Source organism: Mesorhizobium sp. WSM4807 (assembly GCF_055811615.1).
Genome location: NZ_JBVVQY010000002.1, coordinates 111,837 through 167,784 on the forward strand (window position 1 = coordinate 111,837; position 55,948 = coordinate 167,784).

The 55,948-nt window shown below is 60.2% G+C and carries 53 protein-coding genes and 1 pseudogene; 32 read left to right on the forward strand and 22 right to left on the reverse strand.

Annotation, left to right across the window (positions count from 1 at the left end; translation table 11 throughout):
• Positions 1-99: 99 nt before the first annotated feature.
• Genes AC0L3N_RS02860 through thrC form a run of 4 tightly spaced genes read right to left on the reverse strand, consistent with a single transcriptional unit; the run spans position 100 to position 6,308 of the window.
• Positions 100-2,988: an EAL domain-containing protein gene (locus AC0L3N_RS02860; RefSeq protein ID WP_473545431.1), complete on the reverse strand. Its 2,889-nt coding sequence runs from the start codon at positions 2,986-2,988 to the stop codon at positions 100-102.
• Between the two features lie 3 nt (positions 2,989-2,991).
• Positions 2,992-3,588: a GNAT family N-acetyltransferase gene (locus AC0L3N_RS02865; protein ID WP_123147085.1), complete on the reverse strand. Its 597-nt coding sequence runs from the start codon at positions 3,586-3,588 to the stop codon at positions 2,992-2,994.
• A gap of 15 nt (positions 3,589-3,603) precedes the next feature.
• Positions 3,604-4,896: a M16 family metallopeptidase gene (locus AC0L3N_RS02870; protein ID WP_473545433.1), complete on the reverse strand. Its 1,293-nt coding sequence runs from the start codon at positions 4,894-4,896 to the stop codon at positions 3,604-3,606.
• A gap of 14 nt (positions 4,897-4,910) precedes the next feature.
• Positions 4,911-6,308 (reverse strand): threonine synthase, encoded by a 1,398-nt coding sequence (gene thrC, locus AC0L3N_RS02875; protein WP_473545435.1) that lies wholly within the window; start codon positions 6,306-6,308, stop codon positions 4,911-4,913.
• A gap of 126 nt (positions 6,309-6,434) precedes the next feature.
• Here thrC and AC0L3N_RS02880 point away from each other — a divergent pair, with 126 nt between their 5' ends.
• The gene (locus tag AC0L3N_RS02880; RefSeq protein ID WP_473545839.1) at positions 6,435-7,109 is read left to right on the forward strand and encodes a hypothetical protein; all 675 of its coding nucleotides are present in this window, start codon (positions 6,435-6,437) and stop codon (positions 7,107-7,109) included.
• Positions 7,110-7,148: 39 nt separating this feature from the next.
• Here the strand turns inward: AC0L3N_RS02880 and AC0L3N_RS02885 are convergent, their stop codons facing one another.
• Positions 7,149-7,838 carry an HAD family hydrolase gene (locus AC0L3N_RS02885; protein ID WP_473545437.1) on the reverse strand — a complete coding sequence of 230 codons (690 nt, stop codon included), beginning with the start codon at positions 7,836-7,838 and terminating at the stop codon, positions 7,149-7,151.
• A gap of 175 nt (positions 7,839-8,013) precedes the next feature.
• Between AC0L3N_RS02885 and AC0L3N_RS02890 the strand changes: the two genes are divergently transcribed.
• Positions 8,014-9,147 (forward strand): DNA methyltransferase, encoded by a 1,134-nt coding sequence (locus tag AC0L3N_RS02890; RefSeq protein WP_473545439.1) that lies wholly within the window; start codon positions 8,014-8,016, stop codon positions 9,145-9,147.
• Positions 9,148-9,153: 6 nt separating this feature from the next.
• On the opposite strand, the gene AC0L3N_RS02895 is transcribed toward AC0L3N_RS02890, so the two are convergent.
• From AC0L3N_RS02895 to mutY, 3 genes are read right to left on the reverse strand one after another with little or no spacing between them, the layout of a single operon-like run.
• The gene (locus AC0L3N_RS02895; RefSeq protein WP_133254710.1) at positions 9,154-9,534 is read right to left on the reverse strand and encodes a hypothetical protein; all 381 of its coding nucleotides are present in this window, start codon (positions 9,532-9,534) and stop codon (positions 9,154-9,156) included.
• An 11-nt stretch (positions 9,535-9,545) separates the two neighbouring features.
• Positions 9,546-10,157, reverse strand: coding sequence for an HAD family hydrolase (locus tag AC0L3N_RS02900; protein WP_473545441.1), 612 nt, complete (start codon positions 10,155-10,157; stop codon positions 9,546-9,548).
• Between the two features lie 45 nt (positions 10,158-10,202).
• Positions 10,203-11,435, reverse strand: coding sequence for an A/G-specific adenine glycosylase (gene mutY, locus AC0L3N_RS02905; protein ID WP_473545443.1), 1,233 nt, complete (start codon positions 11,433-11,435; stop codon positions 10,203-10,205).
• A gap of 54 nt (positions 11,436-11,489) precedes the next feature.
• Here mutY and AC0L3N_RS02910 point away from each other — a divergent pair, with 54 nt between their 5' ends.
• The 4 genes from AC0L3N_RS02910 (at position 11,490) to AC0L3N_RS02925 (ending at position 17,567) form a co-directional block, all read left to right on the forward strand.
• Positions 11,490-11,990, forward strand: coding sequence for a DUF721 domain-containing protein (locus AC0L3N_RS02910; RefSeq protein ID WP_473545445.1), 501 nt, complete (start codon positions 11,490-11,492; stop codon positions 11,988-11,990).
• A 130-nt stretch (positions 11,991-12,120) separates the two neighbouring features.
• Positions 12,121-12,849 carry a DsbA family protein gene (locus AC0L3N_RS02915; protein ID WP_192365396.1) on the forward strand — a complete coding sequence of 243 codons (729 nt, stop codon included), beginning with the start codon at positions 12,121-12,123 and terminating at the stop codon, positions 12,847-12,849.
• 117 nt (positions 12,850-12,966) lie between these two features.
• Positions 12,967-16,425, forward strand: coding sequence for a chromosome segregation protein SMC (gene smc, locus AC0L3N_RS02920; protein WP_473545448.1), 3,459 nt, complete (start codon positions 12,967-12,969; stop codon positions 16,423-16,425).
• 155 nt (positions 16,426-16,580) lie between these two features.
• Positions 16,581-17,567 carry an NAD-dependent epimerase/dehydratase family protein gene (locus AC0L3N_RS02925; protein ID WP_473545450.1) on the forward strand — a complete coding sequence of 329 codons (987 nt, stop codon included), beginning with the start codon at positions 16,581-16,583 and terminating at the stop codon, positions 17,565-17,567.
• Positions 17,568-17,645: 78 nt separating this feature from the next.
• On the opposite strand, the gene AC0L3N_RS02930 is transcribed toward AC0L3N_RS02925, so the two are convergent.
• The 8 genes from AC0L3N_RS02930 to AC0L3N_RS02965 all read right to left on the reverse strand — a co-directional run bounded on the left by AC0L3N_RS02930 (position 17,646) and on the right by AC0L3N_RS02965 (position 24,842).
• Positions 17,646-18,476 carry a BtpA/SgcQ family protein gene (locus AC0L3N_RS02930; RefSeq protein ID WP_473545452.1) on the reverse strand — a complete coding sequence of 277 codons (831 nt, stop codon included), beginning with the start codon at positions 18,474-18,476 and terminating at the stop codon, positions 17,646-17,648.
• Positions 18,473-19,381: a ribokinase gene (locus tag AC0L3N_RS02935; protein ID WP_473545454.1), complete on the reverse strand. Its 909-nt coding sequence runs from the start codon at positions 19,379-19,381 to the stop codon at positions 18,473-18,475. The genes AC0L3N_RS02930 and AC0L3N_RS02935 overlap by 4 nt, the downstream gene beginning before the upstream one ends.
• Before the next feature lie 3 nt (positions 19,382-19,384).
• The gene (locus AC0L3N_RS02940) at positions 19,385-20,155 is read right to left on the reverse strand and encodes a glutamine amidotransferase (protein WP_473545456.1); all 771 of its coding nucleotides are present in this window, start codon (positions 20,153-20,155) and stop codon (positions 19,385-19,387) included.
• A gap of 41 nt (positions 20,156-20,196) precedes the next feature.
• Complete coding sequence (locus AC0L3N_RS02945) at positions 20,197-21,288, reverse strand: phosphotriesterase family protein (protein ID WP_473545458.1); 1,092 nt, start codon at positions 21,286-21,288, stop codon at positions 20,197-20,199.
• 4 nt (positions 21,289-21,292) lie between these two features.
• Positions 21,293-22,303 (reverse strand): ABC transporter permease, encoded by a 1,011-nt coding sequence (locus tag AC0L3N_RS02950; protein WP_473545460.1) that lies wholly within the window; start codon positions 22,301-22,303, stop codon positions 21,293-21,295.
• On the reverse strand, positions 22,300-23,097 hold the full coding sequence (locus tag AC0L3N_RS02955) for an ATP-binding cassette domain-containing protein (protein ID WP_473545462.1): 798 nt from the start codon (positions 23,095-23,097) through the stop codon (positions 22,300-22,302). The genes AC0L3N_RS02950 and AC0L3N_RS02955 overlap by 4 nt, the downstream gene beginning before the upstream one ends.
• A 74-nt stretch (positions 23,098-23,171) precedes the next feature.
• On the reverse strand, positions 23,172-24,110 hold the full coding sequence (locus tag AC0L3N_RS02960) for an ABC transporter substrate-binding protein (protein WP_473545464.1): 939 nt from the start codon (positions 24,108-24,110) through the stop codon (positions 23,172-23,174).
• Positions 24,111-24,230: 120 nt separating this feature from the next.
• Positions 24,231-24,842 carry a cupin domain-containing protein gene (locus tag AC0L3N_RS02965; RefSeq protein WP_473545466.1) on the reverse strand — a complete coding sequence of 204 codons (612 nt, stop codon included), beginning with the start codon at positions 24,840-24,842 and terminating at the stop codon, positions 24,231-24,233.
• 328 nt (positions 24,843-25,170) lie between these two features.
• Here AC0L3N_RS02965 and AC0L3N_RS02970 point away from each other — a divergent pair, with 328 nt between their 5' ends.
• The 3 genes from AC0L3N_RS02970 to AC0L3N_RS02980 all read left to right on the forward strand — a co-directional run bounded on the left by AC0L3N_RS02970 (position 25,171) and on the right by AC0L3N_RS02980 (position 28,386).
• Complete coding sequence (locus AC0L3N_RS02970; RefSeq protein ID WP_473545467.1) at positions 25,171-26,103, forward strand: complex I NDUFA9 subunit family protein; 933 nt, start codon at positions 25,171-25,173, stop codon at positions 26,101-26,103.
• Between the two features lie 111 nt (positions 26,104-26,214).
• A complete protein-coding gene (locus tag AC0L3N_RS02975; RefSeq protein ID WP_077381301.1) occupies positions 26,215-26,451 on the forward strand; it encodes a hypothetical protein in 237 nt (78 codons plus the stop codon).
• 162 nt (positions 26,452-26,613) lie between these two features.
• On the forward strand, positions 26,614-28,386 hold the full coding sequence (locus AC0L3N_RS02980) for an SLC13 family permease (RefSeq protein ID WP_473545841.1): 1,773 nt from the start codon (positions 26,614-26,616) through the stop codon (positions 28,384-28,386).
• Between the two features lie 405 nt (positions 28,387-28,791).
• Here AC0L3N_RS02980 and AC0L3N_RS02985 read toward each other — a convergent pair whose 3' ends face one another.
• The 3 genes from AC0L3N_RS02985 to AC0L3N_RS02995 all read right to left on the reverse strand — a co-directional run bounded on the left by AC0L3N_RS02985 (position 28,792) and on the right by AC0L3N_RS02995 (position 30,775).
• Positions 28,792-29,931, reverse strand: a complete 1,140-nt coding sequence (locus AC0L3N_RS02985; RefSeq protein WP_473545469.1) for a helix-turn-helix domain-containing protein — start codon at positions 29,929-29,931, stop codon at positions 28,792-28,794.
• 178 nt (positions 29,932-30,109) lie between these two features.
• Entirely contained in the window at positions 30,110-30,322 is a 213-nt protein-coding gene (locus AC0L3N_RS02990; protein WP_473545471.1) for a hypothetical protein, read from the reverse strand.
• A gap of 177 nt (positions 30,323-30,499) precedes the next feature.
• On the reverse strand, positions 30,500-30,775 hold the full coding sequence (locus AC0L3N_RS02995) for a hypothetical protein (RefSeq protein WP_473545473.1): 276 nt from the start codon (positions 30,773-30,775) through the stop codon (positions 30,500-30,502).
• A 37-nt stretch (positions 30,776-30,812) separates the two neighbouring features.
• Here AC0L3N_RS02995 and AC0L3N_RS03000 point away from each other — a divergent pair, with 37 nt between their 5' ends.
• The 6 genes from AC0L3N_RS03000 (at position 30,813) to AC0L3N_RS03025 (ending at position 36,892) form a co-directional block, all read left to right on the forward strand.
• Positions 30,813-31,838 (forward strand): UDP-glucuronic acid decarboxylase family protein, encoded by a 1,026-nt coding sequence (locus AC0L3N_RS03000; protein ID WP_473545475.1) that lies wholly within the window; start codon positions 30,813-30,815, stop codon positions 31,836-31,838.
• Positions 31,838-32,824, forward strand: coding sequence for a UDP-glucose 4-epimerase GalE (gene galE, locus AC0L3N_RS03005; protein WP_095495269.1), 987 nt, complete (start codon positions 31,838-31,840; stop codon positions 32,822-32,824). Before AC0L3N_RS03000 ends, galE begins: the two co-directional genes overlap by 1 nt.
• A complete protein-coding gene (locus AC0L3N_RS03010; RefSeq protein ID WP_473545477.1) occupies positions 32,821-34,701 on the forward strand; it encodes a glycosyltransferase family 2 protein in 1,881 nt (626 codons plus the stop codon). Before galE ends, AC0L3N_RS03010 begins: the two co-directional genes overlap by 4 nt.
• 34 nt (positions 34,702-34,735) lie before the next feature.
• Positions 34,736-35,242 (forward strand): DUF995 domain-containing protein, encoded by a 507-nt coding sequence (locus tag AC0L3N_RS03015; protein ID WP_473545843.1) that lies wholly within the window; start codon positions 34,736-34,738, stop codon positions 35,240-35,242.
• A gap of 15 nt (positions 35,243-35,257) precedes the next feature.
• Complete coding sequence (locus tag AC0L3N_RS03020) at positions 35,258-36,202, forward strand: glycoside hydrolase family 26 protein (RefSeq protein WP_473545479.1); 945 nt, start codon at positions 35,258-35,260, stop codon at positions 36,200-36,202.
• Positions 36,203-36,334: 132 nt separating this feature from the next.
• Entirely contained in the window at positions 36,335-36,892 is a 558-nt protein-coding gene (locus AC0L3N_RS03025) for a DUF995 domain-containing protein (protein WP_473545481.1), read from the forward strand.
• A gap of 63 nt (positions 36,893-36,955) precedes the next feature.
• On the opposite strand, the gene AC0L3N_RS03030 is transcribed toward AC0L3N_RS03025, so the two are convergent.
• A complete protein-coding gene (locus AC0L3N_RS03030; protein ID WP_473545483.1) occupies positions 36,956-37,273 on the reverse strand; it encodes a hypothetical protein in 318 nt (105 codons plus the stop codon).
• 424 nt (positions 37,274-37,697) lie between these two features.
• Here AC0L3N_RS03030 and AC0L3N_RS03035 point away from each other — a divergent pair.
• The 7 genes and pseudogenes from AC0L3N_RS03035 to AC0L3N_RS03065 form a co-directional block, all read left to right on the forward strand.
• Positions 37,698-38,357 (forward strand): annotated as a pseudogene (locus tag AC0L3N_RS03035) (SLC13 family permease); the annotation flags it as partial.
• A gap of 558 nt (positions 38,358-38,915) precedes the next feature.
• On the forward strand, positions 38,916-39,197 hold the full coding sequence (locus AC0L3N_RS03040; protein WP_473545485.1) for a lasso peptide biosynthesis B2 protein: 282 nt from the start codon (positions 38,916-38,918) through the stop codon (positions 39,195-39,197).
• Between the two features lie 15 nt (positions 39,198-39,212).
• Complete coding sequence (gene asnB / locus AC0L3N_RS03045) at positions 39,213-41,093, forward strand: asparagine synthase (glutamine-hydrolyzing) (protein WP_473545486.1); 1,881 nt, start codon at positions 39,213-39,215, stop codon at positions 41,091-41,093.
• Positions 41,094-41,350: 257 nt separating this feature from the next.
• Complete coding sequence (locus tag AC0L3N_RS03050; RefSeq protein ID WP_473545488.1) at positions 41,351-41,770, forward strand: tail fiber domain-containing protein; 420 nt, start codon at positions 41,351-41,353, stop codon at positions 41,768-41,770.
• A 25-nt stretch (positions 41,771-41,795) separates the two neighbouring features.
• Complete coding sequence (locus tag AC0L3N_RS03055; protein WP_473545490.1) at positions 41,796-42,914, forward strand: methyltransferase domain-containing protein; 1,119 nt, start codon at positions 41,796-41,798, stop codon at positions 42,912-42,914.
• Entirely contained in the window at positions 42,911-43,786 is an 876-nt protein-coding gene (locus AC0L3N_RS03060; RefSeq protein WP_473545491.1) for a hypothetical protein, read from the forward strand. Before AC0L3N_RS03055 ends, AC0L3N_RS03060 begins: the two co-directional genes overlap by 4 nt.
• Entirely contained in the window at positions 43,773-44,051 is a 279-nt protein-coding gene (locus tag AC0L3N_RS03065) for a PqqD family protein (RefSeq protein ID WP_473545493.1), read from the forward strand. The genes AC0L3N_RS03060 and AC0L3N_RS03065 overlap by 14 nt, the downstream gene beginning before the upstream one ends.
• 96 nt (positions 44,052-44,147) lie before the next feature.
• On the opposite strand, the gene AC0L3N_RS03070 is transcribed toward AC0L3N_RS03065, so the two are convergent.
• Positions 44,148-45,794: an ABC transporter ATP-binding protein gene (locus tag AC0L3N_RS03070; protein WP_473545495.1), complete on the reverse strand. Its 1,647-nt coding sequence runs from the start codon at positions 45,792-45,794 to the stop codon at positions 44,148-44,150.
• Positions 45,795-45,943: 149 nt separating this feature from the next.
• Complete coding sequence (locus AC0L3N_RS03075; protein ID WP_473545497.1) at positions 45,944-47,095, reverse strand: nucleotidyltransferase family protein; 1,152 nt, start codon at positions 47,093-47,095, stop codon at positions 45,944-45,946.
• A gap of 397 nt (positions 47,096-47,492) precedes the next feature.
• Between AC0L3N_RS03075 and AC0L3N_RS03080 the strand changes: the two genes are divergently transcribed.
• From AC0L3N_RS03080 to AC0L3N_RS03125, 10 genes are all read left to right on the forward strand, one after another.
• Positions 47,493-49,286: a DUF6538 domain-containing protein gene (locus AC0L3N_RS03080; protein ID WP_473545499.1), complete on the forward strand. Its 1,794-nt coding sequence runs from the start codon at positions 47,493-47,495 to the stop codon at positions 49,284-49,286.
• Positions 49,287-49,394: 108 nt separating this feature from the next.
• Positions 49,395-50,648: a phage portal protein gene (locus AC0L3N_RS03085; protein WP_473545500.1), complete on the forward strand. Its 1,254-nt coding sequence runs from the start codon at positions 49,395-49,397 to the stop codon at positions 50,646-50,648.
• Entirely contained in the window at positions 50,645-50,983 is a 339-nt protein-coding gene (locus AC0L3N_RS03090) for a gene transfer agent family protein (protein ID WP_473545502.1), read from the forward strand. The genes AC0L3N_RS03085 and AC0L3N_RS03090 overlap by 4 nt, the downstream gene beginning before the upstream one ends.
• Positions 50,976-52,562, forward strand: coding sequence for a phage major capsid protein (locus AC0L3N_RS03095; RefSeq protein ID WP_473545503.1), 1,587 nt, complete (start codon positions 50,976-50,978; stop codon positions 52,560-52,562). The genes AC0L3N_RS03090 and AC0L3N_RS03095 overlap by 8 nt, the downstream gene beginning before the upstream one ends.
• A 5-nt stretch (positions 52,563-52,567) precedes the next feature.
• A complete protein-coding gene (locus AC0L3N_RS03100) occupies positions 52,568-53,152 on the forward strand; it encodes a hypothetical protein (protein WP_473545505.1) in 585 nt (194 codons plus the stop codon).
• Positions 53,153-53,501: 349 nt separating this feature from the next.
• A complete protein-coding gene (locus AC0L3N_RS03105; protein WP_473545506.1) occupies positions 53,502-54,434 on the forward strand; it encodes a hypothetical protein in 933 nt (310 codons plus the stop codon).
• The gene (locus tag AC0L3N_RS03110; RefSeq protein ID WP_473545508.1) at positions 54,431-54,718 is read left to right on the forward strand and encodes a head-tail connector protein; all 288 of its coding nucleotides are present in this window, start codon (positions 54,431-54,433) and stop codon (positions 54,716-54,718) included. Before AC0L3N_RS03105 ends, AC0L3N_RS03110 begins: the two co-directional genes overlap by 4 nt.
• The gene (locus AC0L3N_RS03115) at positions 54,718-55,137 is read left to right on the forward strand and encodes an HK97-gp10 family putative phage morphogenesis protein (protein WP_473545510.1); all 420 of its coding nucleotides are present in this window, start codon (positions 54,718-54,720) and stop codon (positions 55,135-55,137) included. The genes AC0L3N_RS03110 and AC0L3N_RS03115 overlap by 1 nt, the downstream gene beginning before the upstream one ends.
• A complete protein-coding gene (locus AC0L3N_RS03120; RefSeq protein WP_473545512.1) occupies positions 55,134-55,547 on the forward strand; it encodes a DUF3168 domain-containing protein in 414 nt (137 codons plus the stop codon). The genes AC0L3N_RS03115 and AC0L3N_RS03120 overlap by 4 nt, the downstream gene beginning before the upstream one ends.
• Positions 55,547-55,864 (forward strand): phage head closure protein, encoded by a 318-nt coding sequence (locus AC0L3N_RS03125; RefSeq protein ID WP_473545514.1) that lies wholly within the window; start codon positions 55,547-55,549, stop codon positions 55,862-55,864. Before AC0L3N_RS03120 ends, AC0L3N_RS03125 begins: the two co-directional genes overlap by 1 nt.
• The last annotated feature ends 84 nt before the right edge of the window (positions 55,865-55,948 follow it).

Consider the following 55,948-nt stretch of genomic DNA (forward strand, 5'->3'; position numbering starts at 1 on the left):
GCTCAGCAATGCCATTCCAAGGCAGGTATCACGCGTCAGGCTCCCACCACCAGTCGCCCAAAAGTGTGCAGCGGTATTGCGACAACGACTTGCACGAAATCAGGCCCGAGTCAGCGGATACTGTTCCTTCAGCGTCTTCAGCACCTGATCGCCGGGCATCGGCGCGCCGAACATGAAGCTCTGCACATATTCGCAGCCCATCTGGCGCAGTTCGAGCGCATCGCTTTCATCCGAAATGCCCTCCGCCACGACTGAAAGGCCGAGTTCATGCGCCATGTTGACCATGGATTTGAGCAGCACCGCGCGTTTCGGTGTCGCGTCGTCGACGAAGCTCTTGTCGATCTTGATCGTGTCGAAGGGGAAGCGCGTCAGATAGGCCAGCGATGAGTAGCCGGTGCCGAAATCGTCGAGCGACAGGCCGATACCAAGCTTCTTCAGCTTGTTCAGCACATGGGCCGTCTGCTCGGGATTGTCCATCACCAGCGATTCTGTGAGTTCGAGCCGGAAGCAGCGCGGCTTCAGATTGGTCCGCGCGATCACCGAGCGGACGTCGCTGACCAGATCGCGGCGGATGAGCTGGCGGCTGGACAGGTTGACCGAAACCGACAGCGGCGCGTCGCCGATCTGCTTTTGCCATCCGGCCAGATCTTCGGCGGCCTGTTGCATGGCGAACAGGCCAAGCTGCACGATCAGGCCGCAGCTCTCGGCGACCGGGATGAAATCGCCCGGCGGGATCATGCCGCGGCGCGGATGGTCCCAGCGCAAAAGCGCCTCGAAGCCGGCAACGCTGCCGTCTTCGAGGCGCACGATGGGCTGGTAAGCGAGTGTGAATTCGCGCCGTTCGATGGCGCGGCGCAGGTCGGACTCGAACTGCAGCCGGTCGGTGCCGACGGTCCGGAAGGCGGGGCGGAACGGCTCGATCCTGTCGCCGCCGAAACGCTTGGCTTGGTGCATGGCAAGCTCGGCGTCCTTGACCATATCCTCGGCCGAACTCTGCGCCGAGGTCCAGGTGACCAGCCCGATCGAGGCGGTCAGCACGATCTCGCGCTTGGCAAAGGTGATCGGATTGTTGATCGCATGCTTGATGGCGTCGGCAACGGCTGCGATGCGGGCCGGATCCTGTTCGGAAAGCAGCATCAGTGCGAACTGGTCGCCGGCAAAGCGTGACAGCGAATCCTTCGGCTTAAGCAGCCGGTGCAGCCGGCGCGCAATGGTGAGCAGGATGGTATCGCCGGCCGAGATGCCGAGCCCGTCGTTGACCTGCTTGAACCGGTCGATGTCAATCACGAAGACGGTCGGACGCACCTTCTCTTCCGTGCGAGCAATCGAGATGATCGCCTCCAGCCGATTCATCAGCAATTCCCGGTTCGGCAGGCCGGTCAGATTGTCGTGCACGGCATCGTGCAGCAGCCTCTCCTCGGACTTCTTCTGCTCCGTCACGTCGACCATGGTGCCGACGCAGCGGATGACCTCGCCGTCCGATCCGATCACCGGCCGGGCGCGCAGCGAAAACCAGTGATAGTGCCCGTCGGCACCGCGCAGGCGGAAATTCTGCGACACCCGGCCGCGCCGGTGTTCGAGCACCACGTCGAGCGTTGTGCGGAACGTGTCGCGATCATCGGCATGCAGCACCGGCAGCCAGTTGCGGGCGGCGCCGCCCAGGCTGTCGGGCGCAAGGCCAAGCTGGATGCTGACATCCGGCTTGGTGACGACGCGGTCGCGCATCACGTCCCAGTCCCAAACCGTGTCGCCCGATCCGGCGACGGCCAGCGCCTGCCGTTCGAGATCGGAGAACAGGCCCTGATGCAGCGCGCCGCCGGCAAAGGCGTGCTGCATGACGGTGAAGCCGATCAGCAGGATGATGAGGATCAGCCCGCCGCCCAATGCCGGCTGGGCGATGTCGTTGTCGAGCATGCCGGTGATCGCCATCCACGACCCGCATAGCCACAACAGGACCATGACCCAACTGGGCACCAGCATGATGGCACGGTCGTAGCCGCGTATGCCGAGGAAGATGATCAGGCCGAGGCCGGTCAGCGCGGTGGCGGCGAAGGACAGCCTGGCGATGCCGGCGGCGACCGCCGGATCGACGATTGCAACGCCTGCGATCAGTACCAGCCCCAGAATCCAAACCAGCGCGCCGTAGCTGAAATGGCCGTGCCATCGGTTGAGGTTGAGATAGGCAAACAGGAACACCACGAAGGTCGCCGCAAGCGCCACCTCCGTTCCGGCTCGCCACATCTGCTCGTTGCCGGGCGATATTTCCAAAACCTTGTTGAGAAAGCCGAAATCAATGCAGATATAGGCGAGCACCGCCCAGGCGAGTGCTGCGGTTGCCGGGAACATCGAGGTCCCCTTGACGACGAAAAGGATGGTCAGGAACAGCGCCAGGAGGCCGGCGATGCCGATGACGATACCGCGAAACAGCGTGTAAGAGTTGACCGAGTCCTTGTAGGATTCCGGATCCCATAGATAGACCTGCGGCAGTTTGGGCGAGGCAAGTTCGGCAATGAAGGTGATCACCGTTCCGGGGTTCAGCGTCACCCGGAACACATCGGCGTCGGGGCTGGTCTGGCGGTCAAGCGCGAAGCCCTCGCTGGGCGTGATCGCGGCAATGCGGGTCGAGCCGAGATCCGGCCAGAAGATGCCGGAATTCACCAGCCGGAAATGCGGTGCGACGATCAGCCTGTCGAGCTGCTGGTCGGTGGTGTTGGCAAGTGCGAACACCGCCCAGTCGCCGGTCGAGCGCGCATCATTGGCCTCGACCTCGATCCGCCGCACGATGCCGTCCGGTCCCGGCGCGGTCGACACCTGGAAGTTCTCGCCCTGGTCGCGGTAGATTTCGACGGCGCCCGAAAGATCGAGCGCCACGTCGTCGCGGGCGATCTTGATCGGCTCGACGGCGAAGGCCGAGGACGTCGCGCAGAGCACGACGATTGCCGTCAGCACAAAGGCGAACAACGACCCGATTCGCAGGAAATTCGTCAAAAATCAGTCCTTCGTTCCCGCGCCCGGCGGATCGTCTTCGATCCGGGCGTAGAGGTAGTGGTCCTGCCAGATGCCGTTGATCCTGAGATAGGATCGCAGAAGTCCTTCGCGCCGGAATCCGGCTTTTTCAAGCACGCGGATCGACCGGGCGTTGTCGGGAATACAAGCAGCTTCGATCCGGTGCAACCTCAGCGTATCGAAGGCGAAGCGCGTCACCACCTTGACCGCGTCGGTCATCAGGCCACGGCCGCTGTAGCGCTCGCCGATCCAGTAGCCGATATGACCGCTTTGTGCGACGCCGTGGCGGATGTTGCCGAGGGTGATTCCACCGACAAGCTTGCCGTTGCCTTTCTCGAAGATGAAGAAGGCTATGGCCGTTCCCTGCGCATAGTCTTCGCGATAGCGGCTGAGGCGATGCCGCCAGGCCGTGCGGTCGAGCTCGTCGGGGTTCCACCGCGGCTCCCACGGCTCCAGGAAGGCGCGGCTTTCCCCGCGCAGCACCGACCATTCACGATAGTCATTGGTCAGCGGCACGCGCAGCGTGACCCGGTCACCCTTCAGTGCCGGCAGGTCACGGCGAAAGAAAGGGAGCGCGAACATGACGCTTTGATGGACTTAGCCGGCGAGCTTTCGGGCCGTGGTCTGCGTGCCCGATAGCGATTCGAGGACCGCCTCATAGGGAGCGAGCGTACCCACCGGTCCGACGGCAGTCAGCGTCGGCTTGGTCGAAAACAGCCGTGACGACAGGTCCGTCAGCCGCTCGACCGTCAGCGCCGACAGCCGTTCCATCAGCTCTTCCTTGGCGATCGGCCGGCCGAACAGAAGCATTTGCCGGGCGATCTGCGAGGCACGGCTGGCCGGGCTCTCGGCAGACATGATCAGGCCTGCGCGGTACTGGGCGCGTGCCCGGTCGAGTTCCTCCTGCAGGATGCTCTCGCCGGCCTTCTGCAACTCGTCGATAACCACCGGCACTAGTTCGGCGATGTCGCTCTGCCCGGTCGCGGCGTGGACACCGAATATGCCGGTGTCGGAAAAGCCCCAGTGGAAGGCATAGACCGAATAGCACAGCCCGCGCTTTTCGCGGACCTCCTGGAAAAGACGCGACGACATGCCGCCGCCAAGGATCATCGACAGGACCTGCGAGGCGTAGAAGTCGCGTACATGATAGGCGCGGCCCTCGAACCCCAGCACGATCTGCGCGTCCATCAGGTCGCGGTCCTCGCGGAAATCGCCGCCGACATATTGCGCAAACTGCGGCATCGTGTTGTCGGACTTGCTACGGAAACCGCCGAGATGCTTCTGGACCTCGCGCACGAAATTGTCGTGCTTGATGTCGCCGGCGGCGACGACCACCATGCGCTCGGCGCCATATTGCCGTTCGATGAATTTGTGCAATTGCTTCGAGGTGAAGGATTTGACGGTTTCCGGCGTGCCGAGGATGGAGCGGCCGATCGTCTGGTGGCGGAAAGCCGTCTCGGTGAAGCGGTCGAAGACGATGTCGTCGGGCGTATCGTGCGCGGCGCCGATCTCCTGCAGGATCACATGCTGCTCGCGCTCCAGTTCCTGCGGGTCGAACTCGGATTCCTGCAGGATGTCGGAGAGGATATCGACGGCCAGGGGCACGTCGTCGCTCAGCACCCTGGCATAATAGGAGGTAGTCTCGACACTGGTGGCGGCATTGATCTCGCCGCCGACATCCTCGATTTCCGAGGCGATCTCGAAGGCGCTGCGCCTTCTGGTTCCCTTGAACGCCATATGTTCAAGCAAGTGGGCCATTCCGTGCTCTTCGCTACGCTCGTTGCGGGCGCCTGATTTGACCCAGGCACCAAGAGCGACGGATTCGAGGCTTGGAAGGGTTTCGGTGGCGACTGTCAGGCCGTTCGACAGACGGCTTACCTCAACACCCATATAGCAAATACTCCCTAACTTGCCGCCCGCGTGTGGCGGCTAACATAATCTTCCACCATTTTCAGGTCGGATGGAAGTACCGTGTATTTTTCCTCTGATGTCATCAACCCGCCTAGCCATGCGGGCAGGGCAGGCGACACGCCGCTGGCGGCTTCGACGGCGGCCGGGAACTTTGCCGGATGGGCGGTGCCCAGCACGACCATCGGAACGGCACTGGTGGCCTTCGCAGCCGCAATATGCATGGCCGCGGCCGTGTGCGGGTCGAGCAGATACTCGCTGGCTGCGAGCGTCGAGCGGATCGTAGCGGCGACTTCGTCCATGGTCGAACGGTCGGCATCGAATTCGGAGCGAATCCTGGCGATCTCGCCGGCTTCGACGGTGAAGGCTCCGGACTGCTTGAGGCCGTTCATGTAGCGCCGCACGGTCGAGGCGTCGCGGCCGGCCGCCTCGAACAGCAAGCGCTCGAAATTCGAAGAAACCTGGATGTCCATCGACGGCGACGTGGTCGAAAAGACGCCTTTCGTGCGGTATTCGCCGCTCGACAGCGTGCGCGCCAGAATGTCGTTGTCGTTGGTCGCGATGACCAGCCGCTCGATCGGCAGCCCCATCTTCTTGGCGGCGTAGCCGGCGAAGATGTCGCCGAAATTGCCGGTCGGCACCGTGAAGGAAACCGGCCGGTCGGGCGCGCCGAGCGACAGCGCCGACGAGAAATAATAGACGATCTGGGCCATGATGCGGGCCCAGTTGATCGAATTGACCCCGGACAGCGACACCCGGTCGCGAAAACCGTGATCGTTGAACATGTCCTTCACCAGCCCCTGGCAGTCATCGAAATTGCCTTCGACCGCCAGTGCATGGACATTTGCGGCGATGGACGTCGTCATTTGCCGCTGCTGCACCGGCGAGACCCGGCCGTGCGGGAAAAGGACGAAGATGTCGGTTCGATTGCGCCCGGCGAAGGCATCGATGGCGGCCCCGCCGGTATCGCCGGACGTGGCGCCGACAATGGTGGCGCGCTGGCCGCGTTCGGCAAGCACATGGTCCATCAGCCGGGCGAGAAGCTGCATGGCCACGTCCTTGAAGGCAAGTGTGGGGCCATGGAAGAGTTCCAGAACGAACATGTTCGAGCCGGTCTGCACCAGCGGGCAAACCGCCTCGTGACGGAACGTCGCATAAGCTTCGCGCACCAGGCGTTCGAACACCGGCATCGCGATCTCGCCGCCGAGAAACGGCGACAGCACGCGGATGGCGAGGTCGGGATAGGCAAGGCCGCGCATCGCGCGGATCTCTGCGGCTGAAAACTGCGGCCAGATATCAGGCACATAAAGACCGCCATCGCGCGCCAAGCCCGCGAGCACCGCGTCGGAAAATCCAAGCACGGGCGCTTCCCCGCGAGTACTCACATATTGCATCGTCATGTTCCATGGCTGCCGGGCGGTCCGTCCGCGGCAAAGTGGTTAATTTCCGAACTTGCTCAGTCGCATTTTTGCCGCGCGGTTGATATACGTCACCCGCTTTGCGAGAGGGAAGTGCAGTTCATGGCGTTTCATTCATCCAACGGTCGTTTTGTCGCGGGTCTGGCCCTCACCGGCTTTATGCTTACCGCCGCCGGCTGCCAATCAGGCGGCAGTAGCATGCTGGGCTTCGGAAAGAAGGACACGACACCGCCACCCCCGCCGGACCCCAAGGTTCTTGCCAGCCAGTTGCTGGCCTATTGTCCGAAAGTGACGCTGCGCGACGGCACCGCCTTCTTCAACACCTATGCCAAAGGCAACCAAAAGCCTAAGAAAAAAGCGGCCGCTCAGGACGCCGAAGCTGCTGCGCTTGACGGGAGCAGCGATCAGCAGGACGATTCCGCGAAGATCATCTACCAGGCTTCGATCACCGATGTGACCCGCGACTGCAACCGTGCCAACGGCTCTCTGACGATGAAGATCGCCGTGGCCGGCAAGGTCGTTCCGGGACCGATGTTCAGCCCGGGCACCATCACCATGCCGATCCGTATCGCTGTGATGCACGGCACCGAGGTCCTTTACTCGCAGCTTCACCAACATCAGGTCCAGGTAACCAATCCCACGAGTGCCACCCAGTTCGTCTTCACCGATTCGAACGTTGTCGTTCCCGAGCCGACCGCGAAGGATTATCAGGCGTTCGCCGGCTATGACGAAGGCCCGCTGAAGAAGACCGACAAGAAGGTTGCCGCGGCCGAATAGCCGCGGCTTTGGAGCTGCGCGTCCATTTGGACGCATGCATCACGCATCCGCCGACCACTCCGACAGGGCGGCGATCACGCTTTTCAGTTCCGCCCAGCGGCGGATGACCGTTTCGGCGCCGGCCTCGGTCAGCGCGTCGGCATGCCCGGGATAGCTGTGCGCCGCTCCGGTGAAGCCGATCACACGCATGCCGGCTGTCCTGGCGCCGGTCACGCCGTGCACGGAATCCTCGATGACGAAGGTGTTCGCCGGATCGGCCTGGAGCTTTGCCGCGGCAAAGAGAAACACGTCTGGCGCCGGCTTGGATTTTCCGCTTGGTGTTTCCAGCGAGGAAAAAATCCGGCCGTTGAAAAACGGCAGCAGATGCACCTTCTCCAGCATGAATTCGATCCGCTCGGAGCGCGAATTCGAGCAGACGCAGCGCGGCGTGGTTACCGCGGCGACCGCCTCGTGCACCCCGTCGACGGCGCGCACGTCGCTGCGCAGCCGGCGGTCGACCAGGTCTTCGGCACGATCGATCAGCGAGGCCTGGAACGGGACGCGGGATTTTTCCTCGACCCGCATCATGATGTCCTTGAAGGTCAGCCCGGCATAGGTTTCGGAAAGCTCCTCGGCCGATATCTCGTAACCGGCCGACGTCAAAAGCTCGGCTTCGATGCGCGCGGCGATGATTTCGGAATCGACGAGCACGCCGTCGCAATCGAAGATGACAAGGTCTGGCTGGGGCATAGCGATCCGGAAAGCGGGAGGGAGGCGGCTGGGACGGTTCTGGCGGCGCGGCATACACCAACAGGCCGATCTTCGCAAATTACCCGGAGTCCGCACCCCAGGCCTTCACCGAAAATTTACGCTGATCGGTAACCATAACAGGGAGTAAACAGTAACGCGTGCTTTGGGTGTAACAATGTCTGCCGTGCGTCTTCTCGACGAGCTTTCCCACGCTCCCCAGCAATCTGAATGGCTGGATACGATCCTGAAGGGCGATTGTGTCGCCGCGCTCGACCGGCTGCCGGAAAAATCCATCGACGTGATCTTTGCCGATCCGCCCTACAATCTGCAGCTCGACGGCGATCTGCACCGGCCCGACCAGTCCAAGGTCGATGCCGTCGACGACGACTGGGACCAGTTCGCGAGTTTTGAGGTCTACGACGCCTTCACGCGGGCCTGGCTGCTGGCGGCGCGCCGCGTGCTGAAGCCCAACGGCACCATCTGGGTCATCGGCTCCTACCACAACATTTTCAGGGTCGGCGCCAAGATGCAGGATCTGGGGTTCTGGATCCTCAACGATGTCGTCTGGCGCAAGACCAATCCGATGCCGAATTTCCGCGGCCGCCGCTTCCAGAATGCCCATGAGACGATGATCTGGGCCTCGCGCGACCAGAAGGGCAAGGGCTACACCTTCAACTACGAGGCGCTGAAGGCGTCGAACGACGACATCCAGATGCGTTCCGACTGGCTGTTTCCGATCTGCACCGGCAGCGAGCGCCTGAAGAACGAAAATGGTGACAAGCTGCATCCGACGCAGAAGCCCGAAGCGCTGCTCGCCCGCATCATGATGGCCTCGACCAAGCCCGGAGATATCGTGCTCGATCCCTTCTTCGGCTCCGGTACCACCGGCGCCGTGGCCAAGCGCCTCGGCCGCCATTTCGTCGGCATCGAGCGCGAGCAGGCCTATATCGACGCCGCCAACCAGCGCATCGATGCAGTTCGGCCGCTGGACGGCGCTGCTCTTACCGTGCTTACCGGCAAGCGCGCCGAGCCGCGCGTTGCTTTCGTCAGCCTCATCGACACCGGGCTGATGCTGCCGGGCGCCACGCTCTACGACGCCAAGAAGCGCTGGGCGGCCAGGGTGCGCGCCGACGGCACTGTGGCGGTTGGCGACAGCGCCGGATCGATCCACAAGATTGGCGCGGAAGTGCAGGGGCTGGATGCCTGCAACGGCTGGACCTTCTGGCACTATGAGCGCAGCGGCGGCCTGACCCCGATCGACGAGCTTCGCCGCATCGCCCGCCTCGGCATGGAGCGGGCAGGGGCCTGATAACAGTCAGCCCTTTTCTTCCAGAACAATTTCGTTCAAATCGCCTTCGGCCATCAAGGTGAGCTGATTGTGAAAACGGGACAGTCCCGAATAGTCGGTGCGAAGCTGAATACGCGCAAATTCGACTGCGTCGGCGTCTTCAGCGACCTCGATTCGAACTGCCAGATGACCAACGCCATCCGTTGGGAAAACAGAGATGTTTAACAGGCCTGGCGACTTCAGCGAAAGCATCGCTCGCTCAAGGGGGTATGCTTTCAGCGAGGTCATGAATTCGCTTACTTCGTTGATTGTGAAATATACGACGCCATGGCCACGAAAGTTACCCTGCACGATATCAATATCGAGCATCGGCCAGTACGGGTCGTAGGTTAAGACAATCCTGCCCATAACCGTATCGGTCAGAACGCGATGTCGTAACGCTTAAGGTCAGCCTCGAGCGTCTTTGCGTCAGTGAACAGCACCGACTGCCAGCCGGCCGCCTTGGCGCCGTCGACATTCTTCTGGCTGTCGTCGATGAACAGCGTGGCCGCGGGCTCGAGGCCGAACGCGGCGACGTGATGGTCGTAAATGCCGCGATCAGGCTTGATCATGCCGATCTCGCCCGAAATGGTCACACCGCGCGGTCGGTTGAGAAAGTCGAAACGCTGCCGGGCTTCAGCAAGTGTGTCGGCGGCGAAATTGGTCAGCATGGTGACGTCGTGGCCGGTCTCGATCAGCTTGTCCATGATCTGGACGCTGTCGTCATAGGCGTGCGGCACCATCTCGTGCCAGAGGCGGCGGAAGTTGCGGATGTTTTCGGCGTGGTCCGGGTGTTCGGCGATCAGCAGCGCCTCGGCCTCTTCCCAGGTCCGGCCGCGGTCCTGCTCGATGTTCCAGTCATGCGTGCAGACATTGTCGAAGAACCATTTCCGCTCTTCGGCGTCGGGGATCAATCGGCTGAAGGGCAAATTCGGGTCGTAGTGAATCAGCACTCTGCCGATGTCGAAAACGATATGGCGGATTACGGTCATTCTTGTCCTCGTCAATGCAATTCAATGTGAGGCGATGTGGGCGATTCAATGTGCGCGCTGCTTCTTCGTCGCGCCCGGTATCGCCGCTTCGATTACCTTTTTCATGACAGTGGGCAGCGCTTCGCCGGAAATTTCATGGGCCAGCGACCAGAAATGCCCCGCAGGGGCGGCGCCATCGGTCATCGTTTTGAAGACGTCGAGTTCGAGCGCGAAATGGGTGAAGACATGGCCAATCCGGCCGGCTGGCCTCCAGTTGCCGGGGAAGGGCGCCGCCGCGTCCGTGGTGGCGCCGTCGATCCGCGCGGTCCAGCCGGTCGTCGGTACTTCGGTCATGCCGCCGAGCAGGCCTTTATCCGCACGCTTGCGCAAAAGAACGGCGCCGTCATCACGTACGGCAACGAAGGCAGCCCCGCGCCGCAATGGTTTCTCACCCTTCGGCAGGCGGACAGGGAAGCGCTCGGGATCGCTTGAAACAGTGGCGCTGCAATCCTCCCGCAGCGGGCACAGCATGCAATGCGGCCGCCGTGGCGTGCAGATCGTCGCGCCGAGATCCATCATTGCCTGGGCGAAATCGCCAGGTCTGGTCGCCGGCACCATGCGCTCGACATAGGTGCGTATGTCCCCCTTGGCTTCGCTCAGCGGCGTGACGATCGAAAACAGCCGAGAAACGACTCGCTCGACGTTGCCGTCGACGACCGCGGCGGGCTGGTCGAAGGCGATCGCCGCGATCGCAGCCGCCGTGTAGGCGCCGATGCCGGGAAGTTCTCTCAAGCCAGCTTGCGTATCCGGAAACCTGCCACCTTGCCGTGCGACGAAATCGGCGCAGGCCTTGAGATTGCGCGCGCGGGAATAATAGCCGAGCCCGGCCCAGGCCTTCATCACATCTTCGGTCGGTGAGGCGGCCAACGCCTCGACATCAGGCCATTTCTCGACAAAGGCCCGGAAATAGGATTTTACCGCTTCGACCGTAGTCTGCTGCAGCATGACTTCGGAAAGCCAGACGCGGTAGGGATCGGGCCGTATGCCGCGTGCCAAATCGCGCGGCGCAATGCGCCACGGCAAGTCGCGGTGATGCGCGTCGTACCAGCCAAGCAGGCGGGACGCGATGTGGTCGCTGTCTCCAGATGCGGCCCTGCCGCTATCTCCGGATGCAGCTGTGCTGCTATCTCCAGACGCGGCTCTGCCGCTGTCCCCAGATGCAGCTTTGCTGCTATCCTCAGATGCGGCTTTGCCGCCAACTCTGGATGCGGTCTTGCGGGTCTGGTCGTGCAGTGCCATTGATCGAGGACTGGCCTACCGATGCGTGGTGAAGGTCGTGACTGGAGAACGCACATGGCAGGGAAAAGGCCCTTCGGCAATCCCGTTCCGGTGAGTGATCTCGCAACCCAGATTCTCGATCCGGTGTTGCGCAAGCGGGCCGGCATGTCGATCGGGCTCGTCCAGTCGTGGGAGGAGATTGCCGGGCCGCGGCTTGCCAGCCGTTCGCGCCCTGAAAAGATCCAGTGGCCGCGCCGCATGCATGAAGATGATCCGTTCGAGCCGGCGGTGCTGGTCATCGCCTGCGAAGGGGTGGCCGCCCTCCATCTGCAGCACGAGACCGGCGAGATCATCAACAGGGTCAATGCCTTCCTTGGCTTCAACGCTATCGGCCGGATCAGAATCGTGCAAAAGCCGGTGACGGCGGACAAAGGGCGGCCTAAACCAAGCTTTCGGCCGCTGACCGCGGCCGAGAAGGTGAAGTTGTCAGGCACTGTCGGAATGATCGAGGATGACGGGCTGCGCGCTTCGCTGGAGCGGCTCGGCGCCACCATTCTCGGTCAAAAGAAAGTATAATCTCGCGCTTTCGTGATCGCGTACACAAGATTTGGCGATTGGAATGGGGACGGCGATGCCTTAATTCGCGCCAACTCTCGCCTTTTCTAGCCTTTGCATTGCAAAATCCAACCATTGTCAGGTGATTCGTATGACCCGTCTTTTGTCCCGCAGAAACCTCCTGTCGTCGCTGGCCGCCATTCCGGCGGTGGCTCTGCTCGCCGCCTGCAGCGACTCGGGGGAGAAAGCCGTGGCGGAGGATGTGAAACCTGCGGCCCCCGCCGATCCGATGAAGCCGGCCACTCCGGCCGCGGCCAAGGCGCCTGAGGCCCAGGGCACGGTGGACATGGCGGCCTTGCTGAAACCCGGTGCACTGCCCGACGAGCAATTGGGCAAGGACGACGCGAAGGTCACCATCGTCGAATATGCCTCGATGACCTGCCCGCACTGCGCGCATTTCCACGAAACCACCCTCCCGGAGCTGAAGACGAAATATATCGATACCGGCAAGGCCCGCCTTATCCTGCGCGAATTTCCGTTCGACCCGAGCGCCGAGGCTGGTTTCATGCTGGCGCGCTGCTCCAAAGACAATTATTTCCCGATGGTGGACGTTCTGTTCAGGCAGCAGGCGAACTGGGCAGGTGTCGCCAATACCAAGGACGCCCTGCTGCAAATCTCCAAGATGGCCGGTTTTACACAGGAGTCCTTCGAGGCCTGCTTGACGGACCAGAAACTTCTGGACGATGTGAGATCGGTCCAGAAGCGCGGCGCCGATGAATTCAAGGTCGACTCGACGCCGACCTTCTTTATCAACGGAAAAACCTACAAGGGGGCGCTGTCGATTGAGGAAATCTCGGCCATTATCGACCCTCTGCTCTGACGTTTCGGCAACGCCGAAGCGGCTGCGCCTCGGCGTGCGCGACTTTTTGCTGTGCCGCGGGTTCTTGTCGCAAAACCGCGGAACACTTTTGCCGACCCCGCTTATGGGGCGGCGCGAATGAAGTTTTCGCGCCTCCGCCTGCTCGGTTTCAAGTCCTTCGTCGAACCCGGTGAGTTCGTCATCGAACGCGGCCTGACCGGCATCGTCGGGCCGAACGGCTGCGGCAAGTCGAACCTTGTCGAGGCGCTGCGCTGGGTGATGGGCGAAAGCTCGTACAAGAACATGCGCGCGTCCGGCATGGACGACGTCATCTTTTCGGGTTCTGGAACGCGTCCGGCCCGCAACACCGCTGAAGTCACGCTTTTCCTCGACAACAGCGACCGTAGCGCGCCCTCGGCCTTCAACGACGCGGACGAACTGCAGGTTTCGCGCCGCATCGAGCGCGAGGCGGGTTCGCTCTACCGCATCAACGGCAAGGAAGCCCGCGCCAAGGACGTACAGCTGCTTTTCGCAGACCAATCCACCGGCGCGCGCTCGCCCTCGATGGTCGGACAGGGCCGCATCGGCGAGCTGATCCAGGCCAAGCCGCAGGCGCGCCGTGCCCTGCTGGAAGAGGCGGCCGGAATTTCGGGTCTGCACACACGCCGCCACGAGGCTGAACTGCGTCTGAAGGCGGCAGAACAAAATCTGGAACGGCTGGACGATGTCGTCGGCGAGCTGGAAAGCCAGATCGAAAGCCTGAAGCGCCAGGCCCGTCAGGCCTCGCGCTTCAAGAACCTGTCGGCCGATATCCGCAAGGCTGAAGCGACGCTGCTGCATCTGCGCTGGACGCTGGCCAAGACACAGGAAGGCGAGGCGCGCTCGGCGCTGGCGATTGCCACGGCACTTGTCGGCGATCGCGCCGCCGCCCAGATGGCTGCCGCCAGGGAGCAAGCGATCGGCGCCCACCGGTTGCCGGAGCTGCGTGACGCGGAAGCCGCCGCCGCTGCCGCCTTCCAGCGCCTGTCGATCGCCAAGACGCAGATCGAGGAAGAAGCGGGCCGCATCCGCGCCCGCCAATTGGAACTCGACCGCCGGCTCCAGCAGCTCGACGGCGACATCGTCCGCGAGGAGCGGATGGTCCGCGACAATGCGGATATTCTTGAACGCCTCGCCGCCGAAGAAGCCGCGCTCAATACCGAGAACGCCGGCGCCGCCGAGCGCGAGGCCAGCACCCGCGCGGCGGTCGAACAGGCGGCGTCGACGCTTGCCGCCAGTGAAGCCAAACTCGCCGGGCAGACCGCCGAACGGGCGGAGGTCGCCGCCTCCCGCAACCAGATCGAACGAACGCTGCGCGACACCGCTGAGCGCCGCGACCGTTTCGCCCGCCAGCTGGCCGATGTCGACCGGGAATTGTCCGATATTGCCTCCAGGGTCGCCGGCCTGCCCGATCCCGCCGAGAAGCAGCTTCTGGTCGAACAGGCCATGGCGCTGCTCGAGGAGACCGAAGCCGCGGCGATCGCCGCCGAACAGGCTGTCGCCGAGGCGCGCACGGCGGAAAGTGCCGCCCGCCCACCGGTTCAGGATGCAAAGGCCGAGCTGGCGCGGATCGAAACCGAGGCCCGCACGCTGGCCAAGATCCTGAATGCCGCGAGTGGCGACCTCTTCCCCTCCGTCCTGGAGCAGATCAGCGTCGAGCGCGGCTATGAGACGGCGCTGGGCGCGGCTCTTGGCGAGGATCTCGACGTGCCGCTCGACCGCAGCGCGCCGGTGCATTGGGGCCAAAGCGAGGTTCAGCCCGGCGACGCCGCTCTGCCCGAAGGCATCAATAGCCTTGCCAGTGTGGTCCGCGCGCCGGCGCAATTGGCCCGCCGATTGGCGCAGATCGGCATCGTCGAGGCCGGCGACGGAAAGCGGCTGCAGGCGCTGCTTGCGCCCGGGCAACGGCTGGTCAGCCGCGAAGGGGCGCTGTGGCGCTGGGACGGACTCACCGCCAGCGCCGACGCGCCAACCGCGGCAGCGCAGCGGCTGGCGCAGAAAAACCGGCTGGCCGAGCTCGATGCCGAGGCGGTCCACGCGACCCGCATCCTACGCCAGGCCGAAGAAGCCCTTGCACATGCCGAGCAGGCGCTTGCCCAGGCGAGCGAGGCCGAGCGCAACGCTCGTCAAGCCGGGCGTGATGCCCAGCATGGGTTGGACGCCGCCCGCAACGTGCTGGCGGAGGCCGAGAAGGCCGGCGGCGAGCTGTCGAGCCGACGCGCCGCACTTGACGAGGCCCGCGCGCGCATCGTCGACAGCCATGAAGAGACGGCCGCGGCTTTCATCGAGGCGGAGATGCTGCTGCAAAGCGCTCCCGATCTCGGTGATCTGCAGTTGCAGCTCGAACAGTCGGCCGCCAACGTCGCTCGCGACCGCGCCACCCTTGCCGATGCCCGCGCCGTCCATGAAGGCTTGAGGCGGGAAGCCGAGGCGCGAACGCGCCGCCTCGACGCCATCGGCGCGGAACGCCGCAACTGGCTGGAGCGCGCCGAAAACGCCTCGACGCAGATCGCAGCGCTCGGCGAACGTAAGGCCGAAGCCGAGGCCGAACGCGAGAGGCTGGCCGACGCACCCGACGAGATCGACGCCAAGCGGCGCGCTTTGCTGTCGCAGCTTGCCGAAGCCGAAAGCCTGCGCAAGACAGCTGGCGATCGTTTGCAGGAGGCGGAGAACCGGCAGTCCGAACTGGACAAGGCCGCGACATCAGCAATCCAGTCGCTGGCCGAGGCACGCGAAAGCCGCGTCCGCGCCGAAGAGCGGCTGACCGCCGCCGATGAAAGGCGGCTCGAGGTCGAGGCGCGCATCCAGGAGACGCTGAACACGCCGCCGCATCTGGTCATCCGCCACACCGGCCTGGAGGCCGACAGCCCGATGCCGGAGATGGCCGAGATCGAGCGTCAGCTCGACCGGCTGAAGATCGAGCGCGAACGGCTGGGCGCCGTCAATCTGCGCGCCGAGGAAGAGCAGAAGGAACTGTCCGATCGGCTGGAGACGATCGTTTCCGAACGCGAGGATATCATCGAGGCGATCCGCAAGCTGCGGCAGGCGATCCAGAGCCTGAACCGCGAAGGCCGCGAACGGCTTCTGGCTGCCTTCGACGTGGTCAATGGTCATTTCCAGCGGCTGTTTTCGCATCTGTTCGGCGGCGGCACGGCGGAACTGCAACTGATCGAGTCCGACGATCCGCTCGAGGCCGGTCTCGAAATCCTTGCGCGGCCGCCCGGCAAGAAGCCGCAGACGATGACGCTGCTTTCCGGCGGCGAGCAGGCCCTGACGGCGATGTCGCTGATCTTCGCCGTGTTCCTGACCAATCCCGCGCCGATCTGCGTGCTCGATGAGGTCGACGCACCGCTCGATGATCACAATGTCGAGCGTTTCTGCAATCTGATGGATGAAATGGCCGCCACCACCGAGACCCGCTTCGTCATCATCACGCACAACCCGATCACCATGGCCCGCATGAACCGGCTGTTCGGGGTCACCATGGCCGAGCAGGGCGTGAGCCAGCTCGTGTCGGTCGACCTGCAGGCGGCCGAGGCCTTGCGCGAGGCGAGCTGAAGCTTCGACAGTAAGGCTTGTCGGTAGCGCCTGTTGGGGCTTTCGGCTATAGCACGAATTGGACCAGGTCGGTTCCGTTCATTCGGATGCATGATCCTTTCCGAAATCGATCTCGATTTCGCGGTGATCTGCCAGCATATGCATGGAGAACCTTGTTGCCTGTACTTGTCACCGGAGCCGCGGGGTTCATCGGCAGCCATGTTTGCCATCATCTCCTGAGCAGGGGAGAAGCGGTCGTCGGCGTCGACAATATGAACGACTATTACGACCTGGCGCTTAAAAAGGGGCGTCTCGCCCGCCTTCAGCCCCACAAGGACTTTTCATTTCATCAGATCGAGATCGCCAAAGAGGGGGCGCTCGCTAACGCTTTGGCAGGGCAAGGCATAACCAGGATTGTCCACCTCGCCGCGCAGGCGGGCGTGCGCCATTCACTCGACAATCCGAGGCTCTATGTCCGTTCCAATGTTGTCGGCCATCTCGAGATGCTCGAATTCTGTCGCGCGCAGCCCGCATTCGAGCACCTGGTCTATGCCTCGTCGAGTTCGGTCTATGGCGGCAACCGCAAGGTTCCGTTCAGCGAGACCGATCAGGTCGACAGGCCCGTCTCGCTCTACGCCGCCACCAAGAAGTCAGATGAATTGATGAGCCATACCTACGCTCATCTCTTCGGGGTGCCGCAGACCGGCTTGCGATTTTTCACCGTCTACGGTCCCTGGGGCCGGCCCGACATGGCCTATTGGATATTCACCAAGGCGATGCTCGAAGGCAAGCCGATCCGGGTGTTCAACAATGGCGAGATGTGGCGGGATTTCACTTATGTCGACGATGTGGTGAGGGCAGTCGTTGCCGTGCTCGACAAGCCGCCACCGGCTGAAGTTCCGCCGAGCAGGCTCTACAATGTCGGCAACAACCGGCCGGTGCGGCTGGGCGATTTCATCGACACTCTGGAAAGACTGCTGGGTGTAAAGGCGATCCGCCACAGCGAGCCGATGCAGAGCAGCGACGTCGAGCGGACCTATGCCGACATGACGGCGCTGGAGCGCGATTTCGGCTTCAAGCCGAGCGTTTCGATCGAAGATGGGCTGAAGAAATTTGTCGACTGGTACCGGTCCGAATGGGCTGCGGGATCAACGACAACGTGACTGCGGCCTGCGGGTCGTCGCCTGCGGGTCTCCGCGTTTGCGGCCTGAGGGGCGCGACTTCGCTCCAATCGCCGCTTCTCATCGCCTCAGCCCGGCCATGAAGGTCTTTACTCGGGCGGGGTCGACCTTGTTCCACCAGACGCCGTCGTGCTTCAGTGCGCTGGCGATGATGACGCCATCGACGATGCCAAGAATATCGTTTGCATTGTCGGGCGTCACGCCGCTGCCGACCAGCGTCGGTAGGCCGGCAGCCTCTTTGATCATGCCGATGTAGCTCAGATCCGCAGCGTCCCCGGTGCGCTGACCGGTCGCAATGATGGCGTCGGCGTCGAAGAAAACCAGATCCTTTACCAGTTCCTCAACCGGGCGGTCGGCAACGATCGCATGCGCGCCATGCTTGACATGAGCATCGGCGAAAACGCGGATGCCGTTGGCGCGCAGCCTGGCGCGGTAGCGTGCTGCGCGACCCGACTCCCCCTCGACAAAACCCTCGTTGGCGACATAGGCATTCGCCCATTGATTGACGCGGATAAAGCCCGCGCCAGCGGCACTGGCGATCGCAAGGGCAGGGATCGCGGCGTTAGCGAGCACATTGATGCCGACCGGCTTGCCGAGTTCGCGGCGAATACGGTCGGAAATAACAGCCATATAGGCCGCTGTCTCCGGTCCGATATCGTCAGGTTTGGCAAAGGGGATATCGCCATGGTTCTCGACGATCACGCCGTCGCATCCGCCGTCGAGATAGGATCTGGCATCATCAAGCCCCCTCTGATAGATCGCCTCGACAGCCTCGCCGTCATAGCGCGGCGCGCCAGGAAGCGGCGCAAGATGAACGACGCCGATCACCACCTTGGTGCGGCCGAAAAGTTCTACGAGCGCGTCGCCGCCTGATTGACCGAGTTGGGTCATGAGAGCTCCGTTTGATTGATGAGCGCCGCCATTTCAGACGCGGAAGGACAGGATATCAGTGTGCCCGGGCGAGTCACCGCAATTGCCGCGGCGGCGAGCCCGAACTTCAGCGCTGAAGTAACCGACATTCCCTTGGCAAGCCCGCCGGCCAGACAGCCGCAAAACACATCGCCGGCGCCGCTGGTGTCGAGCGCCTCGACGCGTGGCGCCGGCAAACGAAGCGATCCCCCCTGGTCAGGGCCAAGGACGAGACAACCTTCAGCGCCAAGTGTGATCACGACTGTCCCGGCGCCTTTGGCCGCCAGCGCGCCGGCTGCGGCTGCCATATCATCCTGGCCGGTCAGCGCTTTCGCCTCGGATTGATTCACCACCAAAACCTCTGCCATACCGAAATCAGGCAGAGCCGCCGCATCGATAGGGCTGACGTTCAGGACAGTGCGCGCGCCATTTTCCTGTGCTGCCCGCAGGCAGGCATCTATCGCGGCGCCCCGCAGGTTTCCTTGGCAGACAACGATGTCGTCAAACGCAATCCGGCGCGCGAGTGCGGTTTGCGCGATCGGATCGAACGCCTCGCTGCAGGCGACGCCGCTGACGATGAAGTTCTCGCCGCCGGCCTCAATGACGATGGTCGAGCGGTCGCTTGGCAGGTCGAATTCACTCGCCTCGAGGTCGGACAACTCCTTGTCGAGGCGGCTCCTGATCCATGTGCCTGCGCGGTCCTTGCCGAGCGCCGTCCAAAACGTCACCGAAGCACCGGTGCGCGCGGCGGCAACCGCCTGGTTTGCTCCCTTGCCGCCGAGGCCGTCAGCGTAGCTGCTGGCGTTCAAAGTCTCGCCGGCGGCAGGGAAGCGGCCGACGCGAAAAATCGTGTCGACGCAGGCATTGCCGACGACATGGACATGCATCGCTCAGCTCTCACCGGTCGCCCAGCTCAGCATCTGTTCGAACAGGGTTTTGTAGCCTTCCCAGGCGATGAACTCCGGTGGCAGCCAATGCGGCCCGACATCGGACGTCCAGGCCACAGTGCGGCCCTTGCCATAGTGGCCGGTGACGAGCAGTGGCAGCGATCCGTAGTCCGACGACACGGTTGCCAGAACGTCCGCCCCGTCTTTCAGCGTCACCTCGTTGAAGCCGAGCAGGACTGGCCAATCCGAACCGAGACCCTTTAGGATCGGATGGTTCGAGGAGCCTTTCAGGACAGGCGCAAACCCTTCCGGCACCTCGACGCGGTCGTCGAACGCGAGGCAGTTCACCGGCAGCACCTCCTCGACCGGCGTCTTGCGGTAGCGCGCGCCGCCATTGATGCCCTGGAAGCTATAGTAGCCGCCGAACATCAAAAGCCCGCCGCCGTCGCGCACGTAATCGCGCAGCAGGCGCAGACGGTTCGGCGTCGGCTTGGAGTGGACCCAGGTGTCGGGATGCAGAAGCAGCGTGTTGGCGCCGATGTCGGAGAGCACCACCGCGTCATAGGCCGAAAGCGCCTCCATTGTTTGCGGAAAGCTGCGCTGTGCCTCATGCGCCGGCATGAAGGTCACGTCGAAGTCGGTCGACTTCAGAGCCGTCAGCAATTCGTCCGCGCCGGTGTAGTAGGTGACCGTCGGAAACTGGTCGAAACCCTTGATATGGGTGGCGGTCGACACCCAGGATTCACCGGCAAGCAGGATCTTTTTCTTGGACATTTGAACTCCGTCGTAAGTCTCAGCTGTAAGTTCGAGGCCGCTTAGTTCTGCCGCGCGAACACGGCCTTCGGATTGGCGATCAGCATGCGGTTGATGGCTGGCTGCTCGACGCCATGCCGTTTCAGGCGCGGTATGAAGTGCTTGAGGATGTAGCCGTAGCCGAAACCGCCGAAGCGGGTCAGCATGATCTTGAGGAACACATCCTGCGACAGCAGCAGGCGGTCGCCGAGGCCGGCTTCGATAAGTGCCGCGATTGCCCGTGCATTCTCCTCGTCGGAGGGCGATTGCGCGTCCTGATCGGCGTAATAGTAATCCATGCCGATCATATCGTATTCGAGGAACGCGCCGCGCCGGGCGAGGCTTGTCTGATAGTCGAGATCGCTGTGACTGGGGTTCATGTGGCAGAGCACAGTGTGGCGAAGATCGGCGCCCTCGGCCTCCACGACATCGAGCACCTCATGCGCCAGCCGCTCCCAGCCGGGCAGGTGGATCGACAGCGGCACGCCGGTGATGCGCGAGGCCCGCGCCGAAGCTCTCAGCGACTTTCGCTCCTCGGCGGTAAAATCCTTGCTGACGCCGACCTCGCCGATCAGTCCGGCCACGATCGGCGGCTGCGTCTCGCCGCCGCCGACGTCGTTGACGATGAACTCGGTCACCGCGTCGACATCCATCGCTTTCAGCCAATCGGGATGGGTGTGTTCCAGATAGAAGCCGGTGCCCATGACGATCTTCAGGCCGGACATGCGGCTGATGCGGGCGAGCTTTTCCGGCTCGCGGCCGATGCCGATATTGGTCGCGTCGACGACGGTGTGGCCGCCCAGCGCGCGATAGCGTTGCAGCTCAGACAGCGCCAGGTCACTGTCGTCGAGCGAAACATTGTCGCGGTTGACGTAGGGGTTCATGCGCAATTCGCCGATGATCTCGATGTTCACCGGCTGCTCGGCGAGCGCCATGTCGTCGGGATAACAGGGACATTTCCAGCTGCGCGCGCCGTCGAGCAAGATGTGCTCGTGCATCAGAGTAATGCCCATTTCTTCGACCGGAACGGGGCCGAGCACGGTCATCACATGGCCGGTATCGACCCCGATCGCCAGCCGCTGCCTGGGAGCTGCGTCATCGAAGAGATCGCTCATAGGCTCAACGGCTCCGTACGGCGCCGCGGAACAGGCGGAAGTTCAGCCAGATAGCGATCAGGATGATCGTTCCGGTCACGATCGGCGTCAGGAAAGGCGACAGATGCGCCAGGATCAGGCCGTTGCCGATGACGGCCACGGTAAGCGCGCCGAGCACCGTGCCGATGATCGTTCCGCGGCCGCCGAACAGGCTGGTGCCGCCAAGCACGACGGCAGCGATCACTTCGAGCTCAAACCCTTGCCCGGCATTCGACGATCCGGATCCGAGCCGGGCTGCAATGATGATCCCCGCAAGTGCTGCCGCGGTGGCGGAAATCACGTAAACGAAAAGCGTCGTCAGCCGCGTGTTCACGCCGGCGCGCCTGACCGCTTCGGCGTTGGCGCCGATGCCGGTCACGTAGCGGCCGAACGGCGTCTCGTTGAAGGCGATATAGGCGATCGCGAGGATCGCCAGCGCGATCAGCGCCGGCGCCGGCACGCCAAGCAACCAGGCGCGGCCCAGCACCGTGAAAGGGCTTCCCGGCTCGATGGGGATGGAGTAGCCGCCGGTGATCAGCAGCGCCACGCCACGGATCACCGAAAGCCCGGCAAGCGTGACGATGAAGGCCGGGATGCCCTCATAAGCGACGAAATAGCCCTGCACCGCGCCAAGCAAGGCGCCTAGCGCAAGCATGGCGAGGATGACCAGCGGCCATGGCAGGCCCAGCTGCAGCAATGTCGCCGACAACGTTGCCACCAGCGCCAGCACGGAGCCGACCGAAAGATCGATGCCGCCGGTGGTGATGACGAAGGTCATCGCTGCGGCGACGATCAGCAATGGTGCCGACTGACGCAGGATGTTCAGCAGATTGGGCGACGTCAGAAAGGCGTCCGTCGCCACCGAAAAGATGACGCTAACGATAAGAAAGAACAGCGCGATCGACACGACACTGCCATTGGCAAGCACCGCATCTCGCCAGGTGCCTGCGCGGACCCTTTGAGACTGAGCGGAGTGGGTCGAAGTCACGTCGCTCATGCTGGCGCTCCATCGCGATAGGCGCTGGCGGCCGAACGAGCGTTGAATTTGCGGCCCACGATCAGGTTGACGACATCTTCGATATTGGTTTCGCCGATCAGCCGCTCGGCGACGTTGCGTCCTTCGTACATGACCTGGATGCGGTCGCATACGAGGAACAGATCCTGAAGGCGGTGGGTGATCAGAATCACGCTGACGCCGCGCGCGCTCACGGCGCGGATCAGGTTCAGCACGGCCTCGACCTCGGCGACGGCGAGCGCCGCCGTCGGCTCATCCATAATCAGCACGGACGGCTCGAACGAGGCGGCGCGGCCGATCGCGATCGACTGTCGCTGTCCGCCGGACAGGTTTTCGACCTTGAGCCGCGTGTCGGCGATAACGATGCCGAGACGGTCGAGCATCTGGCGCGTTTGCTCGTGCATGCGCTTCTTGTCGAGAAAGGAAATGCCGGCGATGCGGCGGCGCGGCTCGCGGCCGAGAAAGAGATTGCCGGCGACGTCGACCGTGTCGCAGAGCGACAGATCCTGATAGACCATCTCGACGCGCGCCGCACGCGCCTCCGCCGGCGAAGTGAAGGTCACCGGCATGCCATCAATCTCGATCGTGCCGGCATCGGGAACCACCGCCCCCGACAGCACCTTGCTCAACGTCGACTTTCCTGCGCCATTGTCGCCGACCAGCCCCAGGACTTCGCCCGGCCTCAGCACCAGCGACACGTCATCGAGCGTCTGAATGGCGTTGTAGCGCTTTGAGATGCCGCTCATCCGCACCCGATACGTCTCGCTACTGCTCATCTTCGATCCACGGGGTTCGCGAAGCGTCCGCGGCGTAGCCTCAGGCGGCGCCGCGGACCGGTTATCGACGCAGTTTACTGGAACATCGCGCGATATTTGTCGACGTTGTCCTTGGTCACGATCGTCACCGGAATATTGATGATCGGCTCGACCGTTTCGCCCTTCTTGAGCCTGACCAATGCTTCGACAGCGGCCTTGCCTTCACCGGCCGGATCCTGCTGGACGACCGCAACCACCCAACCATCGTCAATGCCCTGAATGACCTGCTTGGTCAGGTCCCAGCCGAACACCTTGACGTCGCCGGTGCGGCCTTGGCTGGTTACGGCCGAAACAGCGCCGAGCAACGCCGGCTCGCCGGTCGCATATAGCGTCGTCATGTCCGGATTGGCGGTCATCAAATTCTCCGAAGCGCTCATCGCGGTCTCCTGGACATTCTGGCCGTCGACCGTGTCGAGGAAGGTGATCGCCAGGCCGCTGTCAGTGACCGCCTTCTTGAAACCGTCGAGCCGCTGGTTCTGGATGAACGAATTGAGCGCGCCGACGATACCGATCTTGGCAGTGCCGCCCATCTCCGCCTTCACATAGTCGGCGTAGAATTTGCCGATATCCTCGCCGGCCTTGGCGTTGTCGACGCCGATGAACGCAACGTTGTCGCCGTCGGGGATCTGCGCGTCGATGGCGATCACGGGGATGCCGGCCGCCTTCGCGGCGGTGATTGCAGGCTTGACGCCGTTCACGTCGATGGCGACCAGAATGATGCCGTCGACTTTCTGTGTGATGTAGTTCTCGATCGCGTCATTTTGCGCGCTCGGCACGTTGTTGGCATTGAAGATGACCAGCTTGGCGCCTGCGGCGTCGGCTGCCTTCTGCGCGCCCTCATTGATCTGGTTGAAGAAGAGGGCCTGCTGGTTGATGTTGACGAGAGCGAACGTATCGGCGAACGCCGATCCCATCGCTGTCGAGCAAATGGCGATGACGGCGGCACAACGGAAGAGAAGTTTGAACGGACGCATGTACGGTTCCCCTTGCTTGCGGGCCAAACCTGTTCGGCTGGACCCATTGGTGCTACAGGCACGAGGCAAACATTCAAGAGACTTGAATGCTTGTCAACGGATTTGATCCCTGAGCGCCCGTCAGAAGGTCGCCGGCGTGTTGACCCAGAAAATGCTGGCTCTCTCCTTGCCGATGTTGCGGTAATGGTGCGGTAGCTCCGACCTGAACACGAACGCATCTCCGGTGGCGAGATCATGGCTCTTGCCATCGACGATCAGCTTGATCCGGCCGGCGAGCACATAGCCGACTTCCTCGCCGACATGCTGGATGGGACCTTCGCTCTCGCCGTCCGCCTCGATATGATGGATATTGCACTGCAGCAGGTGTCCGGGCGAATACGGAATAATGCGCTCAAGCGAAATGCCTTCGCCGCGCCTCAGCGCGTCGAGCGAGATCAGAGGCCGCGCGCCTGCGCGGAACACGATCGCCTCGTCGTCGTCGACCTGTTCGAACATCCAGCCGATATTGGTCTCCAGAACTTCGACCAGGCGGTGAAGCATGGGCAGGGATGGCGAAGCCTTGCCGTTCTCGATCTTGGACAAAAGGCTTTCAGAGCAGTTCGCAGCTGTCGCCAGCGCCTTCAGCGTCATGCCCCGTGTCTGCCGGGCGAGGCGCAACCGCGTTCCAAGCCGCGCGGCATTTACGGTGGCGTCCATTTCGGACTCCGGCCGTCGCCGATCGATTTTGTTCATCCGTTCGCCAACCATTCAACAGTCATGGGACAACTGTCGCGCGAGCAAAAGACAGCGGCGACCGATTTGCAAGTGATGATTTGTCAATTTCGACGCTGCAGTGCCTCGACCAGCTTTTGATAGCACGGATAAAGCAACTCAGCGTCAAACACTCGCCTTCTATAGAAACATCGGCCATCTCCCGCTCGACCCAGCACTGACGGAACAAAAAGCGTTCCTGCGTTGTTCTCCAATCGTCCTGATGTTCGACGGCTGGTTCATACGCCGGCCAATGGCAATCCTCGCGGCAGGCGCTTGGCAGGCACGCGAAGAAGGGATGGCGAGGCAGATGGATCCTGACGATCTCAACACAGAACGGATCGTCACTGTGTTCGGCGGAACAGGCTTTCTCGGGCGCCGGATCGTGAAGCGGCTCCTGGAAAGGGGCTTCACGGTCCGTGCCGCATCCCGCCACCCGGCTCGTGTGGGCCCGGTCTTTTCTTCGACTGCAAGGATGCCCGAAGCCGTCGAGGCGGATATATTGGATGCGTCCTCGATCGGCTCGGCCATTGCCGGATCAAAGGCCATCGTGAATGCCGTCAGTCTCTATGTCGAGCAGGGCGCCCAGACGTTTGAGCGCGTGCATGTGGAAGCCGCAGCTGATCTTGCCGCTGCGTCGCGCGATGGCGAGGTCGACCGGTTCGTCCAGATTTCGGGGATCGGTTCCGATCCTCAATCGGATTCGAATTATATTAGGGCACGTGGGCGCGGAGAAGAGGCGGTGGCGAGCGCATTTCCCGGCGCCTTCATTGTGCGTCCCGCCGTAATGACAGGGCCAGACGACGTTTTCCTCACGACGATTGTCAGGCTGATACGTCTTCTGCCGGTCTATCCGCTGTTCGGCGATGGTGGCACACGGCTTCAGCCGGTCTATGTGGAAGACGTCGCAGACGCAGTCAGCCGGCTGATCGACGGGCGAAACCACAAGGGCTCATCCATATTCGAATTCGGTGGCCCGCGCATCTACACCTATAAGGAACTGCTGCGGGAGGTCGCCCGACAACTCGGTACCCACATCAGGCTGATGCCGGTGCCGTTTGCGGCGTGGGACGCCTTGGCTGGCGTCGCGGAACTCCTTCCGGGAGCGCCCATAACGCGCAACCAGGTCGATCTTATGCGGCACGACAATGTGGCAGCAATCGGCGCGCCGGGCCTGAAGGAACTCGACATCGCGCCGCGGGACATCGAGGAGGTGATCCGCTTGATCGAACGGCGCGCGTGACGCTGCTCGGGCTCGTCACCTGCTTAGCAAGACTCTACGATCCTGACGGGAACCTATCGCCATGCGGCGGGTTGGTCGAGCTTGAGCCAATGAAGAAGAAGGAAAAGGACTATGGCCAGATGCGATCAATGCGGGAATGACTACGACAAGGCTTTCGAAGTGAAGCTGGCTGAGGAAACCTATACGTTCGACAGCTTCGAATGCGCAATCCAGAAACTTGCGCCGCTCTGTCCGCATTGCGGGTGCCGGATCATCGGACATGGCGTCGAACAAGATGACATCATCTACTGCTGCGCACATTGCGCCGCAGAGGAAGGTGCAAGCGCACTGACCGATCGCGCACCTTGATGCAACGCTACCAGGATCATGGCCCCATGAGCCAGGAACACCGCTCGACACGGGCTTATTGGCAAGATGGAACCGTGCTAGCAAAGTCGTGACCAGCGAAAGCAACAAAAGGTCGGTTTGGCCGTTCTGATCAGCCGCATTTGCGGCGGGGCATTCAAAGACATGACTACGCCGCAAATTTTGTCGTTCGCCGTTATCTTCGTGATGATGGCGGCGCTCGTATGGGGCCGGTATCGATATGATCTGGTCGCAGCTGCGGCACTGTTGCTTGCACTCGCGGTTGGCATCGTGCCTTTTGACGAAGCGTTCAGCGGGTTCAGCGACGACATCGTGATCATTGTCGGCAGTGCCTTGCTGGTGAGCGCAGGCATAGCCCGCTCGGGCATCATGGAAGTTACCATCAAGCGCTTCGTTCCGAACCTATCGGGTGTTCGGTCGCAACTGGCGCTGCTGGTGATCGTGGTCACGATCCTGTCTGCCTTTGTAAAGAATATCGGTGCGCTCGCTATCATGATTCCGATAGCCTTCCAGTTCGCGCGCCGGTCGAGCGTTTCGCCCTCGATATTCCTGATGCCTATGGCGTTCGGGTCACTGCTCGGTGGACTCATGACGCAGGTGGGAACATCTCCCAATGTCGTTGTGTCCCGTGTGCGGGAGGAACTGACCGGCACCGCCTTCACAATGTTCGACTTTACACCTGTTGGAGCCGCGCTGGCCGCCGCCGGAACGATCTTCCTGGTGCTTTTCTATTGGCTGCTACCGGTGCGCGAAAAGCTGGGCGGGTCGGTGAATGAAGCCATCAACATCAAGAATTACCTGACAGAGGCCCGAATTGTCCGCGATTCGACGGTGCTCGGGAAAACCGTCGCAGACCTCATGAAGCTTTCCGGCGGCGATGCTATCGTGACGTCGATCCTGCGCAACCGGACCATGCGGATGACGCCACTGCCCGACGTTGTCCTCAAAGTGAACGACATTCTGCTGCTCGAGGGCGACCCAGGGGCGCTGCATCGCCTTGTCTCCCAGGGCAAGCTCAGCGTTACGGGCAACAGGGCCAGCGGGGACGACACGACCGGGGAGCTGGTCGCTATCGAAGCCGTCATCGGTGAAAGCTCCCCTTTGATCGGCTGGACAGCCCAGCGCCTTGCCCTCTACCACCGCTTCAATGTCAACCTCCTGGCTGTCAGCCGTCACGGCGAGCGCCTCGACCGCAGGCTGGCCGAAGTCCAGCTAAGGCTTGGCGACGTCGTCGTGCTGCAGGGCAATGCAGCGACGATACCCGAGATACTGCGTGAACTCGGCTGCCTGCCGCTGGCAGAAAGGGCCATCCTGCTTGGTAGCGTCCGTAAGGGTGTCGTGCCGGTGTTGATCCTTGCTCTCGCTATGGTGGCGACTGCGTTCGGGCTGCTACCGGTCTCCGTCGCTTTTTTCGCGGCCGCGGTCGGGATGGTGCTTTTCAAGGTCATCCCGGTCCGGGAGGTTTACCAATCGCTGGATGGTCCAATCCTCGTCATGCTCGCCGTTCTCATTCCGGTGAGCGATTCGCTGCGCAGTACAGGGGCGACAGAAGTGGTTGCCGGCGAGCTTGCCAAACTGGGGACCATTCTTCCGGCGCCCGGCGCACTGGTGCTCATCCTTGTCGCCGCCATGGCCGTCACGCCGTTCCTCAACAATGCCGCCACCGTGCTGGTCATGGCGCCTATCGCCGCCGAGTTTGCTGGCGATCTCGGCTACAGGCCGGAAGCATTTCTGATGGCGGTCGCCATTGGCGCCGGCTGCGATTTTCTCACCCCGATCGGCCACCAGTGCAACACGCTCGTCATGGGGCCGGGCGGCTACCGTTTCAGCGATTATCCACGTCTGGGACTGCCGCTGTCGTTCCTCGTCGTCATTGTTGCTGTGCCGATGCTAATGATCGTATGGCCAATGAACTGATATGCGATGGACGGACCAATCCGGCTCGAACTTTCGCCGGCCGGCGAAAACTGTCGCATCACTGTCGCATTATTAAACGGCTGCTACACATGTGTCCGGAACGGACCCTGTGAGCGATGGCTGGGGTTCCTGGATGCTTTTCGAACTTTTTGTCTCGCACCTCCAGCCGAATTGCGAGCGTTTGTGAAAGAGATCAGGATATCTGAACACGCTATGGGACAAGCTTGATTGACGCATTAGCTCTCTAGATCCCCTCAGCAGTTCACGACAGAGAGGTCCACTTGGGCTGTCGCGTTTGCCAGCTATCGGGGGTTTATAGGGGTAGAAGGTTGATCGATTGCTTAGATGCCCGAAGTCGTCATCGAACGTCCTTAGTGTACATCTTATATATGCTCCTCGCCATCCTCAAAAGAGGCCGAGCGTTTGCAGCAGGCTTTCGAATGTGACCTTTGGTTTCTTACCTGTTTGCCTATCCGGGTACATGTAGTCTTCGGGCGACTGCTTGCGTATGTTGCTCGGGCTATACCCGAACTGCTGCGTGAAAGCTCGACTGAAATTCGCCGCTGAATCAAAGCCGATTGCTAGACCAACTTCGGCGACCTTTCGGGTGTCGGAAGGATCCGCTAACATTGCATGAGCTACGGATAGACGTCGTCGACGAATGTAATTCGCAACGCCGCCGGACGTTTCGAAAAGCTCATAGAGCCGTGTCCTCGAGGTCGCCAGTTCCCGGGCGAGAGCATCCGGTGTCAGGTCGGGCGAGGCAAGATTGCTCGAAATGAAGCGTCTCGCCCGCGTCATCAATCCGATTTGTGAGATCTGATCGTTGCCGTCATCACGATCCACCAAAGGTGTAACCGCGTCGAATACCATTTTCCGCAAACGGTCCTTGATTCTAGGAAGGTCGTCTTGCGTGAAGCGATCGAGATTGGCTTCAACGCTTGACATAAGATCGATCAGCAGTTTGGCCCGGTGTCCACCCAAAACGACGTTGTTGCTCGCCGCCGGCAAGCTACCTCCATCGGCAAACAGATCGACGGGAACGATCAGGCTGATCGACTCCGTTGCCAGCGCCCGCCCGCTAAACGGATGCCCGAGCGAGCGGATTTCAATCATGCCCGGTTCATTTTGCGCGACACGTCCGTCAACTCCGGTCCAGGTGCGACCGGCGCGGAGAACGGTGATCTGCCAATGGTCAATTGGACTAAACCGCACCGCGTCTGGCGAGCGTTCGTAACTGAAGGCCGGCACGGTTTGTTGCAACAAAAGCATGCCGCCCAGATTCCACACCGCCTGCTGGACGACAAATCCATCCTCGGGATCCACATTGTTCGGCAGACGCGAATCCATCAATACCGCCATATGCTCCCGCCAGGCAGCAAACTGCTGGATTGGTGGAAGGATTTCCGTCTCAAAGCGCAACGACGTCAGGACGGCCTTCTCCAACTCATCCTCGCCGAGTGGATCCTGCGACATGCGCGGCCAGCGGCGACGTTCGACAGATGTCGGCTCCCTGTCGTTAGGTGGGACCGTCTTATCCGACATCACTGCCTCCAGCCACGACCCGGAAGGCCGCGACGTCGCGCTGCTTCCAGGAGATATGCCACCGTCATCGCCATGGAGAGGAACTGACCGACCGCATAGACAACATTCCGACCCTGCCAGCTTGTATGGAAAAACGACATGAAGGGGAAGCTTGCGATGGAAATGATAAGCGCCGCTCTCAAACCTCCTTCTTGCCGTAAAAATAGCGCGCGCCGATCCAGGTCAGGCAAAAGGAATAGATAATGATGGTATAGCCGATGGCGGCAGGCCAGAAGGCACCTTCATTACCCTGAATGGAAAGAACGATCCCTCCGATAAAGGTCAGAAATACTGAGGTGAGCCGAATCCGGGAAGGCACGAAATCACGACAGGTCACGGCAACCGCAGCCAAGATTACACAGACAGTCATGGAATTCAGTAATATAACGACGATAACGTCAGAAATCCATCTGCAGCAACCTCACGTCACCTCCGAAGTGTATTGTTTATAAGATAAACAAAATCATTAGATACATTTAAGGCTCACTGTTTATAGAGTAGTTAATTTTATCGCACCAAGTCAACAAAGCTAACCCTTAGCGGCTCGATCCTGAACCGGCCCATGAATGGGTTTCTTGGCTCGCTTCGAGATAAAGACCTTTGGCAGCATAGCGGCTTCATCAGAATGATCGATGAAAAGGTTTCGGCCGGAGGCGATGGTGCGGTCGAGCGGGTCAGCTGCAAAAATGGACGCTTTGAAAAGTTTCCGGATTCCCTGATATCGCAACGTAGGAACCGGGGAGGTATTGGAAATCATCAGATTCACTACAGGAAGAAAACCTGAAGTCTCAGTGCATTTAGACATCTACATGTCTTCCTTTTGGCATTGATGGTTTTTATGAATGAGGGCTCCCGTGAGTATCGCATTTCAGTCTGCAAAGTTGAAATCTGATCTTTCCTCGCAACGGAGGGTACTTGTCGCAGGCGGGGCCGGCTTTCTCGGATCACATCTGTGCGAACGTCTTTTGCAAGACGGCCATTCTGTTATCTGCGTAGACAATTTTTCCACGGGGCGGCTAGAGAATTTGCGCCACCTCCTGAACTACGACACGTTCAGCTTTGTGCGCCACGATATCGTGGAACGGCTCGATCTGCCGGTCAACGAGATCTACAATCTCGCCTGCCCGGCTTCACCGCCGCACTATCAGGCCGACCCGGTCCATACGATGAAGACGAGCGTGATCGGGTCGCTCAATCTTCTGGAACTGGCAGCACATTACCAGGCGCGGATTTTCCAGGCTTCCACCTCGGAAGTCTACGGCGATCCCCATGTGCATCCGCAGCCCGAAAGCTATTGGGGCAATGTCAATTCCTTCGGTCCGCGCTCTTGTTATGACGAAGGAAAGCGCTCTGCCGAGACTCTGTTCTACGATTTTCATCAGCAATACGGCGTCGACATCCGTATCGTGCGCATCTTCAACACCTATGGTCCGCGCATGCGCCCGGATGACGGCCGGGTCGTTTCCAACTTCATCGTGCAGGCGCTCAAGGGCGAGGACATCACCGTTTACGGCGACGGGTCGCAGACCCGTTCCTTCTGTTACGTGGACGATCTGATCGAAGGCTTCTACCGGCTCATGTACAGCCCTCAGGCGATCCACACGCCTGTCAACATCGGCAATCCCGGCGAATTTACAGTCGGTGAGTTGGCCGAGCAGATCGTGGGAATGACCGGCTCGGGCTCCAAAGTCGTCTATCACCCGTTGCCCGTGGACGATCCGCGCCAGCGTCGGCCCGACATCACAGTGGCCCAGAGAGAACTTGGATGGGAGCCGACCGTGGCGTTGGCCGATGGGCTGAAGTCGACGATCGCTTATTTCGAACGGCAGTTGAGGAAGCCCTCCGGAAAGCTGGCGGAGGCCGCCTGATGTCCGGCAAGAACGTACTTGTCGTTGGTGGCGCCGGCTTTATCGGCAGCCATACAGCCAAGCTTTTGGCCAGGCAGAGTTATGATCCGATTGTCTACGACAATCTATCCACGGGTCACCGGTCAGCCGTCCGATGGGGCGCCTTCGTTGAAGGCAACATCCTTGACTCGGAGCGGTTGACCCACGTCATGGATGAGTATCGCCCTATCGGGGTGATCCATTTTGCTGCATCGGCCTATGTCGGCGAATCCGTAGAGAAACCGGCAAAATATTATCAGAACAACGTCAACGGGACCCAATCGCTGCTGGACGCCTGCCAGAGAAGCGGAACGCGCAATATCATCTTCTCGTCAAGCTGCGCCACCTATGGCATTCCGGATCGCTTGCCGATCCGCGAAGGCGAGAGCCAGCGCCCGATCAATCCTTATGGACGCACGAAGCTCATCGCGGAGCAAATGCTTGCCGATTATTCGGCTGCCTATGCGCTGCGCTACGTGGCGCTGCGTTATTTCAATGCGTCCGGCGCGGATATCGACGGGGAAATCGGCGAAACCCACGATCCAGAAACGCATCTCATTCCGCGAGCCATGATGGCCGCTGCAGGCAGGATCGATTTTCTCGAAGTCTATGGCCAGGATTACGATACGCCCGACGGCACCTGCATTCGCGACTATATTCATGTCGCGGATCTGGCGCGCGCGCATGTGCTGGCGCTCGAACATCTGATCAACTGCGGTGGCAATCTGGCCGTCAATCTTGGCAGCGGGCGTGGTACATCCATTAAGGAAATTCTCGAAGCGATCAGCCGGCTGACAGGTCGTAACGTGCCGGTCGAGATGCGCGCTCGTCGTGCGGGCGATCCTCCGGTGCTTTATGCCGATCCGGCGCTCGCTGCCGAAAAACTTGGCTTTCAGGCGCTCTATTCCGATCTCGATACGATAATTCGCACAGCGGCTCCCTTCTTCGGGCTCGAGGTGCGCTCATGAGAACGCCGCGCATCGCGCTGTCTGTTGACAGGGAAGAACCCCTGATGGTGCCGGTCTTCACCGGCCGAAAGCGCGTCGAGTACATTATGGGTGCGGTTTTGTGGGCGATGGCCGTCGCATTCTTCTGGCAATGGTGGGTTTTCGGAGCCACCCACACCAACATGGTCGGCTCAATTCTGGTGACGGCGCTTCTGGCGTGGATAACGCTTTTGCCAGTCTACTTCATCACCATTTTCTTCAATGCACGCCGGCCGCACGGACGGCTGCGTATTTCCGCAGGAAGTCGCGTGGCCATGGTGGTCACCAAGGCTCCATCAGAACCTTTTGAGGTGGTGGCCGAAACCTTGCGGGCCATGTTAGCCCAGAACGTGCCTCACGACACGTGGCTGGCCGATGAGGATCCATCGCCCGCAACGCTCGCATGGTGCCGCGAACATGGCGTATTCGTTTCCACCCGCAAAAGTCGCGCCGATTACCATCGCCAGTCCTGGCCTCGCCGCACACGCTGCAAGGAAGGCAACCTGGCTTTCTTCTACGATCATTATGGCTACGACCAATATGATTTTGTGTCGCAGCTCGATGCCGATCATGTTCCCGAACCGGACTACCTATATAACATGTTGCGGCCTTTTGCCGACCCGACAATCGGTTACGTTTCCGCGCCCAGCATTTGCGATCGCAATGCACATGAAAGCTGGTCCGCGCGTGGCCGCCTCTACATCGAAGCGAGCATGCATGGGTCACTGCAAGCCGGATACAATAATGGCTTCGCGCCCGTATGCATCGGATCGCACTATGCGGTGCGCACAGCGGCATTGAAGGAAATCGGTGGGCTGGGGCCAGAACTCGCCGAGGATCATTCCACAACGCTCTTCATGAATGCCCATGGCTGGCGAGGGGCTCACGCGCTTGATGCCATCGCCCATGGCGACGGCCCACGGACGTTTGTCGATCTTGTAACGCAGGAGTTCCAGTGGTCGCGGAGCCTGGTGACGATCCTGTTGCAATACTCACCAAAACTGATCGGACATTTGCCGCTGCGTTTGAAGGTTCAATTCCTATTTTCGCAGTTCTGGTACCCGCTTTACGCCTTCTTTCTTGCTCTGACATTCCTGTTGCCCGTGATCGTACTGATCCAGGGCGATAATTTCGTCAACGTCACTTACCCAGAGTTTCTGCTCCATTTCATGCCGCAGTCGCTTATGATCCTGCTTCTGGCATTCTGGTGGCGGTCGAGTCGCACATTTCGGCCTATCGACGGCAAGATTTTTAGTTGGGAAGCGATGCTGTTTTTGCTGGCGCGCTGGCCGTGGGTTCTGGCTGGAACCTTTGCCGCGTTTCGTGACTGGATGACCGGATCCTTTGTTGATTTTCGCGTCACGCCAAAAGGCACGTCCGAAGTCGATCCGCTACCGTTTCGCGTGCTGGCGCCGTACGCCTTCGTGGTCCTGATCTCCATTCTGCCGGTCGTGTTCGTGCAGGATGCGTATCAAACGCGCGGCTTTTTCGTCTTCGCCATCATCAATGCATGCTTTTACTTGCTGCTGATTTTCATGATCTTGCTGCAGCATGGCAGGGAGAATGACGTGCGGATGAAAAGCCGAGCCTATCGCCCCGCGCTGGCAAGCAGTTTCATGGCTCTTTTGATGGTTACCAGCTTCGCCACGGTCGAGCGTGGCCGCGACGGCATCGAGGCGCTCGCCTGGGGAACCAAAAGCTTTTCCCTGTTCGACGACAGCTTCTCAATTGCCGGGGCAGGCGTCGGTGGTCGCGCTGTTCACAAAACCATCTTCAATCCACGTTGGCGCACCAATTCTCCCAGCAATTCGGGCGCCGCTCATCTCGAGATGGCAGGAGGTTCCGGTGGCACTTTCTAAATCTGAAAGGGCTCTATTGCTGTCAGGTTTCCGGATGCTGACAGCAGTCGCTTGGGCAGTGTCCTGCATTGCTGCACCGGCCTTTGCCTCTTCCTCACAGGTTTCCGTTCTGCCGGAAGGGGCACGTCGCATGACAGCAGGCGAAATCTACGATCTCTATAGAGACAAGAGCTGGCGGTGGGACAGCGGAGCCGGACGAATGGTGGGCGCGGACCGGCAATTTTCGGCATGGACCGACGGTGAGACGGGCAAATCCTGGGCGGAAGGCCGCTGGATCATCACCGAGACAGGTTGGATGTGTCTCAACGCGACATGGCATTCCGAACAGGGTGTATTTCCCGCCAAGACCTGCTTTTCGCATCGCATCGATAATGGAACGATCTATCAGAAGCGCGAGCCCGGTGGTGAGTGGTATGCGTTCCGTAACGCCGAGGTCCACCAAGACGACGAGGCCAGCAAGCTGGTGTCCACCGATCTGGTTTCCCGTCAACTCGATGCCATCAAAGCCGCGCTTGGTGCGGCACAGCAATCTGAACAGTAAGAAAGGGAGGGGGCCTTGAAAAGTCTCTTTAAACTATCAGCAGCCTTGCTTTGCAGCGCATGCATTTCCGGTGGTGTCTATGCAGCCAGCGGCGTGTCGGGAGCGAGTGTCGACAGCCGCAATCAGTTTCGGGACAAGCGTCCCATCATCACGGCTGACTCCGTAACCCCCGGCGCCTACGATCCGCACGCGGATTATACCAACGATTCCAACTCAAAAATCGAACACCTTTTTCTTCCCTGGGAAGATGTGGATCTGGCAACGCTCAGCGCCGCAGATGCCTATGCGCGTGAGCGTGGACGTTCCCTGTTGATCACGGTCGAGCCGTGGTCCTGGGCGCGGGACTGGCGTGTAGGTCCTGAGGATTTGCTCGCCGGGATTTTGGGCGGGCGCTACGATGCCAATATGTCAGCGGTCTGCTCTGCGGCGGCGCAGCTGAAAAGCCCCGTCACTATCCGCTGGGCGCAGGAAATGGAAGATAATGACGGGCAATTCACCTGGGCTTTCTGGAATGCTGAAGGTTATGTGAACGCCTACAGGCATGTCATCGACATATGCCGCAAGCATCTTCCGTCGGCCCAATACATGTGGTCACCGAAAGGAGAAGAAGGACTGGAAGCCTTCTATCCTGGCGACAAGTATGTCGACATTATCGGTCTGTCCGTCTTTGGCTATCAGCCCTATGACAAGCTGGAGGTCGGTCGTGATACGACTTTTGTGGAGCGCACAAAGCCGGGTTATGACCGTGTGACGGGCTTCGGCAAACCAATCGCCATTGCGGAGCTTGGCTACGAAGGCAACGACGAATATGCTCGTGACTGGGCTGCGGAAGCAAACAAGCCGCATGCCGAGTTCCCGGACATGACAGCCGTTGTCTACTTCAACGATCGTGAAGTCTATCCATGGCCGAGAAATGTCGGCCGGCCCGATTGGCGCGTGGCCAACCATCCGCTGGACTGATCCAAGTCGTTCGACAGAGTGGTTCGGCTTTCACCAGATGGCCGAACCGCTCCATCCCTTTATTTCTATGCGGTTCCAACGCAGGACTCTTACGCAGTCTTACTGGAATTGCCTTGGTGGAGAGGAAGTAAAATGTTTTCGATCCGTTCGATTATCTCAAGTGCGGTGCTGTTTGTGTCCTTGCTTGCAGGCAATGCCTACGCCGCTCCCAAGGCGGGCGACGCTATAGAAAAACGCGCCGCTGCCGCGACGCCGATGAAGGCCTCAGCAGTTGAAAAGCTCTATGCCGGCCGCACCTGGAAATGGCAAAACGGCGGTGGGTTCTATTCGGCGGAGACAACTGCTCGCGGGCTGTTCTCTGCAAATAGGAAGCCGTTCGCCGCTTGGTCGCGCAAACGGGCAGCATGGTCCTATGCGGAGGGAAACTGGTATGCGACCAATGGGGGCAAGCTCTGCATGCGCGCTCTCTGGACCAGCAAAGTAGCGAAAGGGAGTCTGGCAAGAAGCGGTGCAATCACATGTTTCCTGCACCGTGAAAAACATGGCGTCGTTTATCAGAAGCCTTTCATCGGTGGGAAATGGTATGTCTTTCGTCACAATCCCGCTCGCCGGGACGATGAGGCGCGCAAACTGGTCAAAGGTAATCGGGTAAGCAAAGAAGTTTCGCATCTTAAGGCGAATTCTCGATAACCGCGCAAAAACGGAGCCGCCGCGGCTTCAGGCGCGGCGGCTTCTGTCAAAACCAGGCCAACATTAAACGCCTGGCTGATTCGAGACCCTCCGAGTGTAGCAACGCGCTTTCTGACCAAAGCCGCTCGGAGTGCAGACATAGGTGTTGCTGTTCAAGTACCGGGATGCTGATATCTTAACGACCTTGCCTACCGGTTTCTTGTTGTAGCGAACATCGTTGTTAACCCGATATTTGACAAGGTAGACGAACCGTGTCTCTTCCTTTGATTTACGCATTTCGCCTGCTTGCGCGTTTGCGCCGAGAGCAACGGAAACAGCAAGCCCGATCGCTGCAATCGCCACTCTTCTAAAACGGTTCCGATGCGCAGTAGAAAACGTCATGTGCCAGCCTCCAATGTTATTGTTCTGGAGTGCGTTGTACCCACAGGACTTTAGGTTCTGGTTTGAACTATCTTGATAAATTTAGACAAAATGTTGCATTCCTCATGCCTCAAGTGGGGCGATTTGATCAAAATGAGGCCGGCGGCGCGTCCGCCGATGGATGCGAAATTCCACTTCGTCTTCTCGTTGCATCGGGGCGCGGAGGTCGAAGAACTCTTGGTTTGCGGCAAAGTAAACGGACAGGTTCAAAGCTTGCAACAGACTTGAAGCAGGTTGTGTGCGTCAAGTTCTGCAAAAAGGGGCGGCCATGGCGCTGGTCATGCGGCTTGGCGTCGAGCGAGCTTGTTGTGCTCGCGCAGGTCGTCCATGTTGATGTAGCGGTTGGCCTCCATCCAGTTTTCGTTGGTCTCGACGGCCAGCGACGATACCAGAGATACTGCGTGAACTCGGCTGCCTGCCGCTGGCGGAAAGGGCCATCCTGCTTGGTAGCGTCCGTAAGGGTGTCGTGCCGGTAACCATCCTTGCTCTCGCTAGGGTGGCGACTGCGTTCGGGCTGCTACCGGTCTCCGTCGCTTTCTTTGCGGCCGCGGTCGGGATGGTGCTTTTCAAGGTCATCCCGGTCCGGGAGGTTTACCAATCGCTGGATGGTCCAATCCTCGTCATGCTCGCCGTTCTCATTCCGGTGAGCGATTCGCTGCGCAGTACAGGGGCGACAGAAGTGGTTGCCGGCGAGCTTGCCAAACTGGGGACCATTCTTCCGGCGCCCGGCGCACTGGTGCTCATCCTTGTCGCCGCCATGGCCGTCACGCCGTTCCTCAACAATGCCGCCACCGTGCTGGTCATGGCGCCTATCGCCGCCGAGTTTGCTGGCGATCTCGGCTACAGGCCGGAAGCATTTCTGATGGCGGTCGCCATTGGCGCCGGCTGCGATTTTCTCACCCCGATCGGCCACCAGTGCAACACGCTCGTCATGGGGCCGGGCGGCTACCGTTTCAGCGATTATCCACGTCTGGGACTGCCGCTGTCGTTCCTCGTCGTCATTGTTGCTGTGCCGATGCTAATGATCGTATGGCCAATGAACTGATATGCGATGGACGGACCAATCCGGCTCGAACTTTCGCCGGCCGGCGAAAACAACCCCCTCGCTTCCGATTAGAGAAACCTGACATATCACACAGCGAACATGGACCTCGCTTACATGATGGCCATGCTTTGATATTCCGATCGCCGCGACGGATTGTTAACCACACCGGAAGCACAACACTGCCAGAGGTGTGCTTGACCGATCAATTGGCGTTGATGACCATATCTCGATAGAGGGTAGTCACCCGAGCGCAAGCGGTTACAATTAGCGATCAGATCAGTTATCAACCGAACGCAGGCGCTAGTGACCAATCGACTAAAAAAATTTCTGGCCCTGACGGCCGCACAACGCAGGACAGTGATCGCTGCAATGTTGCTGTTACCATTCACTGCAATGCTATTGCAGATGTTTGGTTTCCGACGTGCAAGAATTATACTGATCTGGATTTGCGAGCTTCGAAGCGTGAGGGGGGGTGCATCCCCGTCACTCACGCTTCGTAAATCACCGCCGCCTTCAAACGTTCCGGTTGCGGTTTGCAACCCCGACCGGCTTCACTCAATGGGTGGCGAGACCGATTTTTATGGACAGGCACAAGAGACCGCTCGTTTGGTATCCATTGCCGCGTATCGTGGTTCATATTCCGGCAACTGCCTGAAGCGCTCCATGACGCTTTGGTTTTTGCTGCGCCGGCAAGGCATCGAAGGAGAACTGCGCATCGGCACGCGGAAGGCTGAGGACAAATTTGAAGCCCATGCTTGGGTCGAATACCGCGGCGAGGTTCTTAACGATACGGTCGATGTTGGCGAGCGCTATACCGCATTCAACCGCAATTTTGGTTGATGCCATGGGGATGATATGAGCGGCATCGCCGGGATAATTCATTTTGACGGTAAGCCGGTGGAACCCGGGTTAGTGGAAAAAATGACCACGGCTATGGCGCACCGGGGCCCGGATGGCATCCACCATTGGGTGAAGGGCTCCATCGGGCTCGGTCAATGCATGCTTCGCACCACGCCAGAGTCGCTGGAAGAAACCCAGCCGCTGACGAATGAGGATGCAAGCCTTGTCCTGGTCATGGACGGGCGGGTGGACAACTGGGAGGAACTGCGGGGGGAACTGCTGGGGCGCGGCGCCGTACTTCGAGATCGCTCGGATGCTGAACTGGTGCTCAGAGCCTACCAGATTTGGGGGCGGGAATGTTTGCCGCATATCGACGGCGATTTCGCACTGGTAATCTGGGATGCGCGGCGACAAGAGGCCTTTTGCGCCCGCGACCGCATGGGCAACAGGCCTTTCAATTACCATTGGGACGGCAAAACACTCGCCTTCGCCTCAGAGTTGCCAGCGATCCTTGCGCTGCCTTGGGTGAAGCAGGAGCCCAATGAAGGCATGTTGGCCGAAATGCTGGCGGGGGAGTGGTATTCCAGGGATGAGACTCTATGGAACGGTATCCTGCGCTTGATTGCAGCACATCGAATGGTAGCCGGGAACCAAGGGCCGCAACTCGAACAATACTGGAAACCGAATCTTTGGGCGATGTTGCCGTTTCGGAAGGACGAAGAATACATTGAGCATTATCGCGAATTACTGTTCGAGTGCGTCAGGCGTTCATCCCGGTCACATCGGCCGGTCGCCATTGAGGTGAGCGGCGGGCTCGATTCCTCCGCGGTGTTTTGCGTGGCGGAACACCTGCGCCGCTCGAACAGGCTGCTCACACACGGCATAAATGGCTACACGCTTGGCTTCACGGAGGAGGAAGGCGATGCCAGCGAACTCCCCTACGCACGGGCCGTGGGCGGGTATTTAGGGCTCCGGATTCATGAGACTCCCCCTTCCAGGATGCCTCTTTCATGGTTTGCGGAACGCGCCCGGTCCGGCCGGCAGTTTCCGGGGTTTCCGAACCTGTCAATGTCTGCTGGCCTATGGCAGCAAACCGTTGCGCACGGGAGCCGCGTGACGCTAGGCGGTCACGGAGGAGATCAATGGCTGGAAGGCTCCCGGGCGTATTACGCAGAGGCACTGGCGCAACTGCATTTGCGTACGCTCTATGACTGCCTCAAAACCGACGCGACGGCATTCGGCACGCGGCAGGCGGTGAGCTGGCTCATACGGCAGGGGTTTTTCCCGCTTCTGCCAATCGCTCTCCAGGTGGGTCTCCGCCGCCTGGTTCGCAGGGTGCGCGGGAGCGGGACCAGCAAAGCCTGCTACTGGCTCTCGCCGCGGATGGGGGAAGTGATCCGGATGCGTCGCGAGCTTATTCCCCCATCACACCATCGGCGAGTGCGCAGCGTCGGCCAGAGGGCGCTACTTGAGGCTCTATACGATGCATATGATGCCCAGGCGATGGAGGACCTTGATTGCATGAGCGCCCATTGCGGGATCGAAATCCGATACCCGCTCGACGACCCCAAACTCGTTCAGTATGCGTTTTCGCTACCCGAGAGGCTGCGGCTGCGTGGAGACAGAACCAAATATATCCATGTCCAGGCTTTGAAGAATCTCCTGCCGAAGAGGATTCTCGAACGGAAAAGCAAGGCAGAATTTTCAATAGTGCTCCGTGAGCATCTGGACCGGATGCAAGCCATATTGACCGAGACGATTCCACATGAGCGTAGCACCTGGGTTGATCGGGACGGGATGGCCCGGCTATTCCGGGCTTATCGAGACAATCCGCAGGCCGGCACGCCGAAATGGATTCTGTGGAGTATTTATGGATGCCATGTAACGTATCGTTAATGCCATATAAGGTACTGTTAATGGATCATATAACGTACTGTTAATGGATGCCATGTACCGTATCGTTAACGCGATGTAGCATACCGTAAGGTGTGTTGATCGTTACATCCGTCAAATTTTCGATGAATGCTGCGCGTCAGGGTTGCGCCAGTTTTCCCTTGGTGGCAAGGTCCCAAACTTGTTCAAAGTCACCGACAACGTCCAGATAGTTCATCTGACGGTTTCCTGAGAGATTACCAGCGTAAAGGGTTGAGTTAATGAAAAGCAATCTGAACGACCAGCAGACGCCATCCCACCTCACCGTTGAAAACAAAGCTGCTGAGGTAAACAAGGCGCCCTATTCGACTCCCACATTGCAAATCTACGGTTCCGTAAGCGCGATAACAAGAGGCGGTACCGGAAGCGGGCTAGATGGGGGCCCCGCCGGTATGAGTATGGTGTCCGACCCGCGCGCCAAAGAGAACGTCGTCCGTATTGGCACCCATTCGCTTGGAATCGGCCTCTATCTGTTCGACTACAAGCCTGAATACCGCGAGCGGTGGGGCCTTGGCAGGCAGTTTGGTGTAATGGCCGACGAGGTCGAGACGGTCATGCCGGAAGCCGTAAGCGTTCATCCTGACAGTTACAAGAGGGTGGACTACGGGATGCTGAGGATACGGCACCCCTCTATTCACTGAGCCTTGCGGGGGAATGTCGAGTTCCGTGCTGCAGGAACACTTGGGGTATGTCGGCGATTCGGTAAGGCTTGAACAGTTCAAGTCCGCTGTCGCCCAAGTTGTCAAACATGGGGATTACATCACGGATCTCGGTTGTGGCACCGGGATCCTGGGACTGTTGTGCTTGCAGGCGGGCGCGTCCCACGTGTACGCCATCGACTCAACCGCCATGATCGAGGTCGCGCGGGAATCCTTCGTTCGCGCGGGATGGGGTGGCCAGGCGATTTTCATGGGGGATTACTCTCTGCGGGCCAACCTGCCCGAACGGGTTGATGTGGTGATCTGCGATCAAGTCGGCTACTTCGGCTTTGATGCCGGCATCATCGAATATCTCGCGGACGCCAGGCGGCGTTTCCTGAAGCCAGGGGGGGCATTGATCCCCGCCAGGCTCAGGCTTCAACTCGCCGCAGTGGAATCGGAAACCAGTTACGGCTTGGCCGACGGGTGGCGGCGAGAGGGCGTACCCAGCGAATTCCATTGGGTGGGCCAATACGCCGTCAACACCAAGTATGCGGTCAATCTTCAGCGGGAAGAATTGCTTGGCGCCCCCGCTGAGCTGGGCGGCATCGATTTTCGTGAAGACAATCCGGACTTTTTCTCCTGGGATGCGGAGTTGCGCATAGAGCGCGATGGCGTCGTGCACGGACTCGGCGGCTGGTTCGATTGTGAGTTGGCCGAAGGGGTGTGGTTGACGAACTCGCCGCTTGCCGATCGTCCAATCAAACGCTCTCAGGCTTTCCTGCCCATCGGCGAAGCCGTCGAGGTAAAATCCGGCGATGTGGTGAGGGCAAGGGTGATGGCGCGCCCGACGGATTCGGTTATCGCGTGGGAAGTCGAAATCGCGTCCGGAGGGCGGAAATTCAGCCATTCGACCTGGCAGGGCGAGTTGCGGACGCCGGCCGAGATCATCACACGGAATCCCGCGCATGTGCCCCGACCCAATTGCCAGGGGCAGGCAAGAATGATCGTGCTAGGACTTTGCGACGGTCAAAGGACGGTCAGGCAGGTTGAAGAAGCCGTGCTGCGCGAACACCCCGGCTTGTTCCCTTCCGTGGAAGAAACAGCGCGATTTGTCGCCCAGGTGCTGGGCAAGGACACGGAATGACGGTGGACTTTCAGGTGGCGGACGCCCGCCCTCAAATGCCACTTGACGCCACCTTGTTTCACCAGTGGGTTTTCCCAGACGGAACTTTGTGGACGGATTTCTACCGCATCGGGGGAGCCTACCTGCTGCGTTTTCCCGAACTGGCAGATTTCCAGCTGAGTCAAGATGGCGGACAGATCCAAGCATGGCCGGTGCAGGGAGTCTCCGGCGCGACCATTCAGCATCTTTATCTGAATCAGGTTTTGCCCCTGGCGCTCAGCAAACAGGGGAAGCTGGTTTTGCACGGCAGCGCGGTCGAAATCAGCGGCGAGGGCATCGCATTTATCGGCGAGTCAGGCCGAGGCAAGTCCACGCTGGCGGCAAGCTTTGCAACCGACGGGTTCCGCTTCCTGACTGATGATGGGCTGCTGGTAGAGCCTTGCGACGGTGGGTTTCAGATTATGCCGAGCCATCCTTCGATCCGCTTATGGGGAGACAGTGAGGAAGCCTTGGTCGGCAAAGATAGTGTACGGAAAGCGCCCCCGGTGCAGTTCACATCCAAGGCGCGTTTTCTTGCGGGCGATGAGATCGTCTTCTGCGGGCAACCCCGGCGCTTACGCCGGGTGTATTTTCTTGGCGAGGGTGTCCAGCAGGAACCGGTGTTCGAAGTTATGACCGGGCGCGAAGCTCTGATGGAACTACTGAAGCATTCTTTCTTACTCGAAATTGAGGCACACGAACTGCTTGCCGCCCATTTCGATGAATTATCCTGCCTGGCTGGGCAACCAATTTTTTACCGCCTGGATTATCCCCGACGCTTTGAAGACCTGTCGCGTATCAGGCAGGCCATTGTGAGACACACGTATAAGGCGAACCAGCATGAAGTTGACTGACAGAGTGGCGATTCCGGCGCAAGTGATGGCGCGACAGGTGGGCCAGGAGACGGTGATCCTGGATCTCGCCAGCGGAACGTATTTTGGGCTGGACCCGGTCGGGGCACGTATCTGGATACTGCTGTCCGAAGGAAAAACCGTCGGCGAGATCTGCGGAACTATGCTCAACGAGTACGAGGTCGAGCCTGCGCCCTTGGAGAAAGACGTATTCAGCTTGTTGCAAACGCTCGAAAGCCAGGGGCTGGTCAAGATTGAAAAGGCATGAGTGTATGAATTTGTATTGTCCAGCAGCAGGCGCGCGATAGCCTGATCCGAAGCACCGGGTTCAGTTGACATAGCCTGGGTGACGGTGAGGCTGGACTTACTCGGCGCTTGTCATAATGCCATTGTCCAGCTTGAACACCCGATCAGCCAGCGCCAGGCTCGCCGGTCGGTGGGTTATCAAAAGCACCGTCCTCTGTCGCAGCACATCCACGCATGTCTGCAGGAACTCGCGCTCCCCCTCTGGATCGAACATAGCGGTAGCTTCGTCGAGTATTAGAATCGGCGGATCTTTCAACAGCGCCCGGGCCAACGCCAACCGCTGCTGTTGCCCTCCGGACAGCCGCACGCCCCGATCGCCGATTGGCGTCTGGTAACCCTGCGGCAATTGCATGATGAAATCATGCGCGCGGGCCGACCGCGCTGCTGCCTCGACCTCATCCTGTGTCGGCTCAGGCCGCCCATATGCGATGTTGTCGCGGACGCTGGCGTTGAACAGCAACACGTGCTGAGGCACGACCCCTATCTGGCTGCGCAGGCTATGCAAGGAAACCGTGGAAATATCCACTCCGTCGATGAAAATGCTTGCCTTGGAAGGCTCATGCAATCGCATAAGCAAATGCGCCACCGTGCTCTTTCCTGCGCCGTTGGGACCTATGATGGCTATTGTTTCGCCCGCGGCGACGGATAGATCGAGGCATTTCAATGCAGGCTCACGCCCCGGGTAACTGAACGTGACACCGCGGAATTCGATCTCGCCGTTTATTTTACCCATCTGCTTGCCCGCATGCCAGCTCGGCTCAGGCTCTTCGGCCAAGGCTCTTGCGAGCCGGCTCAGCGCTCCGCGCGCGTGCTGGGTCCGTCCATAGACGTCTGCGAGCCCGGCCATGGGTCGCGCCATTACCTGGGCGTAAAGGAGAAAACTCACCAATTGAGGCACGGTGAGAGCCCCATCGCCAATTTGCCCTTGGGCCAACCAAAGCATAACAACGACCGCAGTCGCCGTTACAAGCTGAACCCCCGGCCCCAATGCGGCATGGATAGCGCGCTCCTTGGCGCTCAGGCTGACGACGCGCTCGATTTGGCCCCGATAACGCTGCGATTCTTGCTGTTCGCGCGTGAAGGTCTTGATGGCGGGAAGCATGCTGAGGTTTTCCTCAGCAATGGCGATGGCAATGGCGTGCTCCTCCTGAAGTTGGAGAGCCAATGGCCGCATGCGTCGTCCGAAAATTTTAAGCAGTAGATAGAGCAATGGAATAATGATTGCAGCGAACATGGCGAGAAGAGAATCGATTCGGAACATTAAAGCCAATGCCCCGCTGACGGTGAAGAAGAGCGGCAAGGCAGCAAGTGCGGTGCCGCTGATGTAATCGCTCACGACATACACATCATGAGTAAGTAACGCGAGCGTATCGCCGTGACGCCGCCGGTGGGAGAAAGCAAGCGGCAACGCCTGAAGATGGTCGTAAACCCGGATTTTCAAGTCCGCCAGTATTCGTGTGGTCGTCCCACCAAGCAGGTATATATTGCTGAATTTTAAAACGGCCTGTACCGCGAACAGCGCCAATGCTCCTAGAAAAAGTACCTGGATGTTGATCGTGCTGCTGCCTGCTCGTTCCTGGAGAAACGTTTCAGCAAGCCTGCCACCAAGCCAAGGCATAACCAACAAAGCAGCGCTTTCGCATAGCATCAATATAAGGCCGACGGCCAACGCCAGGCGATAAGGTGCCGCTAGTGTCAGCAGCATGTTTGTCTCACTAATTTTCGACAATCTGTTCATAGTTCCACAAGAGATCGATCGACGTGATCTGCTGGAGTGAGCACCAAGAGGCAGGCTGCATCCTCAGCCGCGGTAGAATTTCTTACGATTTCGGAATCACGCGCCCGCAGGGAGACTCAACTACCCCGGCCGCGTAAATACTTCAAAGACCCGGCTAGGGCCCGGCGTAAGTAGAGCCAAGGCAGCCACGATAGGTTTGCCTGGCGATATTTTTGCCGCATATGGATTGCCGGCGGGAAGAAGAGTTCGGCCAGAAAACCGTACCTGTTTCGCACGCCTCTCGCGGCTTGGAAGTCCATCCATACTCGGTACGACCTGGATCCGCTGAGATAGCTCGATGCGGTTTCTGTCGGTCCAGGGCGGGAAAGCGCGCCAGACACGGCTTCGGGTATAGCGGTATGAAAACGGGCTCGGGTCGCCTCGATGCCGTCCAGGCAGGTCGCCCGCAATCCTTTACGCTCGGCAAGTTCAACAAATTCATTGCGTTGCGAAGGCGAGAGCATCGAGAACAGAAGCTGAATGTCATAAAACCAGATCAGTCGATCGCCGCCATAGTGGGCCACGTCATCGACGTAATACAAAGCGTGCGTGTGGACCGCTCGATGCATGCAGGCGAGCACGAGCGCGTGCACTGGATCAGCTGCGTGGGCACTCGCGCCTAGGTTCGGCAGTGGCCGGGCCCCGGAGCGCAATTCTTCATACGAGAACAGATTTGACAGGAGTGTGGAATTGGCAAGCCGCCAATGCACATCGAGGGTGTGTTCCTGATTGGAGGCGGGGTCTGTCCAGCTAAAGCTCGTCTGACCGGTAATGACATCCGCCCTTGTTCCCAGTTCACAAAACCCCAGGGTTTCTAATGCTTTGGCTACCCGATCACGGGTGCCCGACGGCACAATGAGGTCAGTGTCACCTCTTGTACGCAGGAAAGGCGCCGGGTAGACATCGTAGGCTAAGGCCGTGCCTTTGAACAGAATTGGGTGGATCTCAATGGCCACTAGCCGCTCTAGTACTTGATTCAGCAGGTACTGGTGGCGCATCTCCCATAATGCTTGAGCGGTGGCCTGCTGACGACAAGCATCCAAAATAACTTTCGGCCAACCCAGGTCAACGCGTTCGCGATCCGCAATATAGTGATGAAGTAACGCCTGTACCCCGTGATAAGCACTTCGCTCGATGAAGCGGGCTGCGAAATTATTGTCGCCGTATTCCGGCCAAGGCGGATTTTCGCAACGTAGGGTAGCACAAAGCAGCTCGTCAATGCCCTGCATGACTAGAGCTCCGTTGCAGAGATCCAACAGCGCCCTTGGGGCCCGGCGCTCTGGCAGATTGTTGTCATTCGTTCGGGCCTAGCCATCTGTTCGCTGCTGCGTTCACCGCAAGCTTTGACATCGTCTGATGGGCATTGGGGACGAGGCTGTCAAGTTGGCAGCGGCGTAGCGTGCCGCGAGAGCGCTGTCGCATCGAACTTGCTCAACTGTCGCATTACTAAACGGCTGCTACACATGTGTCCGGAACGGACCCTGTGAGCGATGGCTGGGGCGCCAGGACCATAATCCAACATTCTCTAAGGCCTTGGTATCGTATAAATATTTGTAGTTGTTGACCTTTTTCGATCATAGTTGTAACACATGACTGTAACACACAGACCTTCCAGGTGGGGCAGTCATGGCACGCTTAAGCTACCTCTTACGGCGCGGGGCATCCTACTATGCTCGCGCTCGCGTTCCCCTCGATCTTATCGATAGCGTCGGCAAGAAAGAACTCGTGAAGGCGCTCGGCACCAAGGACGAGAACGAGGCTAAGCGCCGGCTCTGGCCCGTGGTCGAGGCATGGAACCGGCAGTTCGATGACATGCGCTCGCGCCGTATGCTCACGCCTGATGATAAGGCCGATGCGGTTTGGCAGCACTACACCGGCACCCTTCAGCGTAATGAGCAGGTCCGGCAATCAATGCCGGTCGCCGCCGACATCGACGCCGCGACCGAGCGGGCCGTCGAGCGGGTGCAACGAGAAGGTATCGACATAAGCGACCCGCTGGCGGCGCTGGACGCCGGCCTTGACGTCATGGTGTTGAAGCAGGGGCGGGCGCACGACGGACAAGCCCGACGCGCCAAGCTCGACGCCATGCGCAGACACCTCGCCGAAGGTGAGGCGGCGCTGATCGCCGATGAAGTTGACGACTACATCGACCGGAACAAGCTTCTGATCGATCCGCTATCCCCAGATCGTGGCGACATCGCCCGACGGATGATGCGCGGTGAGATCGAAGCCCTAGAACGCACGCTTGAACGTGACCAGGGCGACTACAGCGGCAGCCCGAAAGACCCGATCGTAAAGCCGGCAACTGGCACGTCTCGCGAGCAAGCGGCACCGGGCGAGGGGATAATGGAACTATTCGAGCAATACGCTCGCGAAAATCCGAACGGCGTCAAGGCGGACACACTGAATCAGGCCCGGCGCGACATCGGCACCTTTGTTGATCATGTCGGCAGCACTTGTCCGGTTCGTAGGATCGACAAAAAGGCCGCTCGCGAATGGAAGTCGCTCTTGATGAAGTATCCGGTCAAGGCGAGCGAAAGCAAAGCCTTCGCCGGCATGCGCCTTGCGCAGATCGTCAAGCACAACGAGACGATAGGGAAGCCAACGATTACGCCGCGCACTGTCAACAGATATCTGTCGAGCCTTGGCGCGTTCTGCGGCTGGCTGGTTGACCACGGCTACGTCGACGACAATCCCGTCGCCGACATGTTCCTTGCCAAGGAAAAGCGGAAGAAAAAGCCCGTCTTTACGGTCGACCAGATGAACACGCTTTTCAAATCGCCGCTGTTCACTGGCTGCCGAAGCGATGAAGCGCCTCGCTTCTGGGCTCTTCCGGGCAATATCGTCATCCGCGATCATCGCTATTGGGTGCCGCTGATCATGCTTTACAGTGGCGCGCGCCCCGCCGAGATCGCGCAGCTTGCCGTTACCGACGTTCGGCAGCAGCACGGCCATTGGATCATGCATATTACCGAAGAAGGCGACAGTGACGACAAGAGCACCAAGACCGAAGGCTCTATGCGTGTCGTGCCGATTCACCCGGAACTGATCAAGCTTGGCTTCATCGAATATCGCAAGGGCGTCGAAAAGACCGGCGAGACCCGGCTATTCCCGCTTGCCGAGCGTAACGAGCGCGGTCAGATGATTGCTGACTTCTCGCGCGAGTTCCCCCGGTATCTGGAACGCATCGGCTTAAAGGTCGGTCGCGGCTTGTCGCTCTACAGCTTCCGGCACGGTGCGACCGACGCGCTTCGCCGCGCCGGCTACCTTGATGACCAATTCGGCTTCATCCTTGGACATACGAGCGGCAGCACGACCGGCCGCTACGGTATCATGCCCCAAGGAATGCTTCAGCAGCGTCTCGACCTGGTGAACTCGATTGCCTATCCAGACTTGGACCTAAAGCACCTACACCCCTAGATGATAGATCATAAATCGCCAGAAAAGTAAATACCTACTAAGTGAAATAAAGGTATATCTTCCTATCGATGAACGTGAGACAATAATCTCGAAATCAAATTCGAGGTTATGTTGCTTAAGCGTCCTGTCGAGTTGTTCAAGAGCATATTCAGTGGCGATCTCGAGAAGAAATCGATATCGCTTACTGATCCGCTGGCGCTCGAATTGTTCAGCACATTTCCAACAATCGCCGGCCCTTCGATAAATGCCGCGACCGCGCTTCGCGTCCCGGCCGTCTACTCAGCTATCGCGCTTATCTCTGGCGCGATTGGTTCGCTTCCCGCCAAACTCTTTCGAGCAGAGGCTGGCGGGAAGCGAACCGCTAACGATCATCCCGCCTATCGCCTCGTTCATGACGAATCGAACGATTGGACTTCGGCCGGACAGCTTCGCGCTGCTCTCACGGCCGACGCGCTCTTGCATGATCACGGTTACGCCCTCGCCATTCGCGTCGGCGCTGGCAAGGTCCACGAGTTCATCCGCCTCGACCCGCGAACCGTCACCATCAAAACGAACGAACTAACTGGCGAGCCGGTCTACGTCCGGCGCGTTGGCACTCGCGAGTGGACTTATGATTTCCGCGACGTTCTTCATGTATCGTCGCCGCTCAGCCTCGCCCCGATCAAGGCCGGTCGCGAAGCCATCGCGCTGGCGACCATCCTGGAGCGTCACGCCTCACAGCTTTTTGCTGGTGGCGCTAAGCCGTCCGCCCTCTTCTACAACGACAACAAAAAGGGTGGCGAAGGTGGTTCGTCCGGTTCGAAAGTTATTGCCGCGATCAAGGCCGCGTATCGAGCAGCAACGTCGTCCGGCAGCTTCACTGAACCCATGGTTCTGGACGACGGCTGGAAATACGAACAGATCGCGCTAACCAGCGCCGACGCTCAATTCGCCGAAATGCGCGTTGAACAGGTCAATGAGATCGCCCGCGTTTTCCGCGTTCCGCCACATCTTCTTTTCGAGCTCTCCCGCGCCACATGGTCGAACGCGGAAGAGATGTTCCAGTCGTTTCTCACGCTCACGCTACGCTCATGGCTGGACGAATGGGAGTGGGCTTACGCCCGCGTCCTGCTCACGCCTGAAGAGCGCAAAACCCATTATGTCGAGTTCGTCATTGACGACCTTCTGACAGCCAATTCGGCGACCCGTGCCGAGACCTATCAGAAGTATCGCGCCATGGGCGCGATCACTGCCAACGAAGTCCGCGCCGGCCTGAACCGTGAGCCCCTGGACGGCGGCGACGTTCTGGCAAATCCGAACATCACGCCCGGCGCGCCGTCGGCGGCGAACGACAACGCCGGACCCGGCAAGGAAGCAGCATGAACACGCACGTCGCATTCTTCGGCGATGCCGAGCGCACATTCGCGCTTTCGCCGGAACTAATCGCAGAGCTTCAGCGCAAGACCGGAGTGGGGATTGGCTCGCTCTGTCTTCGCGTTCCGGAAGGCCACTTCAAGCACGCCGATCTTGTCGAGATCATCCGGCTTGCCCTCATAGGCGGCGGCACGACGCCACAGGAAGCGGCCGCACTCTCAGACACCTACGCGGCCAAGCGCCCGCTCAATGAGCCCTACGCGCTCGCTACGGCCATCCTGCAATTGATCTGGTCCGGCACCCCGGCCCCGAAACCGGAAGGCCAGGCAGCCGACAATGGATAAGCTGGAATTCAAAGCCGATCTTTCCGTTTCAGAAGCTGGCGAGATCACCGGCCTAGCATGGCCGTTTGGTTCGCCGGACCTTGCCGGCGACATCATCCACAAGGGCGCGTTCGCCAAGTCGGCAGCGATGCCAATCATGTTCGAACATGATCCTGATCGGATCATCGGCAACTGGGAAACGGTCGAAGAAACCGACGGCGGTCTTCAGGTCAAAGGCCGGCTCTTTCTGGACAGCGTCCCCCGCGCTCGCGACGTTCACGGCCGCGTTCGATCGGGCCGCATCAACGGCCTCTCAATCGGCTTTCGGGCTGGCGAGACCAAAGCCCGTCCTGGTGGTCGCGGCCGCGACATCTATTCCCTTCACGTCGCCGAAATCAGCATCGTCGCGAATCCTAGCCATCCGGACGCGAGAATTCTCACTGTTAAGTCCGTCGATGGCACGGCACACCTCAAAGGAAATGAAATGCCCAATGAACTGCCGGCGCCCGCCCCGGAAATCGCGGAACTCGAAAAGAAGGTTGCTGCCGTCGCCAATGACGTTGCGACCGTCGTGAAACTCACCGAACGCTTTGACAAGCTCGAAGCGAAGTTTAATCGCCCGGCCGCCGCCAACTCCAACGTCCCGGCTGCGGACAACGATAACGTCGCACTTGAAACCAAGGCGTTCTCAACGTTCGCACGTCGCGGCGTGGAACGCATGGGCCAGGACGAAATCAAGGCGCTCACTGTGTCGGTCGACGCGAACGGCGGCTATCTTGCGCCGGAAGACTTCGGAAGCGAGATTCTGAAAAAGCTGGTCGAATTCTCGCCCATTCGCCAATACGCCAAGGTTGTTCCGATTTCCGCCGCCGAAGTGAAGCTTCCGCGCCGGCTCACCGGCACCGCCGCGTCGTGGGTTGCTGAGATCGATGACCGGACGGCATCGGGAATGACGTTCGAACAGGCGATCTTCACGCCTTACGAGCTTGCCACCTACACCGACGTTTCGACGCAGCTTCTGGAAGACAACGCCTATAATCTGGAAGGCGAGCTTCAAGACGACTTCGCGGAATCGTTCGGCAAGACCGAAGCTGGGGCATTCGTGATCGGCGATGGCACCGGCAAGCCGAAAGGTCTACTCGCAGCCGCCGGCATCGCCGAAGTGAAGACCGGCAACGCGGCCACGCTCGGCACCGACCCGGCCGCAACTATTATCGGCATGTTCCACAAGGTTGCGTCTGTCATCGCCCAGAACGGCGTCTGGCTTATGAACCGGACCACGCTTGGCACGCTTCGCACTCTGAAGGACGGCACGGGCCGTTTCATCATGCTCGACCCGATTACGGCAGGCGCGCCCGTTACTTTGCTCGGCCGGCCGATTGTCGAAGCGGTCGACATGCCCGACGTTGCCGCAAACGCTTATCCGATCATGTTCGGTGACCTGTCCGGATATCGGATTGTCGATCGCATCGGCCTGTCGGTTATGCGTGATCCCTTCAGCCTCGCGACGAAGGGTCAGGTTCGTTTCCACGCCCGCAAGCGCGTCGGCGGCGACGTGACCCACGCCGATCGCTTCCTGAAGCTGAAGGTCGCGGTCTAACAATCATGCGGCTCGCACCTGACATCGTAATTGCTCACGGCGGAAACGCCGTGCGGTTGCGCCCGTCATTGCGGGCCGCTGCCTTACTCCAAACAAAGCACGGCCTAGCCAATGTCGTTCGCGGCATCGACGAAGGCGACTTCAACGTCGTTCTCGACATCGTCACGGCAGCAACCGACGATCCGGCCGCTTATCGGATCTTGGTCAATCGGATTGATGAGCGTGGCTACCGTTGCCTCTTTGAGCTTGCCGACGAACTAACCCGGCTGGTCGCGGCTTCATTCGGCATCGATGCCGACGCCGAACCCGCTAAGCCCCGCAAACACGCGGGCAAAGAATTCACGATCGAGGAATCGCTTGAACAGCTTTTCGAGATCGGCACGGGCTGGCTAGGATGGTCGCCGGCCGATACCTGGGCGGCAGCGCCTGCAGAGATTATCGTCGCGCAGCGTGGCCTTGTCGCCAAGCTGAAGGCCATCCACGGCACCGCCGAAGACAAACCCGCATACGATCCGCTCGAGGCCGTTGCGCCCGCTGAAGTCGCACGGGGCATCGCTACGCTACGTGCTCTTTCCGTTGGTGCGCAGTGATGGCAACGCGTCCGCCCCACCTTTGCACATGCGGTAAGATCGTTCCTGCCGGCCAACGCTGCGCCTGTCAGGCTGCCGGCGACCGCGCCCGCAAGGCTCGCTTCGACAAGGCCCGGCCTTCAGCCCGCGAACGCGGCTATGACTCTAAGTGGCAGAAGGAAAGCAAAGCCTTCCTAGCGATGCCACAGCACCGTCATTGCGCATGCGGCTGCGGGCGTGTCGCCGACATGGTCGACCACATCAAACCGCACCGTGGCGATAAGCGGCTGTTCTGGGACCGCGCCAATTGGCAGCCCATGGCCATGTCACCATGCCATTCAAGCCGTAAGCAGCGATTGGAGCGCAAGCTATGAGCCCCGATCCTCAACGCGAGCTTTGGGTGCGCGTGATCCTTCAGGCTACCTTGGACGCCACAACGGTTGTCGGCTCTCTAGAAGATGCGCCCGCAACCGTCCGTGCTAAGCGCCTCGCGTCTATCACGGCGCGCAATCAGGCCCGCGCTTGGTTTCGCCCCAAGAACAAGGATTTTATCTACGTCTGTAACCTTGCCGGTATGGACCCCAATTCAGTGGCGGAACGTGCCGCTGCTGCCATTCTTCTCAGTGACGAAGCCGCTGCTCGTGGCGAGAAGTTCACCATCATTCCGGCCGCAAGCCAGCCGCCCGTTAAACGCACGGTCGCCACGTATGAGCATGACGGCAAGAGCCTCACAGTCTCCGAATGGTCAAAGATCACCGGCATCCGCGCTGGGACGCTTCGCTCGCGCATCCAGGCGGGCCACCCGATGGCAACCGTTCTCAGCACGATCTACCTACCAAAAGGCCAGACGTGCAATGGCAAGGCCAGCTTCAACCGGCATGGCCGCCCTGCCAAGCTCTACACATCCAATGGTGTCAGCAAGTCGCTAAGCCGATGGTCCAGAGACGCCGGTATCAAATACGACACTCTGCTTCGACGCGTGAATCAGGGTGCCACGTTCGAGCAAGCGCTAACCGCCAAGCACGGCGAACGCCCTATGACACTTCACACCATAGACGGTGTGTCGAAGACGCTTGCCGAATGGGCGGCTCATGCCGGTGTTCGATACAACACTCTCATTGCACGCCTTCGTAGCGGCCGCACGCTCGCCGAAGCCGTCGCCATGGGCGGCAAATGCGACACCGTGTCGGTTTTGCCGACAACCGCCATGAGCCGGGGGGTGGTCTCCAATTTGCCGGCGTCCGTTGGGACCGGCGGGGGGAGCCTCGCGCAAGAGGGCATGAATATAGGATTTTCAGAATGAGCGTGTCCCTGGACCTTCTCAAATCGCAGATGAACCTCACCGGGACCGCCGACGACGCGTTGCTCGCTGTCTACATCGCAGCCGCCGAAGGCTGGATTGTTCGACAGATCGGCAAGGAACTCGCCACCTTCGAAACTATCCCGGCAGAGATCACGCTGGCCACGCTTCAGCTTGCCTCGCACTGGTATGAGAACCGCGAAGCCGTTCTTGTCGGCATCGACGGCAACGAAGTGCCGTTCGGCGTCCGCGATCTGATCCGCTCGCACCGCGAATGGGAACTTTGATGGCCCATTCCAAGCAGCTTCAGGCCTTCGACCGTGTCATGCGGGAGCTTCCGGCGGACGTGGCGAAGGCCATCGAGCCGAAGCTCGTCATCGAGGCGAACAAGATCGCCGGCCGCATACAGCGCGCAGCGCCGGAAGATAGCGGCGACCTGAAGGATTCCGTCGCGGTCACCCCGCCCGGTCAATCGACGCCTGCCTATTCACAGCCCGGCGGATCGCGCATCGCCGCGAACAACGAAGCAATCATCACCGTCGGCAACCACGCTACGCGCTATGTTCATTTAGTCGAATACGGCACATCAACCGCGCCGGCTCAACCGTATTTCTGGCCGACCGTCCGCACCTACGGGCCGCGCGGGCAGCGCGCGATCAAGCTTGCGCTCGGCAAGCTGGTTAAAGCCGCATGGAAGCGGCCATGATCGAGCCTTCCCTTGCCCTTCAGACGGCCATCAACGCCCGGCTGACTTCGGCACCGGCCGTCACGTCGCTCGTTGCGGCCGATCAAATCCGCACCGGCAGCATGCGCCGCGAACAGCTTCCGTCCGTGATCATGTCTGGCGCTCAAATCGAATATCTCGGCTATGGCGCTGGTAACCAGTATAGCGCCCGCGTCTGGCTCGACCTTCACATCTGGGCGCTGGATGCCGGTGGCGACTTGGCGAAGGCTATCGGCTTTGCGATGCATGAGGCTCTTCGCGCACCGCTGATCATCACCGATTGCAGCCTCGATCTATTCGAGGCGAAGACCATCCGCTGGCTTCGTGATCCCGATCCTGAATTCGCGCACGGCGTTCTCAACGTCGAAGCCGTCGTCCGGTGGAAACTGTGATGCGCGCCGGCAAGCTTAATCGCTCGATCGATATTCAACGCAAGGTCGAAACCAAATCTTCAACCGGCTCGGTTACGTCCGCCTGGACGAATTTCGCCACAGGCCTTCGCGCCGAAAAGACCGATGCGATCGCCGACGAACAGCACCGCACTTTTGGCGAGGCCGAACGCATCACCATGACGTTCCGGATTCGGTATGTCGGCAACATCACCACGGCCGAACGCGTCATCTATGAGGGCGTCGCGTTCGATCTTGTCGGGATTACTGAGATCCGCCGGCGGCGTGGTCTCGAACTGCGGTGCGAGCGCGCCCGCTAGTGACGCATCTTCGCGGCGTAAAGCCGGCCCTTTCGCATGATCGCGACCCGCTCACCAAGGCACCGCCAGCGCCTCGCTACTTCA

What these genes read in the sequence shown, in the direction of transcription:
- AC0L3N_RS03085 (WP_473545500.1), top strand. Translation starts at nt 49,395, where the DNA reads ATGTTGCTTAAGCGTCCTGTCGAGTTGTTCAAGAGCATATTCAGTGGC.
- AC0L3N_RS02910 (WP_473545445.1), top strand. Translation starts at nt 11,490, where the DNA reads ATGGCAGGGAAAAGGCCCTTCGGCAATCCCGTTCCGGTGAGTGATCTC.
- AC0L3N_RS03060 (WP_473545491.1), top strand. Translation starts at nt 42,911, where the DNA reads ATGACGGTGGACTTTCAGGTGGCGGACGCCCGCCCTCAAATGCCACTT.
- AC0L3N_RS03010 (WP_473545477.1), top strand. Translation starts at nt 32,821, where the DNA reads ATGAGAACGCCGCGCATCGCGCTGTCTGTTGACAGGGAAGAACCCCTG.
- AC0L3N_RS02995 (WP_473545473.1), bottom strand. Translation starts at nt 30,775, where the DNA reads ATGTCTAAATGCACTGAGACTTCAGGTTTTCTTCCTGTAGTGAATCTG.
- AC0L3N_RS02975 (WP_077381301.1), top strand. Translation starts at nt 26,215, where the DNA reads ATGGCCAGATGCGATCAATGCGGGAATGACTACGACAAGGCTTTCGAA.
- AC0L3N_RS03015 (WP_473545843.1), top strand. Translation starts at nt 34,736, where the DNA reads ATGCTGACAGCAGTCGCTTGGGCAGTGTCCTGCATTGCTGCACCGGCC.
- AC0L3N_RS02935 (WP_473545454.1), bottom strand. Translation starts at nt 19,381, where the DNA reads ATGCATGTCCATGTCGTCGGCAATGCCTGCGTCGACACGATTTTTCGC.
- AC0L3N_RS02980 (WP_473545841.1), top strand. Translation starts at nt 26,614, where the DNA reads ATGACTACGCCGCAAATTTTGTCGTTCGCCGTTATCTTCGTGATGATG.
- AC0L3N_RS02955 (WP_473545462.1), bottom strand. Translation starts at nt 23,097, where the DNA reads ATGAGCAGTAGCGAGACGTATCGGGTGCGGATGAGCGGCATCTCAAAG.
- AC0L3N_RS03090 (WP_473545502.1), top strand. Translation starts at nt 50,645, where the DNA reads ATGAACACGCACGTCGCATTCTTCGGCGATGCCGAGCGCACATTCGCG.
- AC0L3N_RS03120 (WP_473545512.1), top strand. Translation starts at nt 55,134, where the DNA reads ATGATCGAGCCTTCCCTTGCCCTTCAGACGGCCATCAACGCCCGGCTG.
- AC0L3N_RS03065 (WP_473545493.1), top strand. Translation starts at nt 43,773, where the DNA reads ATGAAGTTGACTGACAGAGTGGCGATTCCGGCGCAAGTGATGGCGCGA.
- AC0L3N_RS03110 (WP_473545508.1), top strand. Translation starts at nt 54,431, where the DNA reads ATGAGCGTGTCCCTGGACCTTCTCAAATCGCAGATGAACCTCACCGGG.
- thrC (WP_473545435.1), bottom strand. Translation starts at nt 6,308, where the DNA reads ATGCAATATGTGAGTACTCGCGGGGAAGCGCCCGTGCTTGGATTTTCC.
- AC0L3N_RS02870 (WP_473545433.1), bottom strand. Translation starts at nt 4,896, where the DNA reads ATGGGTGTTGAGGTAAGCCGTCTGTCGAACGGCCTGACAGTCGCCACC.
- AC0L3N_RS03105 (WP_473545506.1), top strand. Translation starts at nt 53,502, where the DNA reads ATGAGCCCCGATCCTCAACGCGAGCTTTGGGTGCGCGTGATCCTTCAG.
- AC0L3N_RS03115 (WP_473545510.1), top strand. Translation starts at nt 54,718, where the DNA reads ATGGCCCATTCCAAGCAGCTTCAGGCCTTCGACCGTGTCATGCGGGAG.
- AC0L3N_RS02960 (WP_473545464.1), bottom strand. Translation starts at nt 24,110, where the DNA reads ATGCGTCCGTTCAAACTTCTCTTCCGTTGTGCCGCCGTCATCGCCATT.
- smc (WP_473545448.1), top strand. Translation starts at nt 12,967, where the DNA reads ATGAAGTTTTCGCGCCTCCGCCTGCTCGGTTTCAAGTCCTTCGTCGAA.
- AC0L3N_RS02985 (WP_473545469.1), bottom strand. Translation starts at nt 29,931, where the DNA reads ATGTCGGATAAGACGGTCCCACCTAACGACAGGGAGCCGACATCTGTC.
- AC0L3N_RS03095 (WP_473545503.1), top strand. Translation starts at nt 50,976, where the DNA reads ATGGATAAGCTGGAATTCAAAGCCGATCTTTCCGTTTCAGAAGCTGGC.
- AC0L3N_RS03080 (WP_473545499.1), top strand. Translation starts at nt 47,493, where the DNA reads ATGGCACGCTTAAGCTACCTCTTACGGCGCGGGGCATCCTACTATGCT.
- AC0L3N_RS03100 (WP_473545505.1), top strand. Translation starts at nt 52,568, where the DNA reads ATGCGGCTCGCACCTGACATCGTAATTGCTCACGGCGGAAACGCCGTG.
- galE (WP_095495269.1), top strand. Translation starts at nt 31,838, where the DNA reads ATGTCCGGCAAGAACGTACTTGTCGTTGGTGGCGCCGGCTTTATCGGC.
- AC0L3N_RS02885 (WP_473545437.1), bottom strand. Translation starts at nt 7,838, where the DNA reads ATGCCCCAGCCAGACCTTGTCATCTTCGATTGCGACGGCGTGCTCGTC.
- AC0L3N_RS02900 (WP_473545441.1), bottom strand. Translation starts at nt 10,157, where the DNA reads ATGACCGTAATCCGCCATATCGTTTTCGACATCGGCAGAGTGCTGATT.
- AC0L3N_RS03030 (WP_473545483.1), bottom strand. Translation starts at nt 37,273, where the DNA reads ATGACGTTTTCTACTGCGCATCGGAACCGTTTTAGAAGAGTGGCGATT.
- AC0L3N_RS03040 (WP_473545485.1), top strand. Translation starts at nt 38,916, where the DNA reads ATGGGTGGCGAGACCGATTTTTATGGACAGGCACAAGAGACCGCTCGT.
- AC0L3N_RS02965 (WP_473545466.1), bottom strand. Translation starts at nt 24,842, where the DNA reads ATGAACAAAATCGATCGGCGACGGCCGGAGTCCGAAATGGACGCCACC.
- AC0L3N_RS02970 (WP_473545467.1), top strand. Translation starts at nt 25,171, where the DNA reads ATGGATCCTGACGATCTCAACACAGAACGGATCGTCACTGTGTTCGGC.
- AC0L3N_RS02930 (WP_473545452.1), bottom strand. Translation starts at nt 18,476, where the DNA reads ATGACCCAACTCGGTCAATCAGGCGGCGACGCGCTCGTAGAACTTTTC.
- AC0L3N_RS03125 (WP_473545514.1), top strand. Translation starts at nt 55,547, where the DNA reads ATGCGCGCCGGCAAGCTTAATCGCTCGATCGATATTCAACGCAAGGTC.
- AC0L3N_RS02940 (WP_473545456.1), bottom strand. Translation starts at nt 20,155, where the DNA reads ATGTCCAAGAAAAAGATCCTGCTTGCCGGTGAATCCTGGGTGTCGACC.
- AC0L3N_RS03025 (WP_473545481.1), top strand. Translation starts at nt 36,335, where the DNA reads ATGTTTTCGATCCGTTCGATTATCTCAAGTGCGGTGCTGTTTGTGTCC.
- AC0L3N_RS02880 (WP_473545839.1), top strand. Translation starts at nt 6,435, where the DNA reads ATGGCGTTTCATTCATCCAACGGTCGTTTTGTCGCGGGTCTGGCCCTC.
- AC0L3N_RS02890 (WP_473545439.1), top strand. Translation starts at nt 8,014, where the DNA reads ATGTCTGCCGTGCGTCTTCTCGACGAGCTTTCCCACGCTCCCCAGCAA.
- AC0L3N_RS03050 (WP_473545488.1), top strand. Translation starts at nt 41,351, where the DNA reads ATGAAAAGCAATCTGAACGACCAGCAGACGCCATCCCACCTCACCGTT.
- AC0L3N_RS03075 (WP_473545497.1), bottom strand. Translation starts at nt 47,095, where the DNA reads ATGCAGGGCATTGACGAGCTGCTTTGTGCTACCCTACGTTGCGAAAAT.
- AC0L3N_RS02865 (WP_123147085.1), bottom strand. Translation starts at nt 3,588, where the DNA reads ATGTTCGCGCTCCCTTTCTTTCGCCGTGACCTGCCGGCACTGAAGGGT.
- AC0L3N_RS02895 (WP_133254710.1), bottom strand. Translation starts at nt 9,534, where the DNA reads ATGGGCAGGATTGTCTTAACCTACGACCCGTACTGGCCGATGCTCGAT.
- AC0L3N_RS03000 (WP_473545475.1), top strand. Translation starts at nt 30,813, where the DNA reads ATGAGGGCTCCCGTGAGTATCGCATTTCAGTCTGCAAAGTTGAAATCT.
- asnB (WP_473545486.1), top strand. Translation starts at nt 39,213, where the DNA reads ATGAGCGGCATCGCCGGGATAATTCATTTTGACGGTAAGCCGGTGGAA.
- AC0L3N_RS02950 (WP_473545460.1), bottom strand. Translation starts at nt 22,303, where the DNA reads ATGAGCGACGTGACTTCGACCCACTCCGCTCAGTCTCAAAGGGTCCGC.
- AC0L3N_RS03070 (WP_473545495.1), bottom strand. Translation starts at nt 45,794, where the DNA reads ATGCTGCTGACACTAGCGGCACCTTATCGCCTGGCGTTGGCCGTCGGC.
- AC0L3N_RS02915 (WP_192365396.1), top strand. Translation starts at nt 12,121, where the DNA reads ATGACCCGTCTTTTGTCCCGCAGAAACCTCCTGTCGTCGCTGGCCGCC.
- mutY (WP_473545443.1), bottom strand. Translation starts at nt 11,435, where the DNA reads ATGGCACTGCACGACCAGACCCGCAAGACCGCATCCAGAGTTGGCGGC.
- AC0L3N_RS02945 (WP_473545458.1), bottom strand. Translation starts at nt 21,288, where the DNA reads ATGAGCGATCTCTTCGATGACGCAGCTCCCAGGCAGCGGCTGGCGATC.